The sequence below is a fragment of the Synechococcus sp. PCC 7335 genome, from assembly GCF_000155595.1.
Classification (GTDB): domain Bacteria; phylum Cyanobacteriota; class Cyanobacteriia; order Phormidesmidales; family Phormidesmidaceae; genus Phormidesmis.
Genome location: NZ_DS989904.1, coordinates 899,354 through 957,024, shown reverse-complemented (window position 1 = coordinate 957,024; position 57,671 = coordinate 899,354). Strand labels below are relative to the sequence as shown.

The following is a 57,671-nucleotide window of genomic DNA, read 5'->3' as shown; positions in this document are numbered from 1 at the left end:
TGAGGCCAGGTTTCTACAGACTGCTCGCTCAGTTGCTGACTGAAGTGCTCATATAAATGCCAGATCGCCTGTCGCTGAGTTTTATTGAGGCGAACGCTGCGTCCACTGCGAGAGGTGGCTTGATAGTCCGCCAAGGGTTGCAGATTTCTCGCGGCGATGACGCTGTTTAATTCTTCGAGTAAATAGTCGGGATGGAGCCGTTGAAGAATGAGCTGTTGGGCCTGCTGCTGGAGACGGTTGCCAGGCAGGGAAGCGATCGCATCGACTAGGGCTTGCTTCAGCAGTCGCTTTTGCTGGGCATGGCTAGCGATCGCCGGTTTACCAGTCGCTTTTACCACGAGCCTGTAGGCAATCTTGTCAGCAGTTTTCACCTCGACAAATTTAGCGTCTGCCTCCAAGAGCTGGGTCAGCAATTGCTGAGAGAACTTCACCAAAGCATTGGTATAAGTCGTGAATAAAATTTTGGGCTTGGCAATGCCCTCCGCTTTGAGCCGGGCGAGAACCTCGCGAGTACGATAGAGGGCAACGGTGCTCTTGCCAGTGCCGGGGCCGCCTTTTAGTAGGGTGGGGCCTTTTGAGTCGATCGCCCAGGTCACGTATTTCTCTTGTTCGGGATTAAGCTTGAGTAAAAAGCCGAGGAGGTTGCCTTCTTTGAATTTGAGTAGGTCGTCGGTGCCTGCCACCAGATCGGGCTGGCTGAGAACCTGATCAAAGTTGGGGGTGGTGACTGCATCGAAAATGCGCTCGCGCAAGGATTCAGGAATGGCGGCGCTAGTGAGATCGTCTAGCGTTTTGCAGTTGGTAAGAACCTCAAAAAACTGGTCAGGCACCAGCAGCCGCTTTAGGAAGTCTGACGTGAGCTTGGTTGGGAGATAGTTTAAAGGGTCTGCGGCGGATTCATCTTCAGCGGTGGGCTGACTATCGCTGGCGTATTGAGGTGGCGGCGTTGGCGTGAGCAAATCCTGCATGTCTGGCAGGCTGCTGACGTCTAGCTCGGTTTCTCCAGCGACGAGCTTTTGGCCTTTGTATACATCTTTGCGAGCGTCTACGCCCAGGAGCGCAACCCAGCCGTCGCCATAGGTATAGATAATGCGCTGATCGCCAGAGCGTAGGCGGTAGATGTTGCCTTTGTAGCCGTGGAGTTTTTTCTTGAGCTTACCGTGGGGTTTGGGGTCTTCGCGCAGGAGTTCGATTTTTTCGAGGACTTGGCGCACGCGATCTTGCGGAATGGCCAGGAGCTGGTTAGTAAAGGTAGGCTTGTAGAGCAGCTCAAAGGTCATGTAAGAACGATAGGGCTAAAGTCTCTGGCATTTTAGCGATGTTTTTTTGAAGGAGGTAGCATTTTCGATCATATTGAAGTTGATTGTTGCGTGATCTTAATAATGACGGTGAGTCACGGTGGATGGATTTGTTTCGAGCCTGCGTTTTAAGTTTTTTGGCGGTGCGGTAGCAGAGAGCTGCTGTCGGCTTTAGAGTGACGGGTGTCACATTGCGTGCGGGTCTTTTATGAGGGAGAGGCGATCGCTCGCCTCAGCAGCTCAGGCGAGCGAGATTGTAGGTTATTACCCGGATTATCCGACTGCGCTCAGAGCATTTTTGGTAGAAAGAGGCTATCTGTAGCGTTCCTCATAAGCGCTATTCTTGTGTGAATATGCATTCGCTAAACGCCCTCACAGCAAACGTCCCTGTGTGAACGTGATAGGTAGCTTGCGAACTTCGAGATAGCCTTTAGCGAAGTTCGCAACATCTGAATCCGAACTGTATATGCAGTTGGCTTTCCTAGAGATAGCGGTTGCCACTATCATGAAGTCGATTTTCATCTTTGCTCTAGTTGGCTTGTTTTCTCCCATTGTCGTTGGCTGTTTTTGCTTGTGTTGTTTCCACAGGGTCGCAAAGTGAAAAGCAGCTTGTGCATCGAAAGGCACAATCATAAACTTTCTACTGAGTTCAGCGAAGAGTTCCCCATGGTTTGCCTCGCTGACGGGCATGAGCAGCTCTGCTAAGACCAGTGCCGGGATAATCACCTGACTTCTACTTTTTTCTAGCCTATGTATCAAGTCTTTGGCCCGAGGAATCATATGTTCCTGATCAGGATTAGCCTGTCGTTTTATACCCCAGATCAAGACATTAGTATCTAGGCAGACAACCTCTCTTTTAACTCCTGTGGACAAGGTAGATACTCTTTAGGCACTATTCTCTAAGTTCACGAACAAAGCTGTCTACATCGTCTATGGCGTCGAAGTGTTGGCCATAGTTTTGCGATAGTGATTCAACCGCTTCAGGTAGCGGCGTCATTTCATAGCTAGAAATTTCTGTAACGGTGAAGGCTTTAATCTCATAGGTTTTTACGTCCCATTCAGCCATGCCGATGAGTCCTATCTGTTGGTAGAGGCGCTGTGCCGCTATCTTTGCAGTTTTTCGATTAGCTGTGCAGTAAATTAGTCTACCTTCGATCGTTCTGATCTGAATTGTTGGGCTATCTTCGTTGGCCCCGCCTACGCGAGTAACCACGCCGTAGATAATGGTTTCTCCTTTTATGGGTTCGTAGTCTTGAATATGAGTTTCCGGCGTAATAGCGGCCAGTAGCTTTTTATCACCATTCACTGCGTATATCTCAGCAGTGCAGTTTCGCGCCTGAGAGAATTTTGAGATCACTCTCAAGGACTTGACGCTATCTTCGGGTAGGGCGTAGAAGTCATTGTTTGCTAATGAACGAGCAATTTTCTCTAGCGCTGGTGTAGTCAGTTCGTCAGTGCTGGAGGCAAACGCTAAGGTAACGCTACCTGGGACAACATCAGCCAACCCGATCACTATCTGGTCTTTCTTGATGTCGCTATTACTGGCTACAACTTCCGCTGCGATCATATCTTCTACGGCTTCTATCAGCTGAGCAAGATCGCGCGATCGCACTAGCCCAGGCATCATGCCGTCGCCCTTCAAGCGAATTTCTATAGAGTTGTGCTGGGGCATAGGTGTATACCTCTCAAGCAGGACAAGGGCGATCGCAAAGCAACTGAAGTTGAAATCTAGGTAAAGTCCTCCTACGCTGAAGCCTTTTGATGCGTGTTGCCAGGTGCTACAAGGCTGTTTAAATAGTAGCATCACCGCTCAATCGTACTGCCAAGCGACATTTTCTATAAAGCTATTGCGTACACGCATGAACCGTAGTGGCGACCTCTTCTACCAATGGTTTGTACAGATCTCCTGAGAACGGCTGAAAGGCTTCTGACCATTTTGCTCTTAGGTGACAGAGCAATCTAAACTGTACGGGTGTAGGGTGAGGATTGACGCGCTCCACCACCACCGACAAATTTTGAGGATCCTTGTTCAATAGCTGTAGTACATCATTAGTGAGATACCGAGGACAGTACCCTACATTGCGACAGTCTTCGGTACGCAGCAGCAGGGCATCGGTGTCAAAGTCGTTCTGACTATCTTGCATGATGAATAGTTGGGTGTCTGCTTTGAGTTGTTGAATATGCGTTTGAGTTTCTGAAGGCATATAGCGCAGACCATGAACAAAGAAGTGAATGCGATAAAGTCCGTTTTCGTCAGGCTGCGGGCAGGGAAATACTTCAAACGTATCAGTCATTCGCTGACCGCCACTGCGCGATAGGAGCGCGATAGGATCGTCAGATTTTTTAGGGATATTGAGCCACTTTACGTAGTCAGGAAACTCAGGGCGAGAGCGTCTAAGCAATCGATTTTCAAATAGCGGAAAAAGGCGAGGGGATTCATAAACAATATAGAAGTCTGGAAATGTGCGAATGGGTCTGAAATGACCTTTCTCCTCGGCAACTAGCGCCCCTTGAATGTAGCGAAAGCGATAGAGACCGCCATCGAAATCTAATCGACCGATAGGAAACCATCGGCGAGAGACTGGATTTTGCCAGGACAAAAAGAGCTTTTTCACGACGGACTCTCCACGGATTTACGCTGTAACCTCTCTTTATTCATGATAAGGACTTGCTGTGCAAAAGTGACGGCGGTTGTTGACGCCCTGTTTGATGGAATTTTATCGAAGACGAATGATATCATCTCATCCGTAATTTCTTCCAATCGGGATCGCCATACAGCAGCGGCTTTTGGAGAAAATGCCGCTGCTCTTTGAAAAGCTGATAGCGTAGGGAGCGGTTTTCGATCGCCCACTTGTCCATAGAACGCAGACATAGACTTACTGATGTATTTATCGACGTGGTTGTTTTGAAGATGCTGTTGCCTTTTCGGGTCTAACAGCTCTCTGCCTAAGCAAGAGGCATGGTCATAGGTGGGGGATAGGAAGGTTCCTTGGGTGATCGCTTCAATGAATCCCCAGTTTTCATGATGGCGATCGCCATTCCCAATCTAGGCATCTAAAAGCAGATAGCCAATGAATGTATCTAGCGCTGTTTCGATGCCCTCTGGCGGTTGCCAATCATAAGGCTTTTGCACTTCAGGATGGCTAACTGCCTGAATGACAGCATCCAGCGTATGCTCAGACACGTTGTATCGCTTCTCGCGAGGATAGTTCGATACAATGCCTGCTAGGATATCGTTTCCATGAATTAAATAGTCGTCTGGACGCATCATGAGAGGGGAGATAGTGCCAGGATTCTCGCTCCAAACGGCCAGCTCTTGTCTCGCATGAGGTAAGCCAAGAAGTCGCGCAAGTTCAGCGGCTATTTTTTCTGACCAGTCTTCACCCGTATTTGGCCGTGCCTGTTTGAATAAACACCTTCCCATTTCTGGATGCTCGAACCAGAATTTAGGCTTGGTTCCCATGTCTTCTTGAGTTTGTTCGGACTCATATGAAACCTCAAAGATTGGGAAGGGAGCGCTCATCTCTTTCTTTCTGTAGCAGGTTGAACAACATCTGAAAACAACAATGTTTCATAGAAGCCGTGGTCTAGAATGAAGTCTTGCCAGTCGTAGACGGCGGCGGCGGTATCTATGTCTTCATGGTGTTCACTGGTTGTTTTAAGATATTTCTCTGTGTTCTAAAATATTATGATACTGCCAACAAGCATCTGAACTTCTGCTAGTCGGGGTAGTAGGACGTCTCCAGGGCGGGATGAATGTTGGCTGGAGTGGTTTGCGGTGCCGATTTGTAATAATTCGAACTCGTGGCTTATTTATCTCATGCCCCTGACGATTACTAATGTTTCTTGGGACAACGGCCAGACACAGAGGCTTTCAATCACGGTGTTGTTTTATCCAATTCATAATCGTCAAGCAAACTCCATTAATATCTTGCTTCACAGCGTCATCTGAAAATCGTAAGAATCGAACACCTAACGATTCTAAACGTGCTTGCCTTTCCTGGTCACGCAGCTGTGCCTCTGAGGTGTCATGAACAGAACCATCCACTTCAATTGCTAGCGCTAGTGCCTTACAGTAAAAATCAACAATAAATTGATCCATTGGTTTCTGCCGATCAAAATCGTATCCCATGATTCGTTTCTGCCTCAGCCTCTGCCAAAGCATCTTTTCTCCTGCCGTCATGTTGTTTCGGAGGTCGCGCGCCCTAGCTGTCAGCTTTGGATTGCAAGGAATAAAGTGATTTTTCATGGGCGATCACTACTCACTGAACTAAAGTCGTCAACCCGTAATATGCCCACTACAACTGTCGTCGTCTCCTCTGTACACAATTATGAGATGTTGGTTAGCTGCCTACGTTGTTGACCCACCCCGACCTCCGCTACTCTCCGGCCACCCCTCCGGCGGAGGGGAGATTGGCTAATTGTTTTGGTGGGCTGGCTCGGTACAAAAGTCATCAGTGAGTCTATAGCCCTCCCAAAGTGGCAACCTCAACCACACAGCCAACCACTCACCCCTCCATCGGAGGGGCCGGGGGTGGGTCGGCAACGTTTGCTACCCTCCCAATCTCTAAAAGAACAACTTCATCTGATCCTCCGGCGGCCCTTCCTTCTTAGCCGCCTTTGTCTTCACCTTCGCCTTCTTCTTCCGACTCTTCTTCTTTTTCTTATCATGCAGTCCCAATGCCTTCTCCTCCGCATAGCGCTCATGGTTCAGTGCCAGCAGCCGATCGAGCACTTCGCGCCTCGCCGCTTCGCTGATGGTGTAGCGTAGGCCCTGTTTGGTTTCGTGGAAGCCGTGGTCTAGCGGGAGGTCTTGCCAGCCGTAGGCGGCGGCGACGGCGGTGTCCATTTGGGTGTGGAGGTCGCGGAGTTTGACGATAGCGGGGGTGGTGTCGTCGGGGTTGTGGAAGCGGTTGTAGGTTTTGGTGAGGCCCTCGTTGTGGGTGAGCATGGTGGATTGGCGGTGGGTGTAGTAGGTTTCGCCGATGGTTTCGAGAGTATTTGGTTGGATAGGAAAAGGAAAGGTTTCAAAGCAATCTGATGGTGTATATTGCATATCTTTCCTTAGGCTTGAGCTATATCTTCTGGCCCATGCCTCGTGGATATTTGACTGCATGATAGTAAAAGAACAGTCAACAAAAACAACGACTTTCTCGTTATAAACCCAGCCTTTGGGAACCCAAGTGATTGAATGAATATTTGCGATTCTGGCTCGTACAAGAACGCGATCGCACCCCTCAATCGCACCATAAAGTGCTTTCTGCTTCTCTGCATATTGCCACCAGATTTCTCTATACTGCTTTCGCTTTTTCTTATCTCGTTCTGGCTTAACCTTTTCTCTTAAAATCGATAAGCAATTAGGATAATCTGCTGCATATGGTGACCCCTTCGGTTTATCTGGATCATCATGCTTAGCATCTAATGGCCAATCAAAAAAGTTAATAACCCAACGACTTGGTGACTGGTCAGGTCTTGAGTTTAAATCTTGTCCATTCAAGTACGGAAAAAGCACATCAGCATTGCGTTGATCTTTATTAATTAAGTCCTGTGCCTCATCTGGAGTCAGAATATAGCCCATACCTAAAACATAAGAACCAATGTGGGAACTGCCTTTGTTGGCTATTAGCTTTTCAGGATTTCCACTGGATTGTCCTGGGATTGTCAGGAATGGGGTAATCCCTTGAACTGACTCCTCACTAAGCTCAAAGCCTCCTTCCCACTTTCCCTTCTTCATCCAGATATGGGCTACTTCTAAGCTTGCTGACCCTGGCCATTTTCGACTTGGTATTGCGCGAGGGATTAGCCTTCCTTTGGCTGCTAGTTGATCTAGTCCTACCTCTCTTGTATCTCCCTGCGCAATCGTATTTGTAGCAATCAGACCCATGCCACCATCTAGCCTTAGCGACCCATCTGCCCGTAAGAAGAAATACGCACACAAATCCGCACTGCCTTTTATTCCATTCGCAATCTGTTCTACTAAGAAATCTCGATAAGAGTTTCCTAAAGATCCAGTAATTTTCTTCCCACCCTGAAACGGCGGATTCCCTACGATCGCATCAAACCCACCCCCTGCAAACACCTCCGGGAACTCCAGCTCCCAATGAAAAGGCCGCACATTGTTCTTCTCCAGCACCCCACCGATTTCATCCGGCTCATCCCGCTCCCCCCGATACACCTGCAACATAATCTGCCGCGCGTCATCTTGCCGACTCTTCTTCGCAGAGATAAAATAACTCTTCAACAGCTGATCCGCGCTATCCAACAACCCCGTCGCCTTAGCCTGCGCCAACCCCAGCCGAGTCTTTTTCTCCATCTGATCCGCCGTCGTCTCCACCGAAATCCGCTCCAGATCCCGCCGCATCTCAGCCACCTCATCAATCTGCTTGCGAATCCCATCCGCCAACAGCTCCGGCGTCGTCCCCTCACTCGTATCCATATTCCAATACCACAGCTGCCGCGCACTCACCCCCACCAGCGAATCCCCACAGCGCAACGCATGATCCAAAAACGTAAACGGCTTATGCTTTTGCAGCGTAATCAACCACAGCGACAGCTTCGCCATCTCCACCGCCAGCGGATTCTTATCCACCCCATACACACAGCGATCCGCCACCAGCCGCCGCGCCATAATCAACCGCTCCTCCGCATCCACAGGCAACAATCGCTCTGTTACGTCTCCCACAGAAAGCGACCCATCCGGCAACACCCTTGCCTCCAAACCACTCTCTCTTTCTTTTATCCGCCCCTCCGCGTTTTCCCACGCCTCCACCACTCTCGCCGACAAATACCGACACACCTCCACCAAAAACGCCCCACTCCCCATCGCCATATCACACACCTTTAGGCTCAGCAGCTCACTCGCCTGCTTCAGCGTCCACTTATCCTTCGCCTTCCCCTCCGCAGGCCCCACATACACCAGCGGCTCCAGCGTATACTTCACAATCTCCTCCGTCAGACTACGTGGCGTATAGTGCGTCCCCGTATCACGGCGATCGCTCCCCTGCGTCACATACACACTCCCCGCCCCAATCACCACCGGATAGCCAAACGTATCGCGCCGCACCAGCCCCGCAAACGGCCTCACCCGCTCGTACAGCGCCTGATCATTCCCACAAGCCACCCGTAGCCGCCCCAGCTCATACGCACTCCACTCCTGCCCCACATCCACCGCCAGCGCCTTCTTCAAAGCCGACTTACTCCGCCCCGTCGCCTTCTTCAAAAACTTGACTATGTCCCCATCCCCCATCTCCCCATCTCCCCAAAGCCCTTCCAACACACCCAGCCCCACCTCCGGCTCCTTCTTACTCGTCCCCACCAGCCCCAAAATCGGCTCCGTCGCCCGCACCGCCGTATGGTCTAGCAAGCCCTCATACACATGCCCAATCTGTTCAATATCCAACGCCCGAAAAGAGATCTTGCGAGACACCTTGCCTCCACCCCCCGGCATCGACACCTCCAATAGCTGCAGCGCCTCCAGCAAATGCAGCACCGTTCTGTTGTTGATCTCAATCGGCCTTGCCTCCACCCGCTGCCAGCAAGAGCCCGACTCTCTCCCTTCCAAAAACGCAAACCGATCCGGGTCAAACAGCGTGCCACCATAAGCAGGCAGCCGCAGCGCCTCATGCCCAATTCCGCCATACACCGCCCGAAAAATCGCCAGCAGCCGACACCACGCATCATACCGCCGCTCCAAAATCTCCTCCCCACTCTGATCCGCCTGCTCCCGCAACGTCTCCCGCAGCGTACTCACCGCATAAAACTGGTCATACACCGGATCGCCCAGCAACAGCAGCCCCCGCTCTTCTGCAGAAAACAAAAACACCAGCCGCATCATCACCGTCAGCGCCGCCTCATACAGCCTCGTCTCCGGCAGTCCCGCTAGCAGCTCTCGGTTTCGATCCTGATCCGCCCGGTCAATCGACTGCACCAGCACCTCCACCGCCTCCCTCACCTGAAAGCCCAGCTGATCGGTCACCTCCTGCTGACTATTTACACTCGCTGCCAGCAGCGCCTCAATCGTCTCACTCTCATCCACACCAAAAAAGCGCTCCACCCCCAGCAAAGAGCGAAACGCCCGTAGCGTCAGCTTTTCCTCCTGCCACAGCGTCGCATACCAGGAGATATAGCCCGTCGCCTCCCCTTTCGGCGCATTCACCAGCAGCCAATGCTCCCCATTCGTCACCAGCCCCAGCCGCACTCCTGTACCATGTAGCAACTCCATCACCCGCGCCGCCGCACTCGCCGCCCACCGCGACCCTTTCACCGCCTTCTCCAAATCCTGCCCCGGCGCATACACCTGCACCAGTAGCCTCACGTTTTCTTGCTTGATCACCCAATCAGGTCGCAGCGTCTCCCCTTGCTCCGCCACCGTTACCGACAATCCTGACGGAATCGCCTGCCCACTCAGTAGCACTTGCTCCGGAAAGCCCAGTACCTCGCGTAGTACAAACTCTACCCACGCCGCACGAATGCCTTTATCGTGATGATTGGCCTGCCACTCATCATGCGCCAGCCGCACCAACCGCATCACCTCTGGATCATGCGCATCTAGCCCCTGCGGAAAGGCCTTCAGCAGCACCGGCATACTCACAAACGGCCCCGACGCCTCAACCAGCGACAGCCATTCAGCATGATGACGAGCAGTAGACATAAGAGAATCGTTAAATTTGTGTGATTTATAGTAAACGGCTGACCTGTATTCAGCAATGGTTCCCAGTCTTCAGATCAAGTCCCGACCGCCCACCGCTACAATAAAAACATACACAGCCAAACTCTGACCATGGTTGCCTCGCCGTCTTCTTCTGGTCTATCTCCAGAGCAATATCTGAAGCTAGAAGAAACCAGCCCCATTAAGCATGAGTACATAGATGTCGAAATCTATGCTACGGCTGGGGCAACAGACGCACATGTCACACTCACAGGAAACCTATTTGCCGCGCTACTGACTCATCTTCGAGGCAGCGACTGTCGAGTCTATTTCTCTGATATGAAGGTACAAGTTGACGCCGTAAATCGGTACTACTACCCCGATATCATGGTCACTTGCAACCAGCAAGACAAAGACGAAACTACTTTTAAGCGCCATCCAAAATTCATCGCCGAAGTCTTATCAGATTCGACAGTGGCCTTCGATAGGGGAGATAAGTTTGCAGATTATCAAACGCTTGAGAGCCTACAAGAATATGTGTTGATCAACACTCATCGGCAGCGAGTAGAATGCTTTCGGCGAAATGAGAAAGGATTGTGGATTTTGCAGTCTTACGCATCGTCAGATGAGTGTTTTGTTGTGGAAAGTGTTGGGTTTAGGGGTGCGATCGCAGCCCTCTACGAGAATGTACAAGCAAAATAAATGATCTGTGCTTAAGTTTTGCAATAAAGAGTAGCTCCACGAAAAGCGGAACTGTATTCTTCTGAAGCTTCTTTAAGAGTCTTTGCAAAGCCGTTATGGGAAATAGAAAAGATCGCCATGATTGTAGCGATTCATTCTGCAAAGGCACATGACCCATGAAAATACTCTCAAAAGTTCTGTCTTTCTGTCTCGTCTTACTCTATTTTTATGCCCCTGAGATTGAAAGTATAAGTTCAGGAAAACTCAGAAAAGTAGTCGCTATAACCGCTATCTCTGGAGCCTTTATCGCACGAAACGAAATCTTGTATTTAATACGTAGCAACCCTTATCTATCCGCTGTTGTTGCTGTTCTCAGCACATGCCTTGTCTCGTCTTATCTTATTGCCATCAGGCGAAAACAGAAAACCAAGAGGAACCGAACTAGGTCACATAAAATAAGGCGAATCTATCGGACAGGACTAGTCGCATATCAAAAGGCACTGGGCTGGCTTTATTCGTCAACACCCGAAAACTATGCAGAAGCGCTTGAACAGATAGGCTATAGAGCAGTCAATAGCAAAATGAGGCTCTTCTATCTCTGTGCGATTTTGCCGCATACGCCACTCAATTACTCATCTGCTGAGATCTTCCTAGCTGCTGCTTGCTTTTTTGGAGTTCTATGCGTAGGTAGAGTTATTCAGCGCTACTTCTTCAGAGTCCTTGTAATTGCAGTTCTATTCGCATGTGTACCCATATGTTTTTGCTACGCTCTTTTTGGCTACGAAACTACGGCTGCATCCTTTTTATTAAATCAGCCAATAGCCCAGCAATTTATCTTAAGCCACGGTCTCAGTGAAGCACAGTCAGTAACCTTTCTTTGCTTTTATATCAGCAGCCTTTTTCTCTTTGTCGCCGTCTTTTTTGGAGGAGCATTGGCAACCGTCAGGCAGGTGTTCGTAAAACTTCTATGCTTGGTCAAGCTAATAGCAGTCCGCATAGGGCTTTTCAGAAGGCAGCAGAGAAAATCTCTGCAAATGCTCAGCTCATAAATACTTCCTGGAGCAAACTTCTAGCTGACACTATTGGTGGTGCTATAGTAGTGTCATGCTTGATGAAGTCGTTATTGATACAAACGTTGTGTTTGAGGGTTTGACACAGAAAGGGGGAGCGTCAGGACTTATTGTGGATGCTTGGAATGCTGACCTCATATCAGTAAACGTTTCTACAGCGTTGGTGTATGAGTACGAAGATGTGTTGTCACGTAAGCTTTCACCTGCGCGATGGCAGCGGTTGAGACCTTTGCTATCTATGCTCGTTAAAAGGTCTAATTTCACTACTATCTACTTCTCTTGGCGACCAACCTCACCAGATGCCGGTGATGACTTAGTTATTGACTGTGCTATGAATGCAGGCGCTACTGTCATTACCTCCAATATTCGTGATTTTAAAGGCGCTCAAAAGTCATTAGGGCTAGAAGTGATGACACCAGAACAGCTGATAGCAGCATTATTATCTAAAGGAGAAAAGCGATGAGTCGATTAACCCTAAGACTCCCAGAGACATTGCATAGCCAGCTATCTCAACTGGCAGAGAATGAGGGGGTTTCTCTCAATCAATATATTGTTTATTCGCTAACTAGGCAGATTGGCGCTTCTTATACGGTGCAAGTTCTCCCGGAAGCTGCGGTCAATCAACAACAAGCGGATTTAAACCGTTGGCTCCAATCGTCAGAGCCTTGTTCAGAAGCAGAAGCTACGGAAATACTCTCAGAGAGAGAGACTGCTCCAGAGCAGTCGCAACTCAGTGCTGAAACAGTTAGTCGATTTCAGGCAATGCTACAAAAAGGTCATTCAGAGAGAACAAGCTAACGGCCCACTCCATACCTACTTTATTAACTTTTGCGGCACCAAGTACGCCACGGCTAGCGGAAACAACCTCGGCATCGGCTCCGCAAACCGGGCCCGAATTAGCGCAGCCTCCTGCTCAATCTCCTGCGGAATCTGTTCCACCCTTAACCGCAGACTGCTCAAGTTGCGTTCTAGCTGCTCTTTTTCCGCACTGCTAAACAGTTCCATCTGCTCCACTTCCGGCTCAGCTAGCTCAGCGATAATCTGCTGACGCAGCTCTGTAAGCACCGCCGTCATATTCTTCACTTCCTTTTCACAGCGCTCTGCCAGCTTGTTTTGCAAACCCTGCGTTCGATTTTCCATCCGCACCTCCAGCGATCGCAACAAAGCTTCCCGATGGCCCGGCCAAGCCTCCTGCACCATACTCTCCGGCACCGCATCCGCCCCATCAACGACCTGTGCTGCTGCCAACGCCTCCTTGAGTTGCCCCACAGTCTTAAATCGGCTAAAGCGTCCCTCTTTCAGCACACCACCCGCCGTAATAATCTCCTCATGCAGCCGCTGCTGATCGCCACCCAGCACCACCAACCGCCCATAAGCCACCACCACCGGATGATCCAGCGCCGCACTCGGCACCACCCGAGCCGTAACTCGATACAGCTGCCGCGTATCTTGCCGCGACCACACCTCCGCCCGCAATAGCCGCAAACACATCTGCACCAGCCGATGATTCAGATGCACCAGCACCACATCATCTCGCCCCCGTGCCGTATCCGCATCGAACACAATCGGGCGAATCTCATTCGTATGCGGATGCGCTAGCCCTGCCGAACACTCCGCCCAGCTCCCCTGCAAAGCAGGCAGCTGATAGGCCTTTCCCTTCAGGTTCGGCACCTCAACGGGCTCCAAAGGCGGCTGATTCGCCAAATCCAACCCAATTTTGACCACTGTTGTAATGTTCTCAGGGCTGAGCCGTAGCTCACGGCGAGTATCCCCTAGCTGCGCTTTCAGCTGCTCAATACGCCCCTGCACCGACCGCTCAAACCTCAACAGCTTCCGCAACGGCTGCGCTGCTTTCTCTGCCACTGCCGTATCCAAGGCTCCGCGCCGACCGAGCATCGCTTCTTCCACCTGCGAGGCAATCACCGGCCCCACCTTCCCCAAATCTTCTCGAATGGTATTGACCTTCAGCGCCGCCCGCATTAAAAACTCCAAATCACCTGCCAGTTCTCCTGGTTTGGTGCCCACCGATGTCTTTTCAAAGCCCGCCGCCACAAAGTGATAAATACTCACCTCATCAGCGCGCTGACCATGTCGGTCAACCCGCCCATTTCGCTGCTCCATCCGGTTCGGGTTCCACGGAATCTCGTAGTGAATCAATCGCGAACAATGATTCTGCAAGTCCAACCCTTCACTGGCTGCATCCGTCGCCAGTAAAATCCGCACCGGAGAAATCTCAGGCTTCGCCTGAAACGCCGCTTTCGCTTGCTCACGCTCCTTTGAGTCCATGCCGCCATACAGCGTCATCAGCCTTTCCTCTCCGGCCTTGCCTTTGGCATATCCCTCATTTGCTAACAGGTCAAACAACCACTTTTGCGTTGCCCGATACTCTGTAAAAATAATTACTCGCTCAGTGCCCCAGTCTCCACTAGGCCTTAGTACTTCAGCAATCCAATTCAACAACTCTTGGGCTTTAGTATCCGGATTCAGCGATGCTTGATCTGCCCAGTTTTGCATGTTGTCAAGCTGTTGTTGTTCGTCGGGGGTGACTGCATGAAAAAGTCGGCTAGACGTTGCGATCGCATCTGCCGTCACCTCTTCATACACATCATCATCCGCAAATTCTTCCTCAATCTGTTCTAGCTGCCGACGTAATAATCCGACCGCCGGTTTCGTCAAGCCTTTCTTTTCAGACCGCTCGCCTCGCAGCGTTTTTTGGTGCTGCACCAACGTCGCCCGAAACGCTTCCGGCGATGAAAACAGTCGCTTTTTCAATAACTTCAACACAAATTCTGTGGCATATAGCTCAGTCGGGTTATCCTGAGCACCTTGCCGCCTCAGCTCTGTGTAGGTCTGTAGCCATTGGTGAGCCTGTTGTTCTTCTTCTGTGTAGTTGACTGCGATCGCCTCCAACACGCGCTCAGGAAAACGAGCCTTTCCAAAATCATCCGGCGGCAGCTCCTGCTTTAGCCGTCTCACCATCACCGTTTGCAGCTGCACTGGATCTGGAGAAACACCCCTCGCAAATCGCTGCGCATCTAGCAGCTCCAACAACGCTGTAAAGCTTTCGGGGTAGCCATTATGCGGCGTTGCCGTCAAAAACAGTTTGTGCTCAAAATGCGGCTCCAACAGCCGAATCGCTGCCGTTCGCTGCGAATCAATCGCATATTTCCCACTACCTGATGGCGCAACATTATGCGCCTCATCTACAATCATGAGATCAAACCGACGAGGGTAAAGAGACTCTCCTTCAGCCGGGAGAATTTCTCGAAACAACCGCAGGGGGCGATCGCGCTTAATAAAATCAATCGACGTAATGAGCCTCGGGAAATGCCCCCAAGGATTCACATGAATCCCCCTACGCCTACGCAACCCCTTCATCAGCTCACTATTCACAATGCGAAAGTCTAGCCCAAACTTGTTCCGCATTTGCTCCTGCCACTGCACCTGCAACGACGACGGACAAATAATCAAAATCCGCCGCGCCCGCTGCCGCAAAATCAACTCCTGCGCCACCAGCCCCGCTTCAATCGTCTTCCCCAGACCCACATCATCCGCAATCAGTAAATTCACTCGAGGCATCTGCACCGCTCTTACCACCGGATCCAGCTGATAATCCTCAATATCAATGCCACTGCGAAACGGCGACTGCACATTGCGCACATCCGCTACTGAAGCCGCCCCCCATCGCACCGCATCCAAAAATGCGTCTAATCGCTCGGGGCTATCAAAACCCACTGGCTCTGGCAGCTCAGCTTTTTCATACACATGCGCCCCCGGCTCTAACTCCCAGATCACCTGAAGTTCCTGGCCCAACGCATCATCTTCAACTGAAGACAACGTAATCAAATGCTGAGAGCCCGACGTGCCCGACTCCGCCAAACGTTTAGGCAATTGCGTCTGATGGACATCCGTCACAACAAAGCGACTCTGACGAACATCGACTAGCTGACCCTGCTCAGGAATGGAAATAGCACGCACAAAAATTAAAACCTGAAATAGTTAACCCTGCCCAGAATATATCAATTTTTCTCAATCACACATCAGTGAGCAGACCACTATAGAAGATGTTTCATAGTTTGTCGAGACGAGCAGAAGAAGACATTCCTCAAAAATCAAGTCGTAAGATTGCTATGCATCTTGCACAAACTTCCTTGCGATACCGCTTAACCATCTGCTTCTCCTAAAATCCAATCATCACCGCTGACTTCTGAATCACAGAGGCATAATGCCTGAATAAGATTTGCGGATCATGTCCTGTTTGCTCTGATACGGCTAATGGGTTTGCTCCATTCGCGAGTGCATGGCTAACCGCAGTATGTCTGGTCGCATAAGGCTTTCGATACGGGATCTCTAACTTCTCCAAGACCTTCTTCCAAGCTCGTCGTCGAAAGTCTCGGTCATTGAGTTCCGCACCTTGAGGTGCCGGAAATATCAAGTCATTTTGTCGATAACATTCCTGCTTTCTCGCCTTCAGCATTTCAACAACTTTCCCGGGCAGAATTACTGTTCTATCTTTTCCAGTCTTTGTGGTCTTTCGAACACCTCTTGATACCGACTCACCAATCCACACAGTAGAGAGATCATTTGCACAGTGCCTCCACTTTAGTGCTGCTGCTTCGCCAAAGCGACAGCCTGTACCAAATAGGAAAAACAACAAAGTCAGCATGGTGTTTGTAGTGGTGATCGCACCTAAACCCTTCCAAAATCCGCTGCACCTCATCAGCAGTAAATGGCTTCACTTTCTGCTTAGGCGCAGGCTTCACCTGCTTCAGAACTAACGGCCAAGGATTCTCTGGCAAAGTCGTTTCAGCCCATACCCAGCAAGACTGCACCAAAATCACGTAATCCTCAACCGTTCGCTCAGAGACTTTAGCTCGCAAATATTCCACAAATGCCTGCGCATCCGTATCATTGACCGTCTCAGCAGCCTTCTCTTGAAAGAACTTCTGCAAGTGTTTCAGCGCACAATCATAACGGCGCAAGCTGCCCGGAGCTAACCCTTTCACCTTAGTCTGCTCAATCATGAACCGTTCAAAGAGCTTAGCCCCTTGATTACTGGTAGCAGTCCGGTCACTTTTGAGTGGTTTGTACTTCTTCAGCGTGGCATCAAAATTACCAGAAGCAATGTCCAGCTCAATTTGAGTTGCTTTTTGCTGTGCCACCAGTCGATTAACTCTGAAGTCGGGCAAACCCACCGCCAGTGCATATCGCTTACCCTCGTACCTGAAGCGGAGCCTAAGCCGACCATGATGATTTTCAATGTTGACCCAGCCTGGCTCAACACTATTGTTCGTACCTGAAGCACTCGAAACAGAGGCAAATACTCTACCCATCTTTCTACCTACCTGGCTACCTGTCTGGAATACAGTTCGTACCCAATTCCGTACCCATTCCGTACCCAATAGGTAGCTAAAAACCCCTAAACTCGTCCAACAGTCTTAACCCTTATCGATGATTTCGAAGGGCTGAAAACGTTGATAAAAAAGCTCTAAAGCCTGCGGTGGCTAGGATTTAGCTAAATCGGGATGGCGGGATTCGAACCCACGGCCCCCTCGTCCCGAACGAGGTGCGCTACCAAACTGCGCCACATCCCGATGTTTTGCTCGATTGTGCTGAACCATTGTAAGCCATTAGCTATAGCAGGCATAGGTTTAAAGATGAATTAAGTGAAAGCTATAGGCTAAGGCGCTAGCGTAACTTTATTGTGTCCTCACATCTCTGGTGTTTTGAACGTGTCGTCGGTACACTTCGTGGGGAAGGCTTTGAGCACAAGCTTTGCCTTACTTATCTAATGTTATCTTTGCTACCGGTAGACCTAATCATGGCTTCTGTTTCTCCCTCGACCTTTGTTGGCAAACCAATCAAATTTGGAACGGATGGTTGGCGCGGCGTGATGGCGGCTGATTTTACGTTTGACCGGGTAGGAAAGGTGGCGGCACTAGCAGCTCAGGTGCTGGAAAAGACCCATGGCAGCAATGGCAGTAAGACGGTGATCGTGGGCTACGACCGACGGTTTTTATCATCGGATTTTGCGCGGTATGCGGCAGAATCGGTTGCAGCAGCAGGGTATGAAGTGATGCTATCGGAATGCTTTGCACCGACGCCTGCGTTTAGCTGGGCAGCGTTTGATCAAAAGGCGTTAGGCGCAATTGTGATTACGGCGAGCCATAATCCGGCGGTGTACAACGGGCTGAAGATAAAAAGTGCCTTTGGCGGATCGGTGCCACCGGAGGTGACAAAGCAGGTAGAGGCAATGCTGGATCAAGCAGTGCCCATGGCAGAGACGCCAGGGCAGATTACCAGCTTTGATCCTTGGCCTAGCTATTGCGCTGCGCTGCGTTCGATGGTCGATATTAAAGCGATTCAAAAAGCGGTAGATGATGGGCGGCTGACTGTATTTGCAGAGGTGATGCACGGGGCGGCGGCGACGGGTGTAGGGCGTCTGCTAGAGCGTGAGATCAACGAGATCGATAGTGAGGCCGATCCGCTATTCGCTGGGGGAGCGCCGGAACCGCTGCCTAAGTATATTCCTAATCTGTTTGAGGCTATTAAGAAGAATCAAACGAATGGACTGACGGTAGGACTAATTTTTGATGGGGATAGCGATCGCATTGCCGGAATGGACGGAAATGCCAACTTCCTTAGCTCTCAAGTTCTGATTCCAATATTGATGGAGCACCTCACTCAGCGGCGCGGCATGACGGGTGAAGTCGTTAAGACCATCAGCGGATCGAATCTGTTCCCAGCATTAGCCAAACTGTATGAGCTACCTCTGTATGAAACACCAATTGGCTATAAGTACATCGCTGATCGCATGCTAGAAGCGAATGTGCTGATTGGGGGTGAAGAATCTGGCGGCATTGGCTACGGTCATCATATTCCAGAAAGAGATGCTTTATTGTCAGCCCTTTATCTGTTAGAAGCGGTTGTACAAAGTGGGAAAGATTTTGGTGAGCTAAATGACTCGCTTAGAGAACAAACTGGATTTAGTTCCGCATATGACCGTATTGATCTGCCGCTTGCCAATATGGAAGTCAGGGCAAAGCTGTTGGAAGCGTTGCAGTCAAACACCCCTGAAGAAGTCGCTGGAAAGAAAGTAGACAACTGCCTGACGATTGATGGATACAAGTTTAATCTAGAAGATAATAGCTGGCTGTTGATTCGCTTTAGTGGAACAGAACCTGTGCTACGGCTTTACTCGGAGGCTAGCTCGATTGAAAGCGTTCACGAGATTCTCAACTGGGCAAAAGACTGGGCTAATTCTGTTAGCTAGCTAGCTATTTAGACGAATTAGCTAACTAACAGCTTGACAATTAAAGCAATAGTCACAACCACAAAGATAGGCTTGATCAGTTGGGCACCTTTTCTCGTCGCAAAGGTTGCTCCGAGGAAAGAACCGAGAATGACACCTAACGCGCCTGAGAGTCCCTTTGAATAGTCAATACTGCCAGTAGTTGCGAATGTGACAAGCGCAGTGAAATTAGCCAGAAAATTAAGCAATTTAGTAGTGCCTGTGGCCCGTAGAAAATCTATGGAAGCCAGAGAAAGTAGCGAAAATACAAGAAAGATACCGGTTCCAGGCCCAAAGAATCCATCGTGGAAGCCGATAGCGCCGCCTGCGAAGATCATGGCCAAAGTGCGCCCAAATGCATGCTTAGAAACAGAGCTTGAGCGTTGTAGCTCACTCGAAGCTGATGAAGCTGCTTCTACTTTAGCTATGCCAAAGCCAGGTTTGAAGATAACAAACAGCGTGATGATAGCCATTAGCGTGACGACGATAGGCTCTGCCCAAGTTGAAGGTAATAGTCCAATACTGCGGCTACCAAGATAGGCTCCGATGATGATTGGTAGTGCCATAAGCTTGCAGGCTGACCAGTCAATTTGCTGCGACTGAGCGAATTTTAACGTGCTAGTCAGTGAGCCGAAGGTGCCACAGAGTTTGTTAGTAGCGATCGCACTTCCTACGGGCAGTCCAGTAAACAACAATCCTGGCAGCATAATCAGCCCGCCACCTCCTGCGATCGCATCTACAAAGCCAGCGACCAATCCTATCGCGAACACCGCTAGCAAAATCATCTACGTTTTTCTCAATATTTGCTCTCTATTCTATTTGTAGGCCTGTTTAGGCGGCTACTGTTCCAGCATGATGTGTAAGATTTCACCTAAGATTCTCACACCGCGTTCTGTTTCTTCTGATGGCAGAGAAAAGTTCAGCCGCAGCGCTGGGTAACCTTGTTCTTTCGGAAAGAAAGCTGCTCCTGATCCGACTAACACTTTTCGTTCGGCAGCAGCGCGACACAGCAATTCGAGATCAATGCGATTAGGTAGCTGAATCCATAGAAACGTACCGCCGTCTGGAACAGTCCAGGTGACGCTAAGCGGAAAGTGTCGAATAAGTGCATCGATCATATAGTCACGGCGATCGCGATGCAGCCGCTTAATCTTTGTCAGTCGTCGCCGATAGTGACCTGAGGCCAGATACTCTTTCACAATCGCCTGCGACGCAGCAGATACGTGCAAGTCATGCAGTAGCTTGCGTTCAACAATTGATTGGCAATCATTACTCGTGACGGCCATATAGCCGACTCGTAGTCCCGGCATCAGCGTCTTGGAGAATGTGCCTACGTAAACCACGCTGCCTCTATTATCGAACGCTTTGATCGGTGGTGGCGTAGTTCCAAAGCTCAATGGCTCGTAGGCATTATCTTCTATAACCAGGCAGCTATATGCCTCAGCAAGCGCTAGTAGCTGTCTGCGATGCTGAGCAGATGTGGTGATGCCAGTAGGATTGTGTAGCGTGCTAATGGTGTAGATCAGCTTCGGCCGATGGCTTTCTAGGTACTGAGCTAGCAAATCTAGATTCATTCCTTCAGCAGTCATCGGAATGCCAATGACCTGAGCACGGCGCTGCTGAAAGATTGAAAGTACACCATGATAAGTCGGCGCTTCTACAACTACTCGATCTCCGGGCATCACATAATGATTAGCTAAAAGAGAAAGCGATTGCATAGAGCCGCTGGTAACAATGAGATCTTCAGGAGAGATCTCTAGCCCTTGCTGTAGAAGAATTTGAACAATTTGATTTCTCAGCTCAAGATTGCCCTGCGGATCGCCAGGTTGAAAGAACGTGTGAGCTGATTTCATCGCACGGCGAGAAATGCGCTGAAGATCTTCAACATCGCTAGCTTGGGGAAAGCCAAGTCCAAAATCGATATAGTCAGGTCGATTGTGAGATCTGAGCGAAGCGGAGTAGATATCAGGGAAAGAGTAAACTCCTTTGGTTGGGAGGATGACTTGCTGAGCGGGATTGAACCGGCGCTGGGCGTAGTCTATAGTTTTGCTGAGCTGCTGATCTTGATGCCCATTAGAAGAGAGCGATCGCAGCTTAGCGCGAGAATAAGAAGGGGTAATAAAATAGCCAGCGCCCTGCTTAGCCTGAACCAGACCGTCGGCCTCTAGAACGCTGTAGGCTTCAATGACCGTGAGCTTGTTGACCTGGGTGGTTTGGGCCAGCGCCCGAATGGAGGGAAGCTGACTATTGGGCGGCAGATGTCCGGTATGAATGAGGTGATGAATGCGATCGCGTATCTGCAAGTAGATTGGTTGTTTGGCTTGGCGATCGAGAGGAATCTTCATCAGCATAGGGCCGACATACGGCAAGGCAGTCTAATCCTAGCCTATCGAAGTTTTAGAAGTCACTGCTGGTACAGTTATGAGAACTTTAGCTAGTACAGTGGCAAAAAGTCGTCAGCGTCGCGAACTGTACTAGTCAAATCTGTGCGATCTGTACCTTCCAATAGCCGCTAACGGCTAGCGATAGTAAGGGTGTTGACCACGAATGCTGTGAGATACCAATTATGAACTTTGCCCGTGATCTAAGGTTTGGCCAACAAGCTTATCTAGGAGTTAATGCCGAAGAAGTTAGTATCGAAGAAGCTAATCCTAAAGAAGTTAGTCTGGAAACCGAATTTCAACGCATCGTCAGCCATCAACAGATAGATCAGCCCGCTCCTAGACGAAAAGCCCTATCAAGCCACCCGCTAAAATCGATCTGGCATCAGGTTGGCCGGGCTCTTGTAGATTTCTTGACAGGTCGGCAAAGGCTATCAATTCGACAGCAGTCAACAACAACAGGTGAGACCCAGTGGATAATCTATGATCCTGTGACTCAAGCTCGATCGTCATTTTTCTCGGAACAGGCTGTGCGCGTGTGGTTAGAAGAGCGTTCAGCTCGCTGATCAGAGTATTTAAGTTCAGAGTATTTGAATAAAGAAGAGTATTTGAATGAGTAGTGAAGTGATTGTGGCGCTATGTTTATTTGCGATCGCCACCTCAATTACCCCCGGTCCAAACAACATCATGCTGCTGGCATCTGGTGTGAATTTTGGCTTCCAGCGTACGTTGCCTCACACTTTAGGAATATCGGGCGGCCTTTTTGTTCTACTCATCTCTGTAGGGCTAGGATTAGGATTTTTGTTCACAACTTTTCCAGTTCTACAGCTTGTGTTGAAGATTGTTGGATCAGCGTACATGCTCTATCTTGCTGTTCGGATTGCGACTAGCCGCTCGCTGGTCTCGAAAGAGCCCAAAGTAGAGAAAAGCAAAGATCAAGCGCTAACAGAAGCTCAGCCGCTTAATATGTTTGAGGCGGCTCTGTTCCAGTGGGTGAATCCAAAGGCTTGGGTAATGGCTATCTCTGGAATGTCTTTATACACCAGCTCGCAGCAGCCAGTAAGATCTACAATCATAGTCACCATTCTGTTTTCTGTTCTCAACTGGCCATGCGTTTGCAGCTGGGCGCTCTTTGGGAGTGCGCTACGCGGTTTTCTAGCAGATCCGGTTCGGCTACGATGGTTCAATGTGGCGATGGGCGCTCTGCTCGCCGCTAGCATTGTTCTGTTGTTGAAATAATTAATTGCACAGAACTGAAGTTGTTTGCGTAGGAAGAGATTACACAAAATGCCACTGAAAATCATTCAAGTAGATGCGTTTACCGATCGACCTTTCGCGGGTAACCCGGCGGCCGTATGTGTGATGGATGAGCCGATAGAAGAGTCTTTGATGCAGGCGATCGCCGCCGAGATGAACCTTTCTGAAACGGCTTTTCTCTCACCGATTGAAGACGGCTATAGTCTGCGATGGTTCACGCCAGCAACAGAAGTCGATTTGTGTGGCCATGCCACGCTTGCTAGTGCCCATGTACTGTGGAGTGAAGGCTATCTAGTTTCGGCAGAGGTTGCTCGCTTTAAAACGAAAAGTGGATGGCTTAGTGCCACCAAAAAAGGCAGCTGGATTGAAATGGACTTCCCAGCTCAGCCAGTAACCGTTACGTCGTATGTTGCCCCGGAGCTGATCAAATCGCTTTGTTGTGGTGGAGACATTCGTACAGTTGCTAGGAATGATATTAACTATCTCATTGAACTCCGCTCAGAAGAAGTATTACGCACCTTAGCCCCGGACTTTGAGGCTGTAAGAAAGCTTCCCGTACATGGGGTGATTGTGACTGCGACAGCCGATAGCGACGAATATGATTTTGTCAGTCGCTACTTTGCTCCTGCGGTGGGTATCAACGAAGATCCCGTAACAGGCTCTGCCCACACATCACTAGCACCCTACTGGCAAGAAAAGCTTGGCAAGTCTAATATGACTGCTCAGCAGCTATCTAAGCGAGGCGGCACCGTTCGCGTGCAGTGCAAAGTGCCTGATAGTAATACAGCGCCTGTCTCTAGCGAGAATCGCATCCTTCTTAGTGGACAAGCTGTAACTACTTTGGAAGGGGACTTTCTATCACCATAATTGCTAGGACCTACCATATTTGTGGTCTTAAGTCCGTTGGAAGATATACACACCTGTGTCCCAAGACGCGATAGATGTAGAGGTGTTAATTCGCGCCGCAAATCGCCCTCTATGTCTTTCAAAGCCTACGATCCTGGTGATTTTTACGATGAGCTTTTTACCGCACCTGGTGTTCCTCGTAGTGCGGCAGCGCTGTTGGTTGAACGGATAGAATCTGTGCCTATCGATAGCCTGATTGTGCGTCAGCAAGCTGCGCAGAATACGCTTTTCAAAATGGGTGTGACGTTCAATGTGTATGGTGATGAGCAGGGATCTGAGAAGGTTTTTCCATTTGATGTGGTTCCTCGCATTATCCCTGGAAAGGATTGGAGCTGGCTAGAAAAGGGATTACAGCAGCGGATCACCGCCCTCAATTGTTTTTTAGACGATATTTACAACGATCAAAAGATTATTGAAGATGGCGTGATTCCACGAGAAACCGTCGAATCGGCCTCTGGATTTTTGCCGCCTTGTATGGGGCTAAAGCCGCCAGGTGGGGTTTGGTGTCATATTACAGGCACTGATCTAGTCCGCGATCGCCAGGGGAGTTGGCACGTATTAGAAGATAACTTGCGCTGTCCTTCGGGCGTCTCGTACGTGCTTGAAAATCGGACGGTGATGAAAAGCTCCTTCCCTAGCCTATTTGAAGCGCTAGATATCAAAGCAGTTGACGACTATCCTTCGCAGTTACTCAGCACGCTAAGAGCCCTTGCACCTGACTACATCAGCAATCCGACCGTTGTTTTGCTAACGCCTGGATCGTTTAATTCAGCCTATTTCGAGCATTCTTTCCTCGCTCAGCAAATGGGCATTACCTTAGTAGAAGGTCCTGATCTAGTCGTAGACGATGGCTATGTCAAAATGCGGACGACCAGAGGGCTGTGTAAGGTAGATGTGATCTATCGTCGAATTGATGACGACTTCATCGATCCTCAAGTTTTTCGCGCTGATTCTATGCTGGGCGTGCCGGGACTGATGGACGTGTATCGTAAAGGGAGAGTGGCGATCGCCAACGCGCCTGGAACTGGCATTGCTGATGACAAGCTGGTTTACGCCTATGTTCCTCAAATGATCAAATACTATCTAAATGAAGAACAAATTATTCCAAACGTGCCAACCTACTTTTGTGAAGATGAAAAGCAACAGTCGCACGTTCTGGCTAATTTAGATTCTTTGGTCGTAAAAGCAACAGACGCCTCAGGCGGCTATGGAATGCTGATTGGCTGTCAGTCTTCTAAAGAAGAACAGCAGGAGTTCGCCCACAGGATTAAGGCTAACCCGAGAGGATATATTGCCCAGCCGACGCTGTCCCTCTCTAGAGTTCCTACGCTAATTGATCAGTCATTTCAGGGGCGACACGTTGATTTACGGCCCTTTATTCTATATGGAAAAGGCAGTGCTCCCTACGTAAACCCAGGCGGACTTACCAGAGTAGCGCTAAAAGAAGGCTCGCTCGTCGTGAATTCTTCGCAAGGCGGCGGCAGTAAGGATACTTGGGTTGTCAATGAGGAGTAAACAACAATGTTAAGTCGGGTTGCAGATTCTATCTATTGGCTGAATCGCTACATTGAGCGAGCTGAAAACGTCGCTCGCTTCGTTGAGGTGAATCTCAACCTATTGATGGATAATCCGGTAGGTGTAACGCAGCAGTGGGAACCGCTGATTGCGGTGACAGGCGATCGCGCGCTCTTTCAAGAACGCTATGGCCAGACAACTTCAACAAATGTATTAAACTTTCTGACGTTTGATATCCATTCACCCAACTCAATTATTTCCTGCGTTCGATCGGCTAGAGAAAATGCGAGATCTGTGCGCGAAACTATCTCATCAGAGATGTGGGAACAGATTAATACGTTTTACTTGATGGTTGAAGATGCCGCCAAGAATAAGCCTGAAGACATCCGTGAAATCTATGCCTTTTATGCAGAGGTGAAGCTAGCTAGCCATCGCTTTGTTGGGGTGATGAATGCGACTTCATCTTGGAACGAAAGCTGGCACTTCGGACGGCTAGGACGACTGTTAGAGCGAGCTGATAAAACCAGTCGCATTCTAGATGTGAAATACTTTTTATTGCTGCCCTCTGTGAAAGCGGTAGGTTCACCTCTAGACAATTTACAGTGGATTTCTTTGCTAAAGTCCGCTAGCGCCTACGAGATGTATCGAAAAGTAGAGCAAGAACTGACGCCTGCTAACGTTGCTCGCTTTTTGATCTTTAATCTTCAGTTTCCTCGTTCGATTAAGTTTTGCCTACGGCACGCAGAAAGGTCTCTAGAAAGCATCATTGGGCCGAGTTCAGATATCTCTTTTTCTAGCCAACGGGAATTAGGTAAGCTACGCGCTGAAATCGAGTATGTCACCTTTGAAGAAATTTTCTCGCATGGGCTGCATGAGTTTCTTGATGGATTACAGCTGCGGCTAAATCAGGTGGGCGATCGCGTTCATGAAGATTTTATTGCCATTCCCCCGTCTGTTCAATCGTCTTCTATCACAGATGCTTTTAATACCTCAGAACAATCGCAAAGTCTTGGCCAGATGAGTCAAACATCCAGCCAGGGGGGCCAAACAGCCAGTCAGACAGCTGGTCAGACGGCCAGTCAGACAGCCAGTCAGCTCACCGCTAACGCAGTAGAGTAGTCTTCTATGCGCTACAACATTACTCATACTACTCACTATCAGTACAGCAGCGTAGTTGAGCTTCATCCCCATACGCTTAGACTCTGTCCCCGTAACGATGGCTCTCAGTGGCTACGCCAGTTCGACCTTACTATTGACCCAGTACCTAGTCGCCGAACCTATTTTCTAGATGCGGATGGCAATACTTGTTTGCAAATCGCGTTTGATACGCCCATAGAAACTTGGAAAATTCAGACAACTAGTGCAGTTAGTACGACTAGAGAAAATCCTTTTGACTATCTAGCTGAGCCCTGGGCTGTACAGCTTCCCATAGACTACCCTAGTTCGCTAGCGTCGCAGCTTCAGCCATATCTAAGTAGACCAATAGGCTCGGGCGTTGGAGATGCGATCGCCCCCGAAGTCATTCAGCTAGCACAGTCTATCTACCAAGAAACTAGCGGGAACGTCGGCTATTTTCTGACTCGCCTGACGCAGTTTATTCCAAACGAGTGTGCCTATGAGCAACGCCTAGAAGGCATGCCCTATCCTGCGGCGCTTACCTTACAAAAGAAAGTAGGAACTTGCCGAGACTTCACTGTGCTATTTATGGCGGTCTGTCAGGCGGTAGGGCTCGCGGCTAGGTTTGTGAGCGGCTATCAAGAAGGTGATCTAGAAACAAGCCAAGAAGATTTATCGCATGATCTACATGCGTGGGCAGAAGTATATGTGCCAGGCGGCGGCTGGCGAGGATTTGATCCTACTTTGGGGCTGGCCGTCAGCGATCGGCATATTGCGATCGCCGCTGCCGTTGATCCAAGACAAGCCGCGCCGGTTTCTGGCACGTTGAAACCAGGCCAATCAGTCAAGACAACCCTCGATACCAACATTCGGTTGACATCAAACTAACCGCTCTGTGGAAACGCTCTGTGGATCTCTGGTAGGCGCCAACCCTCAGTCCGGTTGGTGAACAACCATGACAGAACAGGTGGCGTGATGGACCACATAGTTGCTAACGCTGCCCAACAGCATTTCACTTAGGCCCTTGCGTCCATGGCTGCCAACAACAATTAAATCTGCTTTCCACACCTTACCAAGTTTACAAATAACAGGCCCCGCCATCCCTACCTCCTGAGCAAAATCAGCAGATACCTTGACGGCTTTGGCTTTCTCAGCAAAGTCTTCTAGCAGTTTGAGGCTATCTGTCTGTAGCCTGCGGTATTGATCTTCATACTCTCTCCAATCCATATCAGTGTAAGGAGAGAACATCATACTACTGTCTCTTTCTAGCGCTAAAACATTGAGTAGTTTTAACTCTGATTGTGTGGCTTGTGCCAAGTCGAGCGCCTGTTCAAAAACGCTTTGACAGGTGTCATCGTAGTCCAACGCAGTCAAAATCTTTTGAATCATCTTAACTTGTCCTTTTTTAGTCTAATTTCGATAGAATTCACCGAGTGGTGCTTAGCGAGTGGAGGAGAGTACTTGGTGCTGTGGATCTACTCGATTGACGAAGATTGCAAATGGCAGCATTGGTAGCATTGGCAATAAACAAATCAGCCATTGCCCCCAGGTTAAAGGTGCTGTTTCAAAAAGCGTATTCATCAAAGACCATTGGCTAAAGAGCACTTGCAGGGCGATCGCCCCTCCAATACCCAAAAGCAGAAAAGGTGCACTGGTTACCGCAACAGAGCGATCGCGTAACCATGCCAGCAAATTAGCACCTAGCTGGCTAATGCTTAATAGATAAACAATTCGAGCTGCGACTAAGGCTTGAATTGCCATTGTCCGCGCCACAACAACATCGTCGAAGGTGATTTTTGCCCACTCAAACATGCCAAAGATCAAAACCCAGTTAAACAAAGACACGAGCAGAATGCGCTTAAGCAATAACCCTGTAATCAACGGTTCTTTCGGGTTTCGCGGCGGCTGTCGCATGGCATTCTTTGACTTAGGCTCAAATGCCAGCGGCACCGTCATCGTCAAAGAATTAATCATATTTAGCCAGAGAACTTGCAGCGATAGAATCGGTAACTCTCTAGCCAACAGTACGCTGATTAAAATCGTCATCGACTCGCCGCCATTCACAGGTAACAGAAACGCGATCGCCTTGCGTAGATTTTGATAGACCGTCCGTCCTTCTTCTACTGCCGCCTCAATTGAGGCAAAGTTGTCGTCGGTCAAAAGCATATCTGCCGCTTCTCTGGCCACTTCGGTACCGCCTTTGCCCATGGCAATTCCGATATCTGCTTGTTTAAGAGCAGGCGCGTCATTCACCCCGTCCCCGGTCATCGCCACGATCTCTCCTTGCGATTGGAGCGCTTCGACTAGCCTGAGCTTTTGGGCAGGCGCTACCCTCGCAAACACATCTCCCGCTTCGACTGTTCTAGCTAGCTCATCGTCTGGCATTGGCACTAGCGCGCGTCCTTCAAACGCTAGAACCTCCTTGGTTTGTTGAATATTCATCCGCCGGGCGATCGTTCGAGCCGTTGAGATATGATCGCCTGTAACCATCTTGATCCGAATGCCCGCGTTCCGACAAGCATGAACGGCTGCGATCGCCTCCGGACGCGGCGGATCAATCATCCCCTGCAATCCTAAAAACACCAGCCCTGTTTCCACATCTTCATGCTCAATCGCATGGACGTGAGAACCTACTCTCTTATAAGCAAATGCCAGAACTCTTAGCGCCTGCGCTGTCATTGCTTCAACCGCTTGAACAATCGATGAGTGATTTAGCGGGATAATCTCGCCTTGAGTATCTACCATCTGGCTACAGCGACTTAGAATGGCTTCAACTGAGCCTTTGATATAGATCACCCGAGAAGTAGCATCGTGCAGCGTCGCCATATATTGATACTGAGACTCAAAGGGAATAGCATCCAAGCGAGGGTTACGGGCAACCAGTCCAGATTGGGTAAACTCTGCCTTGACCGCCGCTGCAAGTAGCGCGCCCTCAGTCGGATCGCCGACTACAGACCACTGCTCTTCCTCTTGCTTTAGCTGAGCATCGTTGCACAGCACCCCTGCTGTCAGACAGGTTTGCAGTGCTTTAGGGAGCTCTCCTTCAAACGGGTGCTCTAAATCTCCATCCTTTCCCTCTTTCAAAAGAACAATCTCTCCCTTTGGCCCATAGCCACTGCCACTCACTCGGTAGTGCTGCTCGCCAGCATAAACTGCCTGCACAGTCATTTGATTTTCGGTCAGCGTGCCTGTCTTATCAGAGCAAACTACGGTCGCGCTGCCTAGCGCTTCAACTGCAGGTAGCTTGCGCACAATAGCGTTACGCTGCGCCATGCGATTCACGCCAATTGCTAGAGTGATGGTGACCACCGCCGGTAAGCCTTCTGGAATGGCACTGACTGCTAGCGCCACCACCGCCTCAAACATATACACCCAGGATTCGCCCTGACCCAGCCCAATTACAAAAGTCAGCGTCGCCAGGGTCAAAATGGCATAGAGCAACAGGCGACTAAATTTAGAAAATTTGCGAGTCAGCGGCGTACTCAGATTGACACTGTTTCCCATTGACTGCGAGATCTGACCGACTTCAGTCGCTTCTGCCGTCGCGACCACCACGCCTCTCCCTTGCCCAAATGTTACAAAACTACCGGCATAGGCCATATTTATCCGCTCCGCCAGCGGCGTTTCAACCGGTAAGGGACGCACAAACTTTTCAACCGGGAGCGATTCTCCTGTCAGCGCCGATTCATCTACTTGCAAACTGCGCGTTTTGAACAATCTCACATCGGCGGGCACTTTGTCCCCTGAGCTCAGTAGCACCACATCGCCAACCACTAAGTCTCGTGAGGGCAATTGCAGCGTTTGCCCATCGCGAAGCACAGTAGCCTCTGTTGTTACTGCCTTTGATAGGGAGGCGATCGCATCTTCTGCTTTGGCCTCTTGAACATAGCCAATGATGGCATTAAGGACCATCACGCCCCAAATGACACCTGCATTCGTCCAAGATCCTAAAAAAGCTTTGACTGCGCCTGCCAACAACAAAATATAGAGTAGCGGCTGATGAAACTGTAGTAAGAACCTTAGCCAGGCAGGCTTTCCTGGTATGACAGGCAGCTCGTTCCAACCGTCAGTTTCATAGCGCTTTGCGACTTTCTCTGCGCTCAAGCCGTTTTCTAAATCACTGTCTAGGCGCTTGACAACTTCAGAAACATCATCTTGAAATGGAGAGAATTGTAACTTGCGTTTTCCTTTGACTTCTGGCATGGCAGAAAGCCTCTCGATTACCTTCGTAATTCGATGTTAGCAAACGTAAAAGAGGAGCGAGTCTTACTTTTGTGTATCCAAAGTTGTTATCCTTGATACTACTCTATGTCTCTCATAGAGTTTGTTACTTTAAAAAGCTTTCCCCAGAAGAAAGACAACAGTAGTGTACTGATGAGCACTGTCAATACTAGATACCGTGTCTCTAATGAAATTGACTAGACGTTCTGGTTTCTAGGGCGCTGAAGCGTATGAACGACGCCTGTTGTAGTTATCTCTCACTAGGCGAATGGGATAATTCTGGCCGTCAAGTTGGAGATAGCGTTTCCCTCCGCGGTTGAGCCGATGCGTGATTATTTTCTATAGCTAGCATTGGTATAAAAACCCAAACTGAGATGTTAATCTTCCTGAATTTCTACTCGATTCCAAGCAATCTCTGGCAAATGGCTAGATGCCTCTGCCAGCGCCCGCTCCCAATATTCGCGAATTTTGTCTAGATACGGGTCGTCTTCTTGTAATCTGACCCGGTTGCGAATTTCTAAAGCGTCTGTTTCATACAGCACCATATCAATTGGCGGACCGACTGAAATATTAGAGCGCATCGTTGAATCTAAAGAGAGCAAAGCCGTTTTTGCTGCTTTCTCTAATGATGATTCATAGCTAATTGTTCTATCTAGAATCGGCTTGCCATACTTTGTTTCCCCAATCTGTAGGAAAGGCGTCTCCGGGGTTGCCTCAATGAAGTTTCCCTGACTGTAGACAAGATAGATACCAGGTTCTTCGCCTGCTACTTGTCCACCGACGATAAACGTACTTTGGTAGTCAATACCGTCTTTCTCTAGCCAGGTGCGTTCTCGATCTTGAATCGTGCGTAGCTTTTGGCCGATGTAGCTAGCGACATCATGTAGAGAAGATAGCGTGTACAGATTGACTACATCTTCAGCCACCGATTCAATATCTTGACGAATGCTGTGCAATACCGCTTGAGAAGTAGAAAGGCTGCCAGCAGTGCAAAGGACAATGACGCGATCGCCCGGCACTGAGAAGTCAAACAGCTTTTGATAAGAGGAGATATAGTCTACTCCCGCGTTGGTCCTGGAGTCGGCTGCGAATACCAGACCCTTCTCCACCCTGACACCTAGACAATAGGTCATAACTTTTCATAACAGACAAATGCCTATAGACATTACCAGAACGCGGATTGACTTTCGCTATTACCATAGGTAGAGGTGAATCTAGAAACCATCACTACACAGCATAGATAGTCACCAACTGATGACAAGCTAACTGCTTAGGTTTGCTCTGTAGATTCCCAAGGCTAGATCTCAAACGTTAGGTAATTGGCAGTTAGCCTTGAATCATGCTCAAATATGTTCCGACTTTATATGATGCAGTTTGGTGAGGGCAGCATTCCTCAAACATCGACGGCGGCGTATGTGGTAAATAAAGATTAAAACAACGCGTGCTAACAGCATTTCTATGACCAACCTCAGCGTCAATCTTAATAAAGTTGCTATGCTACGCAATGCCCGTCCTCTCACCATTCCTAGCGTCGTCAAGATGGGAGAGATCAGCATTGCTGCCGGAGCCCATGGTCTTACTGTTCACCCCCGACCAGACGAACGCCATATCCGCCGCACCGACGTATATGACCTCGCTAGCCTATTGGAAGAGCACCCTACTATTGAGTACAACATCGAGGGAAACCCGCTCGAATTTCCCTTCATGGATATCATTCGAGAAGTCAAGCCGGATCAATGCACATTAGTGCCTGACGACCCAACTCAAAATACCTCTGACCACGGGTGGAACGTGACTAGAGATGGAGAAACGCTAAAACCCATTATTGGTGAGCTGAACGCGTTAGGATGCCGGGTCAGTCTATTTATGGACCCAGATATAGAACAAATCAAGCTTGTCCCACGATTAGGTTGTGAAAGAATTGAGCTGTATACAGAACCCTACGCGACTGCCTACCGAGAGGGAAAAGGACGAGAAAGCTTTGAGATCTACAAAGCCGCCGCCGCCTGTGCTCAATCTGTTGGTCTTGGGATTAACGGCGGCCATGACTTGAATCTGGATAATCTGCCTATGTTCAAAGAGATTCCAAATCTGTTAGAAGTCTCTATCGGACATGCGCTTACAGCCGATGCCTTGGAGATGGGATATGCCAACGCTGTCAAGGCCTATCTAGAGGCTTTGAAGTAACGCTTTCTAGCATTGATGACATAATGAAAGTAGACGTATCATGCTGATACCCATGACTTTCACTTGGCCTAATACCAAAAACGAGACAGCTCGTCGGTTAGCTCGTCATGAACTGCCCACCATGTACGACTTGCCGAGTGAGTTTCCTGAGGAGCCTGGTTTGCCAGACGTTTTTCACCATTCGCAGCCTGAGCTTTTAAGTCTCTCTCTAGCTCTGTCAGACTACACTGACGAAGACTATTTTATCGGCACCGATCTAAATGTTTACTACGACCTAGACCATCCACTTTGGCACAAGCGCCCAGACTGGTTTATAGCCGTCGGTGTACCGCCTTTATACGAAGGCCGCGATATGCGGCTGAGCTATGTCACTTGGCAAGAACCTGTCAATCCATACCTTATCATCGAGCTGATTTCTCCTGGAACAGAAGACGAAGACTTGGGAAAGACTATCTCACCTCCAGAATCGCCACCCAACAAATGGACTGTCTACGAACAAATTTTGCAAGTTCCTTACTATGTCGTCTTCAATCGCTACACAGATGAATTGAAGGTGTTCAAGCTCGAAGCTGGGCAGTATAGACAACAAACACTATCGGACAATCGATTTTGGATCCCGGAGTTGGAGATTGGTATAGGACTCTGGCATGGGACTTATAGACAGGGAAATCTGAGACTCTGGCTACGATGGTATGGCGAGAGTGGAGAGTGGCTGCTGACAAGGGCAGAAGCTGAAAGGCAAAGAGCAGAAGCTGAAAAGCAAAGAGCAGAAGTCGAAAAGCAAAGGGCTAATGCTCTCGAAGCGAAACTCGCAGCTCTCCAAGCACAGATGAAGCGTCAGGGAATCGATCTAGACACGCTACTCTAGTCAAACGCTGAGCTTCAGCTAACTTTGACGGTTAGCCCCTCATACATTTGACTATCGCTAGTCTTTCTCGATGTAAATGCTTGGTGTCAACATGGTTCAGCGTCATTTTACAGATACAGAATGGGAGCCTAGAGTTGGCTATTGCCGTGCGCTCCGTGCAGGTAAAACCATCTATCTTTCTGGCACAGCGCCAATTGCAACAGACGGCAGTACCTTCGCGCCTGGTCATGCCTATGCCCAAGCTTGTCGCTGCTTTGAAATTATCAGGGATACGCTTGCTGCAATGGATGCGGGGCTGCATCAAGTCGTTCGCACCCGCATGTATGTCACTGATATTAGTCAATGGGAAGCCTTTGGCAAAGCGCATCAAGAATTCTTTGGAGAACATCCTCCTGTGACGGCAATGGTAGAAGTGAAGGGTCTGATCAATCCAGATATGCTGATTGAAGTCGAAGCGGAGGCTTTCACCGAAGGGTAGCTAGCCACAGATGCTTCTAAACCTGTTGCTATTCTATAGCAAGCGAGAAATTGCCTGTACCATATGTGCATTTTGCGCTGGCGTGCCGACTGTAATCCGTAGTTTGTCATCTAGTTCTGGCTGATTGAAGTACCGGATCATGATGCCTTTTGCTTTTAGTGCGGCTTGCAGAGACCGAGCGATATCTTTCGGCGGCTTCACGAGCAAGAAATTAGTTGAAGAGGGCCATACCAAAAAACCTAAGGACCGTAACTCTGTTGCGAGTTGTTTGCGGGCGGCGATGACTTTTTGAACGGTTTCGGTTTTGTAGGCTTGGTCAGCGATCGCAACTTCTCCTAATTTCAACGCGATCGCATCCACGTTATAGCTATCTTTCACCTTTAGCAGCCCCGCTAACAGCCCAGGCTGAGCAATGCCAAAGCCCAATCGCAAACCAGCGAGCCCATATCCTTTTGAGAGCGTCCGCAGCAGCATCACATTCGCAAACTCTCTCACTAAGTCTAAGTTCGCTCGGTCGGCAGCTTTACCAACAAAATCTACATACGCTTCATCGATCAGCAGCACGCCAGTGAGCCCTGCGGCAAGCCTCCGAAGATCGCTCCGCCTTACCACATGGCCAGACGGACTGTTTGGCGTGGCAATCAATGTGACCGCTGCGTTGGCTTCTAAAAGCTGATCGATCGGCAAGAGCCAATCTGTTCCTTTTTGCTGATAGGGCACTTCAACAACAGTGGCAGGTTGAATCTCAGCTAGCGTGCGATAGAGCACATAGGTTGGCATTGGATAGGCCAAAGACCTAACGTCGCCTTCCGAGCAAGCTCGAACTAACAGCGTCAGTAGATCATCACTACCGTTTCCGGCAATCACCCAATCAGTCGGAATACCAAACGTTTCGCTGACTTTTTGACAGAAATCTCTAGCTAGCGGATCCGGATATCGACGTAGCAGCTCAGCGCCGATGTGATCTAACGCCGCAATCACTTTTGGGGAAGGTGGATAGGGATTTTCGTTTGAGTTTAGCTTAAGAACGCCAGCCTCTAGAGCGGGCCATTCTCCGGGCGCGTAACCCTCCATTGAAGTAACGCTTGGACGAAACCAGTTACGCATCTATTCGATTTCTGTTGTAAAGGGCAGGCGCATATACATACCGGTTGGATCGTTCAAGCGTTCTAGCAGCTTGAAGTCTTCTCGTAGTTTTAAGAGCTGGTCAGTGAGTGGATCTTTGTTCCAAGGTAGACGCGTGATCATTTCTGCGCCAAACAAACTATCGAGCAGCTGTTCTTCAAATGACGGAATACGAGGATATTCTTCTACCTTAAATTCTTCTATCTTTGCAGTTTGGGCCGCTAAGGCGATCGCATCATTCAATCCGCCTAGTTCATCAACTAGGTCCGCGTTGATCGCTTCTTCTCCAGTCCACACTCTGCCCTGTGCCACTTGTCCAACTCGCGCCATAGAGATATCTCTGCCCTCTGCTACCAGACTAGTGAACCGAGTGTAGAGCGTATCTACATAGTCTTGCTGCACCTTCAGCTCTGAGGCTGTCTTAGGCCGACTGACGGTGCCCATACCTGCTAGCTGCGCTGTCTTGACATCGTCCCAGGTGATACCGTTTTCATTCGCAATTTCTTGAAAGTTCAGCAGCAGTCCATACACTCCAATTGAGCCAGTAATGGTGGTCGGAGAGGCCAGAATCTTTGCCCCAGGCGCAGCAATCATATATCCGCCCGATGCGGCATAGTCGCCCATCGAGACCACTAGCGGCTTTTCATCAGCGAGTAGCCTCACTTCATTCGCAATAATTTCCGAGGCCGTCGCACTGCCGCCCGGGCTATTCACCCGCAGCACCACCGCTTTTATATCGTCGTCTTCACGCATATCTCGTAGCGTCGCAGACAGTCCTTCTGAGGTAATCGCTCCAGGTACCGAGCCTTCCCCGACAATGATGTTGCCTTGAGCGTAGACAACAGCGATCGCATCTTTATCCTCACTAGAATTGCGGTCTCTAGCCACAGTTCGCGCGTAGTCGCTCAAAGTCACATTGGCAAACTCTGGTTCATCTGCCTCTGCCCAGCTCTCTGCCGATGCATCCTCGCTAGAATCGGCCTCACCCGCCAGCTTTTTTAGCTCGCTCAGCATCTCAGTGTAAAACCCCAGCCGATCAACTAGCCCAGATGCCAGTGCCTGCTCCGGTTCAATCAAGCCCACTTCATCAGCATAGGTCTGCATCTGCGTAGGCGTGACCTCCCGCTCATCGGTGACGGTATTAAGAAAGTCTTGCCATAGACTAGTGACTAACACTTCAGTTTGTTGCTTTTCTTCGGGGCTGCTCTGCGACCTAGTAAATGGCTCTACCGCCGATTTGTACCGGCCCGCCCGCACTACCTGCACGCCCACGCCATACTTCTTTAATGCATTTCCTAGAAACTGAGTCTCAGCTCGAAAGCCATTAATCTCTAGCAGGCCCACTGGAGCTAACAGCAGATCATCTGCCACCGATGCCATGTAGTAGTCTCGCTCTTTGAGCCCAGTGCTATAGGCCAAGATTGGCTTACCCGACGTCTTAAAGTCCTTTAGGGCCGCACGGATTTCCTTCAGCGTTGCTAGCCCTTCCGCCGGCATCCCAGTTAGATAAATGCCTGAAATTCTGTCATCTTCGGCAGCAGCGGCGATCGCCTGCAATGCGTCATATAAGGAAATCGAAGGCGTCACCCCATAAAAAGACTCATCAAAAAGCCTACCAGTACCTGAGACGTCCCCATCAACGATGTCAGTGCTCAGATCAAACATCAGCACAGACTGATCTTCGATCTCCACTTCCGTCTCAGACGAGCTAGACACTAGCAGCACGCTCACTAGTCCAAATGCGCCTATCCCTAGCAGCAGTACCAGGCTAAAGAGGCCTACCAATGTCCCTACAGCGCTAGCAGCTGCAATCTTTAAAAAATCTCGCATGGATTGTCCGGTTTGCCAAAGACAGCAAATATATCAGCCAGGTCTCGATCAGACCAGTCCCTGGTTTAATAGTCTAAACCTATCAACTTAATCTTAACGAAACTCATCGAGTTGATTTAGGTAAGGCTGGCTGGAGCGATCCCGCGCGAGGCTTATGATCTCATTCCCGCAGGTATGCAGCGAAGGCTTTTTCGCCAGCAATCGGACCTGCCTTGACAACGTCCCAGCGCCTGAGTATCACCCATTATCCATAGCCATACTTACTTCACCACTCGCCTAATCACTCCCGGCTGACGCAGCCCTAGAAGTGATTCACTACCAGTACAAAATAGAACTGTTGTTAGCTCGGCGATTAGTGCTTCGCTAAGTTCTGCTAGCGCCTCTTCTGACTGACTCGCCGCCTGTAAGAACGGCATTGCTATTCCAACTAAGTCAGCGCCTAAGGCGATCGCCTTTGCTGCATCAAGCCCATTACGCAGCCCTCCAGAAGCGATCAAAGACACTGAAGCAGACGATGTGCTAGGAGACGATATCCTTGCGCCCGAATCTGAAGCTGGCTCTGTTTGAAATTCTGATCGAATACTGGTCAAGCACTCTGCCGTCGGTATCCCCCAGTCGGCAAACGTATTGCCCAATCGTCGCTGCTTGGCATCCTTAGCTCGCTCACTTTCGACTCTTGCCCATGACGTTCCGCCCGCACCCGCAACATCAATGGCTGCGACCCCAGCATCAACCAGCCGCCTGGCCATCACTGCCGAAATCCCGTTGCCTACCTCCTTTGCCACAACAGGTACTGGCAGGACCTTCGCAAGCTGCTCAATTTTTGTGAATAGTCCCTTAAAGTTGACATCACCCTCTGTCTGCACCGCTTCTTGCAGTGGATTCAAATGCAGGATCAGCGCGTCTGCCTGTAGCGCATCTACCGCTTTTTGACATTGCTTTATGCCATAGTCATAGTTCAACTGCACCGCACCCAGGTTGGCAAATAGCAGCGCATCTGGTGCATATTGCCGGACTGAAAAGGTTTCTATCAGCGCTGGATTTTCGACAGCAACTCGCTGCGAGCCTACACCCATCGCTAGGCCAAACCGCTGCGCCGTTTTTGCTAACCGCTGATTGATCAGCTGGGCTTGCTCTGTACCCCCTGTCATTGAGGAAATTAGCAGCGGCGTGGTGATCGCCTTTCCCAAAAAGGTTGATCGCAGGTCAATATCGTCACGGTTCAGCTCTGGCAGACAGCAGTGTGTAAACCGATATTGCTCGAATCCGTTCGTAATTCGATGGCTTTGGACATCTTCGTCTAGGCAGATTCGTAAGTGATCTGCTTTTCTTCCCTGGGTTTGTTCACTGGCCTGCTGACCGACCTGCTGACTGGCCGATTGACTAGCTGACCCTTCAGCTAGCTTACCGCTGGAGAGAGCATCAGCATTGATAGAAGAAGAGGAGCTCACAGGCAAAGAGTTAACAGGGAGATCTGAAGTATTTTAGGCTGTTGCTTACTAGCTGCAGGGCGATCGCACATAACTTAATCCCACCTTTACAACCCTCTGCTTTTTACACCCGAGTTAATTCCACCGCGTCTCGACCATCAACCGAGCCTAGAAGCACCCGTACCGATTCGTTATTGGATGTCGGTAGTTGCTTACCTACAAAGTCGGGATGAATGGGTACCTGACGATGACCTCTATCAATCAGCACCGCTAAGCGTACCGCTTCTGGCCTACCGTAGTCGTGCACCGCGTTCAAAGCTGCTCGCACTGTTCGCCCGCTGTAGATCACATCATCGACTAGCACCACCGTTTTTCCTGTTAGATCAAATGGAATCACCGTCTTCGCTGGGGCTCTGACGCCAATTTGATCTAAGTCGTCCCGATAGAAAGTGATGTCTAGCGCGCCGACGGGCACTGTGATGCCCTCTAATCGCACGATCTGCTCCATAAAAGAGTCGGCCAACGGTACCCCACGGGTGTGGATCCCTAGCAAAACCAGATTACTCAAGTTGCCCGATTTCTCTACAATCTCTGATGCCAAACGGTTTATCGTCCGACGCAACTCTTCAGCAGATAGAATATCGACTACTTTCTGAGTCATCAGCTTCGCCTCAATAATTGAAAAAACGCAAAAAGCAATTACGTAAGTACGCCATCCCACTTCTCTGTTAAAGACAGTTCCTTGAAACGCTTTTGCATGGGACTTTCTACCGTAAGTCAATAATCCTATCAGCTTCTGATATGGCAAGTGTTCTTATGCATGGCCTGGTCATTAGGATACTTGCTAGTCGAATCGCTTCCTGTCATACAACTGTCATACAGTGGTTTTCACCAACAAACCTGTTCTAATCAGCTCAACAGATGCTGTATAGCAAGGTGCGGATGCATTCGCGCCTTGCGAGTCACTTAGCCTGTTGAAACACAAGGGTTATAGCCAATGCTATGCCGTAAGCTAAGTGACCAAAGCTATAGTAGATAGACATTATCTTCAAGATTTCCACCGCAGACATCAAACACCTTAGCTAGGCGCGATCATCAGCACAGAAACGCCTATAACTATTCCTAATAGAAAGGCACGGCGGGTCAAGGTGAACGCTTGCCTGATGACCTCTAGGGTAATTGCTCTATCCGGATTGCCTAGCAGTGGCTTATGTTTGAGCTTTCCTCTGTATGTGTTATTACCCCCCATTTGAACGCCTAGTGCTGCGGCGTACACACATTCACTCCAGCCTGCATTAGGGCTAGGGTCCGCAGGCGCATCTCGCCGACAGACTTGTAATACCTGTTTCGGTCGCCTTGATAGCAGCGCTACTATGAGCACACTGATTCGACAGGGTAGCCAGGTTAACCCGTCTTCAACTCGGGCGCTAAACCAGCCTAGGTCGGCATACGGCTCCTCTTTATAGCCCACCATAGAATCAAGTGTGCTTGCTGCTTTGTAGGCGATCGCAACAGGCCCGCTAGCGCCAATCAAAGCACCTATGATGGCAAAAAACAAAGGGGCTAATACGCCATCTACGGCGTTCTCGCTGACTGTTTCTAAGACGGCCCGATAGATCTCAGTTGCCGATAGCTGCGCGGTATCTCGTCCCACATACAGCGCTAGGTTTTGCCTAGCACGTTTGATATCGCCACTCTCTAATGGTTTTAGGACATCTTCCGCTGCCTGTCTTAGACTGCGCCCAGCAAAACAGCTCGCTAATAGAATCACTTCGGCCGCACAGGCGATTACAGGCAAGCTTCTGGCCAAAAGCCATAGCCCCAGCCAGCTCAAAACTCCCGTTCCACCTATCACTAAAACAGCTAGTCCTATGCCAGCTAGCCGCCTCTTGAAAGGCGACCAATCACGCTTCAAAACGAACTGAGTATAGCTATCAATTACTTTGCCTATGGTCTGAACAGGATGAGGCCAGCCCCAGGGATCGCCTACCACAAAGTCCAATCCGGCTGCTGTAATTAATAAGGGAACCTGTTCAAGCTGACTAGCTGATAGCTCAAACAAAGGCAAATCAAATAACAGAAATCCCAAGTAAAGCGACCCTAACTAGAGAGTCGTCAAACAACAAAACTAGCGCCCTCTCCTTGAGCAGCCTGCCAGCTCCTAGCATCGTAGTAGAGATCTTCTAAAGTGATGCTATGAAATGCTTCTTGTATCTTCTGATTGAGCCGATTCCACAGCATAGAAGTTACCCAATCTTCGGCTTGAACCTGCGTAGAGTTATCCGGGCTGCTCACGGCCATAGCAGTCATAGAACTAGCCGATTCACCAACGGCTTCGAGGATCTGTCCTAGCGATATTTGTGAGGAGGGTTTGGCTAACTGATAGCCGCCTTGGGCGCCGCGTACAGAATTGATTAGACGCGATCGCCTTAGCTCGATCAGTAGCTTTTCTAGATAGGGGGCAGGCAACTGCTGACGCTCAGCAATCTGCCGCACTGAAGAGAGTGACCCCGCTGGCTGCAAGCTCAAATCTAGCATTGCCTTGACACTGTAATGACCTCGGGTAGTCAGCTTCATAGGTATAAATTACATCAGAAAGACTGACTTGCAAATAAAAGATCTAAGAAAATGTTTTGCTACTCAAATTTGGTTTTCCAGAGAAGAAATGAATTATTTTCGCTACAGCTAAAAAATGTAGTTATAGAAAATTCTAGCGCGCTAGTATCCTCTATTATAGGCTCACCCTGATTCTTTTCTACTGCTACATAGAGTGGGAGTTTATAACATTTACACTAGCTTAGAAGTATGGTTTTATAAGTAAGGTTAAGGCTAGGAATTGATCAAGTGCAACGCTTCTACGACTCACTCTATGAGACTTGTTTTCTCAGATGACTTTGAGCAGTAGATTATGAAAATGAGTCGCATACTTTTCGTAGATTCAGCAGCGTTTGTTGTTTGCAATCTTCATTTGTTCGCTTAGAGAATCAGACATAAAGGATATGGTCAGCAATCCAGATACAGACGCGCTTACAGGGAAAGCACTGCTTAGAAAGGTAAAAGAACTAGATCATCTATCGAGAGAAGAAAAGGCTAAGACCTGTGGGTACTACACGATTACCAAAAGTGGTGTGACCCGCGTCAATATGATGAAGTTTCTAAATGCGCTGATTGAAGCTGAAGGCATTCAAATTGACAGCACACAAACGGGCACAGGTAGGGGTGGACGCAGCGCCAGTTACCGTATCACTGTTCAATCTAATGGGAACTTATTAATCGGCTCTGCCTACACCAAGCAAATGGGATTACAACCCGGCGACGAGTTTGAAATCTCCCTCGGTCGCAAGCATATCAAGCTCAAGCAGATTGGCCAAGCAAACGATCAAGGGAGTCATGAATATGATGAAAGTGATGAGTGATAGCCGTTGATATCTTTTGTCTTGATCTTGATTGAACTACGTAGAGGCCGTGCTTATCTAACCGTATAAAAGCGCCAGTCTAGAAGCGGGTGATCACGACTGACAGGGTACCCTTTCATTAGTATATTGAGCATATGGACACTAAGTAGGTGAGGGTACGAGCAGTGACTACTTCAGCCATATCTGAACAGCCGCAAAAAGCTAGCGAAAGAAAAGAGCGATCGCAACCTACCCTATGGGCGATCGCAGGTATTTTCTTTATCCTTGGCGCAGCCGCTAGCACCTTCACCATTTGGCAGCTCCACAAACTGTATAGGGCTTCCATTGCCCCTCCTATCTCTGTAGAAGGTACACTCCAAGCTCAATACAACCTTGATGAAACAGTTGTTCACCCTGCTCCTGCTGGCTACTACATAGAAGGCACTGGTGTTGGTCGTATCTATCTTCAAGGTCTGCCTCTACAAAGCTATGTTGGAGAGAGTATCGTAGCTACTGGTAGCGTTGAAGGCATTTGTGGACCCAAATCTATTCCCTGCTATCCGATGCTTTCGCTAAGGGAGATCGGCTATCCACCAGCAGAAGAATAAATTGCCTTACATCTTTCACCAATCGGCTAGAAAAACGAATAAGTGAATATCTTTCGACATGAATAAGGTACTCTGTGGTATTGTTCCAAGCTGAATAGCGCATCTGCTAAGTCAAAGTATTTGTATAGCTTTTCTAATAAATCTTCTAGCCTTGAAAGTACCTGCTTTATCCCAACAACCCATAGGGTACATCGGAGACGACTATTTTGATGTGTGATTGAGCCCTACTGCTTTAAGGGTTCTTTTTCGCTCTATATGCATCTCTCTCATCGCTTTTGCCGTTCTTGACGGCATTAGTAGATCCCGAGCAGCATAGCATCTGGGGCTTGAGCTAAAGAGCTGAGTAGTAGAGTACTTTATGTTTTTCGCTCAGCGTGATCGCGCTAGCTTCAGTCTCGAATAGTCTAGCTTTGTCCTGTACAGTACTTTCACCTCAGTCTCTATCACCGCCTGACTCAATTCAAACAGCTGCAGAGCAGGCTGGTGATCGTTAAGATAGTCTCGTTATTCCGATGAGACTATGATGCTAAAGTTCCAGCCGCCTGGATTTGGGAAGAGATCGGTTTTTACTGAATTAGGGCAGGTAGTTTACTACACGCAGGCAAGTTCGCTATGGCGACCCGCTTCTGACCAGGTAATGTTCTTCCACAACTTTGGTGGAGGGGCTTCTGCCTATGAATGGTCAAAAGTTTATGCAACTCTAGCTGCGCAATATACAGTGATTGCTCCTGATCTAATCGGTTGGGGGGCGTCGGCTCATCCGGTTCATCGCTATACCGTTGCTGACTATCTAGTCAACCTAGAATCGTTTATATCGCAAACGGCGACCGGACCGATTGTGGCAGTCGCTAGTTCTTTTACAGCAGGTCTAATGGTTAGACTTGCTGCGCAAAAACCACACTTATTTAGTCTCCTATTTCTTACTTGCCCTTCTGGCTTTAGAGATTTTGGCAAAGGCGCAGGCCGGCGCTTACCGGAACCGATTATCAATACACCTTTTCTAGATACGCTGATCTACACTCTAGGTGCGACTAACGATCTAGCTGTTCGCAACTTTCTAGAAAACTTCTTATTCTACAAACCAGAACGCCTTTCCGAAGAAATCATTTCGGCATACCTAGAATCTGCTCAGCAGCCGAATGCAGAATACTCGGCGCTCTCTTTTCTTAGAGGCGATCTCTACTTCGACCTAACGCCCTACATCAAGGCTTTGAAAGTCCCAACAGCGATGGTTTGGGGAGAAGATGCTAAGTTCACAACGGTATCGTTAGGTCGGCGCTTGGCTCAGCTAAATCCTGAAGCGATTCAACGATTTCAGGTAGTATCAGAGACTGGTGTACTGCCGCAGTTGGAGCAGCCAGGTCCGGTAGCAGCGCTATTACTAGATTGGTTGCAAGCCAAGAAGTAGTTTGCTAATTGCGTCTTCAAACGATCATGTTAGAGGGTAAGAAAATCGATGAGCCAGTACTTTGCAACCGTCGCTAGAGGACTAGAGCCACTCGTTGTAGAAGAACTGGAACAGCTGGGTGCAAAGGATGTGCAGCCTGGCTTTTGCGGTGCGGCGTTCAAAGGCGATCGCGCCCTTCTCTACAAAGTCAACCTGTGGGCTAGACTCCCATTTAGAATTCTGCTGCGTTTAAGTGAATTCGACTGCGCTACGGCTGAAGATCTCTTTGCCGGTGTTCAGCGGATTGACTGGAGCCAGTATCTCACGCCTGACCTCACGCTAGCCGTCAATGCTACTGGCAAAACGAATGCGCTTAACCATACCCATTTCACTTCACTTCAGGTAAAGAACGCGATCGTAGAACAGCAGCTCGAAGCCTTCGATCAACGCTCCGATGTGGACACTTACGAACCCGATCTTCGAATCAACGTCCACCTACACAAAAACCGGGCGACTCTTAGCCTTGATAGCTCCGGTGACAGTTTGCACAGACGTGGCTATCGGCCTGCCGTCGGCGCGGCTCCACTCAAGGAATCTTTGGCCGCTGCGCTGATTCAGCTATCCGGGTGGCAACCTAATCAAGCATTCTTTGATCCGCTCTGTGGTTCGGGGACGCTGCCTTTAGAAGCGGGACTGCAGGCTTTGCAGGTAGCGCCTGGCTTGTTTCGAGAGCGGTTTGGCTTTGAAACCTGGCTAGATTATGATGATGAACTGTGGGAGAGTATGCTCACCGAGGCAGAAGAACAACAGAAAGAAGATCTGAGTGCTTTTGTGGGGGGAAGTGATCGCGATCCAAATGTCTTGATCCAGGCACACAGCAATGCCCAAAAATGCGGCATCGAACATCTCGTAGACTTCCGACAGAATGAGCTAGCAGACATAGAAGCCCCAGCCGACAGCGGTATTCTGCTCTGCAATCCACCTTACGGGGAAAGACTTGGCAAAGATACAGACCTCGGCGCATTCTACAAACTGCTAGGCAATGTACTAAAACAACGTTTCAAGGGTTGGACCGCCTACATTCTTAGTGGAAACAAGGCACTTTCTAGCAATATTGGCCTCAGATCTGCCTCTCGCACTCCGGTATACAACGGCGCACTGCTCTGCCAGCTAATGAAATACGAACTTTACTAGATGCCCTAAATTCTTTTATTTCAGTCATTTCAGCGTCTTCAGAATGTACATTGCACTAAAGTTGCATTTATGTATATGCTCGTTTATGTGACTATAAATGCAACTTTTAGTGCAGGTTTAGTGCAGAAATGCCCTCAAGAAAACTGACTCTAGAAGCCATCAATGCTCGGTTAAAAGCAGCCTTAACAGGGGTCTCGTTACAGCAACGAGGTAAAAGACTATATTTACGAGCGACACTGCCTCCCAAACCAGGAGCTCAGCAATCTGCCCCTTATCAGCAGCAAATTGCACTGGGTATTTATGCTAATCCTGATGACCTCGCTGAAGCAAAAACACAAGCTAAGGCATTAGGGCTACTTTTAGCCACAGGCACTTTTGATTGGATTAGCTATGGACAGGGCGTAGGGGCAACTTGTGGAGCCTGGATCGAACGCTACCGGCAGCGCCTCTACGAAAATAAACTTACTGGAGACAAAGACTACCGCTGGCGAGTCGATCACTGGAATGCGGGCTTAAAGTGGCTACCGATGTCGCAGCCATTGAATAAAGATGCCGTTTTATTGGCAGTGCAAAAACATAAGCCCAATAGCTCTACCCGCGCTAAAGCTTGCCAAACAACAGGATGGTTTATCAAATGGTGTGGTTTAGATATCGATCTCAAGCCGTATCAAGGTAAGTACTCGTAGAGAAAGCCCATCAAGGAGCGAGTCATCCCGAGTGATGAGTTAATAGAGCAGGAGTTCGATAAATTGGTGAAGCCCCATTGGCAATGGGTGTACGGTATGATGGCGTCTTATGGTTTGCGCAACCATGAATGCTGGCACATTAGAGAGCGTTATCGAGGGGATGGTGTTTTGGTGATAGTGATTGATAGTGACACCAAAACAGGTGGTAGAGAGATCAGGCCCCTACATCCTCACTGGCCTGACCAGTGGCAATTAGACGATGGCAATCCCCCTGAAATCAACGCCCAGTCGAATCGGGTCTATGGTGAAAGAACCGCGATTCGATTTAAGCGACGAGGTATCAGCTTCATGCCTTATTCCTTGCGTTGTCGCATTAGGGTACGCAAAGGCTGTTGTTTGTAATGAGCCAACAGCTTCGATAGGGGCAAGTCTTCATTTGCAATACGAACGGATAGAACCGTTGAAGTGTTTGAGTTGTAGTTCGGCATTGTTGTATTACATACTCGCTAACTCAACTGTATAGAGGCCATTTGAGATTTCTAAGGATTAGCGGCAAGCCGTTTGAGCATTAGCCTGCCAAAGCAAAAGTCCATTTGAGCTTTGGCATTCAATAGTGTTCTCTCAAAGTTCTTCGTTAAGCTTTTGCAGCGTTCCATCCAAGCGTTAGAGCGTTCAATTACCCACCGGGTGGCAACCGGCACAAAACCGCTTTTGCCTTGCGCCGATTTCTCTGCCTTGGAAGGCTTCGGAGACAGCTCAAACCTGATTTTTTGCATGATGCCTGGATAAACAGCCTCAAGTATCTTCTTCAGTTTGTCCAGATGATATCCGTTATCCAACAAAAGAGTGATTTTGGGAATATTGACCGGCTTAGATTTGAAATATTGGATGTTGAGTATCAACATCATCAGCAAACCCACATCATCTGAGACATTCGCTGGTGTACAAAGTGTAAAGAAAGGAAACCCCAACGTATCTACCACGAGATGCCGTTTTATTCCGTTAGTGGCTTTGTAAAAACAAAACCCTTTTGATGTCACACTTGCATTGCACGTGTTCTTGACCGCTTGCGAATCTGCCATCATCAATGTGGTCCACTGGGCTTTTTTTGAGCTTGCTCGCGGACTTGGCCATGCAATAGTGTCATCAGCTTCTCGAAAGAACCGGCTTTGCGCCATTCGTTGTAGTGCCAGAAAACGGTTGAGTATGGCGGTAAGTCTTTGGGTAAGTCCTCCCAGTTGCAACCATTTTTCAGTCGATAGAGCATGCCATCAATTAGCGCTCGGTAACTCCAGCTAACAGGTTTCGTCTTTTTCTTCTGGGGTAAGACCTCAGGTAACAGCGATGCGACCCCGCGTCGCTTTGCGGCGCTAGGGAATGCGCATCAAGACAGCGGTTCTAGAAGTTCCCATTCGGCATCTGTCAGACTGCTTGAGTAGGTCATAACTATTGAAGGAGAAGAACTTCATCATTCTCATGGATTTTGAGAATGATCTCAAATGGGTTCTATAACGAGACCACGTTTTTGGAAGCGAACAACAATCCGTGCAACGGTTGGACTTTTTGGGGCTTTTTCAGACTTTTTCGGGTCAGGGGATCGCTGAAACTATTGAACTGCCGTAATTCTAAAAATTTTCTATACTTCGTCCAAAGGAATACTCACAATGGCTGAGAAGCCTGTTATTCCATGCTTTTTAAAAAACAAACCAAAACAAACCATGATTAACCTATGAAGAAGATTAAGGGTTAATTATGGTGATTTTAGGTTAATAGGTGATTTTAAGGGGTGAGATGCCTTTTCTGGGCTTTTTTCGGTGGAAATATGGCTCCTGATATTGAGATAGCCAGTGCATTGATGACTGGAAGTGATAGCATTTTAGCAGTGGGTTGCGCCCCGAAAAGGGGCTTCACCGGAAAGTTCACACACTACGCCCACTAGGACTGATTAAAAGCCTCTAAACACCTCTCAGAAAGGCTTTAAAGGATTTCTCGTTATTCTCCTATCTGGCTCGCTTCAAAAGCCAAAAACAATGCTGTCTATGAGCAACGTCTCTGCCGCGCAGGCAGAGAACTACTACGACAAGGACGATTACTACACGCAAGACTTAGAGACTGAAAAAGAACAGCTGCAGACTCGCTGGGCAGGAAGAGGTGCAGCCGCATTGCGCCTCTCTGGCGAAGTCGATAAGTCAGTTTTCAAGCAACTGCTACAAAGTGAAGAGCCGAATGGGCAATCACTCCATGCGCGAAAGATTGATCTGACTAAACATAGAGCGGGCACAGACTACACGTTTTCTGCACCCAAGAGTGTTTCTATTGCTGGTTTAATTCAACAGGATTGGCGGGTGATTGCCGCTCACGATAGGGCAGTGGAAACCGCACTCGCTGTTTTGGAAGAATGCTATGCTCAGACGCGGGTACGGACAAGAACAAGTAGAGAAAGAGTCTGCACCGGCAATGTCGCGGCAGCGGTCTTCCGACATGAAACGAGTCGAGCCCAAGAACCACAGTTGCATAGTCACTGTGTGGTGATCAATACCACTCAGATGGCGGATGGATCTTGGCGCAGTCTCAGCAATGAGGAGATTGTGGCGAATCAAAAGCTGCTAGGAGAGATTTATCAGAATGAGCTGGCTTACCAACTCAGGCAATATGGCTATGAGATTGAAGTCAGAGAAAATGGACAGTTTGACTTGCGAGGCTATGAGCCGAAACTGTTGGAGGTTTTCTCCACTCGTAGACAACAGATTTTAGAGCTGATTGAAACTTGGTCAGTGGAGCGAGAAACGGCATTTAAAGGGAGTGATGTGAGTGCTGCAAGGAGGGAGGCGGCTAATTTGAGATCACGCACCAGCAAGCGCATAGTTCCGCGCGATGTGTTGTTGCAGGCTTGGCAGCAAGAAGTGCAGTGCCAACAATTAGAACTGCCCCAGATTCCTTAATCGGGAAGTCTCAAGTCTAAACACCATCCGCCGCTTGCTCCAATCGTAAAAGCAGGCATCGATCATGCGGCTGAGCGAGAAGCTGTGTTCCGACGCAGCAAGGTAGAGCGGTTTGTGTTGGAAAATCATTTGGGCCAGCAGAGCTTTGCTGAGTTACAACAGGAAATCCAAGACAGCCATGAGCTGATCCGGGCTGACCTAGTTAAGAACAAGTTTACGACGCAGACAGCGATTCAGCGGGAGTTGGAGACAATTCGGTTGATGCAAAATTGTAAGGGAGCAGTGGAGGCGATCGCATTCCCGACAGAACTCCAACACCACTTAGCAGAAGCCAATACTCTAACGAAGGGACAGCAGCAGGCAATTGAGCTATCTGCATTGAGCCGTGACCGCATCCTCGCTTGGCAGGGCGTCGCCGGTTCTGGCAAAACCTACAGCCTGAAACTCTTCAGCGAACTTGCGACCCAAAAAGGCTACACCGTTCGCGGATTTGCCCCCAGCGCAGAAGCAGCCCATGAGGTGGCAACAGCTACTCACGTTCCAAGTGATACGGTTGCGAGTTTGCTGGTTCAGGATGCGAGCGATTCACCCAAACCTCAGACTATTTGGATCGTGGATAAGGCCGGGTTGCTTAGTGCGAAGGATGCGCATCAGCAGCCACAGAAAAGGCAAGGGTAATTTTGGTGGGGGATACTCGGCAGCTTTCGGCAGTGGAAGCAGGTAACCCGTTTAAGAGTTTGCAGGCGGGTGGCATTCAGACGGTGTATTTGCAGGAGTCCCGGCGGCAGAAAACTGAGGACTCTATGAAGGCGATCGCACTCATAGAATCCGGTCAGCTAGAAAACGCGATTCAGCATCTTGACCACACGGGCTCCATTCACGCCATCCTTTCGCAGACGCATCGATTTCAACAAATTGCCGATGAGTATCTGAGTCTAACCCCAAAACAACGTGACCGGACGTTGCTACTGGCTGGGACAAATGCTGAGAGATTAGAGCTAACTGCCAAGCTACGTCAGTCAATGCAAGCGCGGGGTGAATTGGGCGCAGATGTCTTTCATTTCAGTTCCTTGAGAAACAGGAATTTGACAACAGCGCAGGCGGGCTATGCCAGCTACTACAAGCAGGGTGATGTGCTGATGCCGAGTCAGGACTACAGACGTCAGGGGTTGGTGAAGTATCAGCAGTACCGGGTGTTGAGTGTGACACAGAGGCGAACCGCTTGACGGTGGAAACGCCGGATGGTCAGCTGATGAAAATTAATCCGGCTCGGTGTCAGAGGAAGACGGTGTACGCGGTACAGAAGATTGCGGTTGCGAAGGGCGATCACCTGCGATGGACGTGCAATAACCGAGCTGCCAAAGTCCGAAACGGTCAGCGATTCACTGTGGTTGATGTCGATAGCAATAGCAACGCCCAGATTGTGAATGACCGTGGCAACTGCTCACAAATCAACCTACGAGGACAGCAATACATTGACTACGCCTTGGTGAGCACCACCTACAGCAGCCAAGGCAAAACGGCTGACCGAGTGTTGGCCCTGATGGACGGCACGACCAGTCGCGAGTCTTTCTATGTGGCGGCTTCTCGTGCCAAGCATCATCTCAGCATCTACACAACAGACATCGCTGACTTGGTTCAGCTAGCACAGCGATCTCAATCCAAAGAAAATGCCAGCGACTATATTCCTTTATTCCAGATGGTAAACAGCCATGCCCAGACCCAGAAAGAAAACAACGCAAACAACAACACCTCCCGTGACTGTGGAAATATCGAGGAACGTATTGGAGACCGCATTGCTGAAAAGCTTGGGGCCACTCTATGGCGAGATCTCCAGACTGAAACAAGAGAACATCAAACTACAAGAGCAGTTGACCGGCTTAATCACAGCACAAGCGGAAACTCAAACCTTATTGGCAAACTTGAGCAAGCAGGTATTGGGCTTGCTCGATCACCAAAGACAGCTAATCTTAGATCAGAGAACCGTATCGTTCAGCTACGACAATCTGGAAAGTCTAGAGATGGCGTTGGCATCCTTGAACCAGAGTTTAACCAGTTTGAGCACCGACTTGACCGACGACAACAACTTATAGCAGCAACTACTAAACTCCTTGAACGATTTGAGTCAAGCGACTGCCTGAAGAAGCTGCTAAAGAAAAGGCATTACCAAAGGCTATGGGTTCACTACAGCCAGAGTATGCAGGCTAAGAACTCACAGCAGTTGGATTACTTAGTAGCTCATCAAGCGTTGATAGATGGATTAGAGGGAAAGGATATTGGATTGATGTTGTCAGCAGGTAGTGGCCATGTCCAACATATTCATGAGCATAGTGGACAGCTATCGGCCGTGCAGTATGTAAACCAGACCATTAGAAGGATTAGTTATCAGGCGTCCATAAGGATTAGTTATCAGGCGTCCATTAGGAAAATGCTTAAGCAGCAAAGTCAATTAGGGCTATAGCTCCGTTAGGTTTGTCCTTACGGATTAAGTGCTTAAGAGCATCACCGTAACTTTAGATACCTAGTATGTCGAGGAATTGGAGTAGCTGCACAAGCTTTTAAGAAGCACGCATTAGCCAATCAGAAGACTTTTTATACCAAGCAAGCCTTTCTTTGAAGGAGTCTGACAGCTATCGATAGAAGTTTATAGCCTAAAATTGGGGGGGATTTGAAAATTTGGCAGATTGGGTTATGTATACTGCGAATGATGAATATGGCGCTTTTAGGTAACCAGGCTAGAAATAGGTTGCATATCTAATCGATTGATTAAGGCTTCCCAGAGTACAGGATGATATGGCATTCAATGAAGATTCAAGGGTCAAAATTCCAAGCCTCCTCCATCTGACTCGGTTAGGTTATACCTACCTGTCGTTAAAAAATGCCTTATGGGATGAAGACACTAATATATTCGTCGATATTTTTAAGCAAAGCATTGCAAATATTAATGAAGGGCTGAATCCAGACGACATTGATCGCTTACTCGAAGACGTAAAGCTATCGCTGGATAATGAAGATCTGGGTCAAGCCTTTTATGAGATGCTGACCGAGCGATCCGGTACTAGACTCATTGACTTTCAAAACTTTTCCAACAACCAATTCCATGTGGTCACGGAATTGACCTACAAAAATGGCGATGAGGAATTTAGGCCAGATATCATCTTGTTGATCAATGGGATGCCCTTGGTATTTATCGAGGTCAAGAAGCCTAATAATCGCCAGGGTGTCTTAGCAGAGCGTGACCGTATTAATAAACGGTTTCAAAATTCAAAGTTCAGGCGTTTCGTTAACATCACTCAGCTGATGGTGTTTTCCAACAATATGGAATACGATAACGAGTCGCCACAGCCTATCGAAGGCGCATTCTATGCTTCGCCATCGTATCAGGAGCCTATTTTCAATTACTTTCGAGAAGAAGAAAGCCTAGACTTGGCTACTTTGCTGACACCAGAGGATGAGGCGATTGAAAATACAATATTGAAAGACAACAATCTCAATATCATTAAACATAGTCCAGAGTTTTTAACGAATAAGAACCCTGATTCTCCGACTAACCGCGTTTCGACGTCACTATTTTCAAGGGAACGTCTGGCATTTTTGCTGCAATATGCCATTGCCTATGTGCATGAGGACGATGGTGTGCAAAAGCATGTGATGCGTTATCCACAAATTTTTGCCACTAAAGCCATTAAGCAAGCGCTGAACGAGGGAGAACACAAAGGCATTATTTGGCACACCCAGGGCAGTGGTAAAACGGCTCTGGCTTATTACAATGTGCATTACCTGACGGCCTACTTTCAAAACCAATCGATAATACCGAAGTTTTACTTTATTGTTGATCGGCTAGATCTTCTAACCCAGGCAAGTTGGGAATTTAGAAAGCGTGGGTTAGTCGTTCACAATATTAGCTCCCGTGATGAATTTGCCAGGGATATTAAATCCACAGGGGTGATTCATAATTATTCAGGGAAACCAGAAATTACCGTAGTCAATATTCAGAAGTTCAAAGATGACGCCAATGTCGTCAAAACTGATGATTACGATGTCAGCATTCAACGTGTGTACTTTCTAGATGAAGTGCACCGCAGCTACAACCCCAAGGGCAGCTTTTTGGCGAACTTGAGCCAATCAGATAATAATGCCATCAAAATTGGGTTAACCGGCACGCCTTTGCTGGGTAATGACTACAATTCCAAATTATTATTCGGCGATTATATCCACAAGTACTATTACAACGCATCGATTGCTGATGGCTATACCCTACGTCTGATTCGCGAAGAAATTGCCAGTAACTACAAAATGGTTTTGCAGCAGGCATTAGAAGAAGTCGAAGTCCAACAGGGGGATGTAGACAAAAAGTATGTCTATGCCCATGAGCGTTTTGTGGAGCCTATGCTCGACTATATTGTCGAGGACTTTGAAAAAAGTCGTGTTGCCCTGGGGGATAACAGCATTGGCGGCATGATCATTTGTGATAGCTCTGATCAAGCCAAAAAGATGTTTGAGATCTTTGAGGATAAATATACTCCTAACCTGAAAGTTGTTGAACAGCCGCCTGTCTCTGAAATCCCTATAGCGGCAGAGCAACCAGGTCCATACAGAGTAAAGCAAAAGAAAAGTAATAAAGTCAGAAGTGCTGCCCTAATACTGCATGATATTGGTACTAAAGATGAACGGAAAGAAAAAGTCGAAGAATTCAAAGTTGGAAAAATTGACTTCCTGTTCGTTTACAACATGCTGCTTACGGGTTTTGATGCCAAACGTCTGAAAAAGCTTTACCTTGGGCGCATTATCAGACGGCACAATCTCTTGCAAGCCTTAACCCGAGTAAATCGTACCTACAAAGACTTTCGCTATGGCTATGTCGTAGACTTTGCCGATATCCGCAAGGAGTTTGATGCAACTAACAAGGCCTATTTTGATGAGCTACAGGCAGAGCTAGGGGATGAAATAGAGCATTATTCCAATCTGTTTAAATCTCAAGAAGAGATTGAAGAAGAAATTGAACAGATTAAGGATGTCTTATTCCGATTTGATATTAGCAATGCTGAGGTCTTCTCCCAGCAAATTAGCGAAGTTCAAAACCGTGGACAGGTGCAAGCTATCAAAAAGGCCCTCAGCGATGCGAAAAGCCTGTATAACCTAGTCCGGCTATTGGGACACAATGAACTACTGGAAAAAATTGATTTCAAAAAGCTTAACTTACTCTATCGAGAAACCAGCAATCATCTAGATTTGCTAAATCTCAAGGAAAATATTGAAAACAGCAATGACACGACCAATTTGCTCAATGTGGCATTGGAAGATGTGCTGTTTATGTTTACCAAAATCAGCGAGGAAGAGCTAATTCTGGCGGATCAGCTAAAGAGTACATTACGTAAAACGCGCGAGGCCTTGGCAGGTAATTTTGACCAAAAAGATCCCAAGTTTGTGACCCTGCGTGAAGAGCTAGAACGCTTATTTAAGCAGAAAAATCTAAGCGAAGTGAGTCAGGATGAGATGAACCGAAATATCGGTAGTCTTAATAAGATTCATGAGCGGATTAAAGAACTTAACCGTGAAAACAATCAGCTCAAGGCAAAGTATCAGGGAGATGTGAAATATACCCGTATTCATAAACGCATTTTGGAACAGGGTAATATTTCTCAGCAAGAACGTCGTATTTTGAAGCCTTAAACGGCGTTAAAGAGCAAGCAGATGATCAAGTTTTGAAAAACACCCAAATACTGAATAACGAAGGCTACTTTGACAACCTAATGAAGCCAATTGTAGTCAAGCAATTTAAAGGGAAACAAAAAATTAATTTAAATGCTGACTCTGCGCGCTATATTAACACCCTGGTTGTAAAGGAATACATGAACGAATTCAATAATGAAGAAATTGGAGCCTAGGGTGATAACCCTTGATTTTGAGCGTAAAACCAAAGAATTGATCGATGGTCTCAAGGGTATCTGCGCTTCCTATGGGTTAGGTAATGACGGTAACGAATTCAAAATTATCACCCAGGTATTCCTATACAAATTTCTCAATGATAAGTTCGCTTATGAAGTTAAGCAGATTGACGCTGATATCGACTCTACTGAAAGTTGGGAGCAGGCCATTAATCAGCTTAGTGAAGATGACTTTGAGCTGCTACAAATGCAGTTGAGTGCTGATACGGCTAAGTTGAAACCTGAACACTTTATTTCGCATTTGTTCGCCCAACAAAATGCACCAGAATTCGCCAAACTTTTTGACGATACTCTACGGGATATCGCTATTACCAATAATGATATTTTCTCAGTTAAAACTGATCGCGGAGGGAAAGTTACTCTCTTTGACCGCGTCAGTGAATTTATTACTGATCTTTCCAGACGGGATGAGTTTTGTAGGGCAATCATCAATAAGCTTGTGGCATTTAGCTTTGAACGTATTTTTACTGAAAAATATGATTTCTATGCCACGATTTTTGAGTACTTAATTAAAGACTACAACAAAGACAGCGGTGGTAAATACGCTGAATACTATACCCCCCATGCAGTTGCCAAAATTATGGCAGCTATTCTGGTGCCAGAGCATCAACGGGGCAAAATCCAGAACGTTAGCTGTTATGACCCATCAGCTGGTTCTGGTACGTTGCTGATGAATATCGCCCATGCCATTGGTGAGGAACGCTGTAGCATTTTTCCCCAGGATATTTCGCAGAAGTCATCAAGCTTGCTGCGTCTTAACTTGATTTTGAATAATCTGGTGCATTCTATTCAAAATGTGATTCAAGGAAACACTTTGCTGCAACCGTATCACAAGGACGGTAAAAAGCTGAAACTGTTTGACTACATCGTCTCTAATCCACCCTTCAAAATGGATTTTAGCGATTTTCGTGATGATCTAGACAGCGATAAAAACAAGAAGCGTTTTTTTGCAGGTATTCCCAATGTGCCGAAAAAAGCTGTAAATAAGATGGCAATTTATCAGCTATTTTTACAGCACATTATTTTCTCGCTAAAACCTGAGGGTAAAGCAGCGGTGGTGGTTCCGACTGGTTTTCTGACAGCACAGGCAGGTATTGACAAAAAGATTCGCATGAAGTTAATTGATGAGAAAATGCTAGCTGGTGTAGTTTCCATGCCCAGCAACATTTTTGCCACCACAGGCACAAATGTGTCTATTGTCTTTATTGACAAAGCGAATAAAGAAGATGTGGTCTTAATCGATGCTTCTGGACTTGGTGAAACTGCTAAAGAAGGGAAAAACCAAAAGACAGTACTTACAGAAACCGAAGAAGAGAAAATTATTGCTACTTTTAATGAGAAAGAGGTCGTTGATGACTTTGCTGTTGTGACAACTTATGACCAAATTAGGAGCAAAAACTACAGCTTCAGTGCTGGTCAGTACTTTGAGATAAAGATTGAGTATACCGATATTACTCCTGAAGAATTTAACGCGAAAATCAAAGACTTTTCTGAAAATTTAGAAACTATTTGCTGACTCAAAAGATTTGGAAATAGAAATTATTCAACAATTGGCGGGATTAAAGTATGTCAACTAGTCTCGATCCAATCATTGTCAAAAAGCGTTATGAAGGAATAACTAAACCCTTATCTAAATTATGTCATTCCATAACTGACTGCCATCATTCAACCCCCAAGTATACTTCTGCTGGAAAAATAGTTATTAGAAACTTCAATATAAAGAATGGCAGATTAATACTAGACAATGTTTCTTTTACTGATGAAGAGACTTATCAAGCACGTATTGCTAGAAGTAAACCAGAGCCAGGCGACCTCATCATCACACGGGAAGCGCCAATGGGTGAGATTTGTATAATCCCAGAAGGGATAGAATGCTGCTTAGGACAACGGATGGTTCTAATCAAACCTGACGAAAATATTATCGACAATAACTATTTGCTATATGCGATCCTTTCAGAATATGTGCAGAAGCAGATTCTGAAGAGTAATAATACCGGTTCAATTGTTAGTAACTTAAGGATTCCTGATCTTGAAGATTTACAAATACCAATTAAAGAGCCTCAATCGCAAATTGCGGGTATTCTCTCTGCTCTTGATGCCAAAATCGATCTAAATAATCGTATCAATGCCGAGTTAGAGGCAATGGCGAAAACGATCTACGACTACTGGTTTGTACAGTTTGACTTCCCCGATGAAAATGGTAAACCCTACAAATCTTCCGGTGGGAAAATGGTCTATAACAAGACTCTTAGACGCGAAATACCGGAAAAGTGGAAGGCTGGAACTCTTGAAGATCTTGGCAAAATTGTTGGAGGTAGTACACCATCCACTAAAGTTGAAGCAAACTTTTCTGAAAATGGTATTCCATGGATAGCACCTAATGATTTATCTAACAATGTGGGCAATAAATATATTACGAAAGGTAGCTTAGATGTAACTTTAGAAGGAATTAAAGATGCTTCACTTAAGTTATACCCAAAAGGAACTGTGCTACTAAGTTCAAGAGCACCTATTGGTTACATGGCAATTGCCCGAAATAAGCTCACGACAAACCAAGGTTTTAAATCATTTATACCAAATAATAAGTTCTCTACTGAGTTTGTTTTTTATGCAGTCAAAAATTCAATGAAAGCTATTATTCAATATGCTTCTGGTTCAACGTTCAAGGAAGTCTCAGGGACAATCTTAAAAACTATCAACGTTTGTCTGCCACCACCAGATATAGCCGATGGATATACAAATCATATGAGATCAACTTTTTCTAGACAAGATTTCTTGGAACAAGAAAATCAACAGCTCACACAACTTCGCGACTGGCTCTTACCCATGCTAATGAATGGCCAGGTAACAATGAAATAATTTCAAAGATTGGATTTAAGCCGTCTAGCCAACCGACCCCAACCACACACCATCAGATTATTCAGACCTTCTCTAACCTATGCAAGGCGAAATCGACCAATACGGCTTCGAACGAATCCAACTCACCAGCCTGACCACCCTCGACCAGCTAATCGCCGATCGCTTCCACAGCCCCCCAGCCCTACACCACCGACACCCGCGCCGCCCTTCGCCATCTGGGCCTTAGATAACGACAGCCATCCCTACTTCGCCATCTTCAAATCCGCCGACGAAGCCTTCCCCGGTAAACCCTTTGGCGTCGGCTTTGCCCCCAAAACCTGGCACTACAACAAAACCGCCGCCCTAACCATT

General features: G+C 48.1%; 49 protein-coding genes, 1 tRNA gene and 1 pseudogene (1 of these 51 cut by a window edge). 26 read left to right on the top strand and 25 right to left on the bottom strand.

Features of this window, described 5'->3' with window-relative positions; all coding sequences use genetic code 11:
• The 8 genes from S7335_RS04345 to S7335_RS04315 form a co-directional block, all read right to left on the bottom strand.
• On the bottom strand, nt 1-1,280 hold the 5' portion of the coding sequence (locus S7335_RS04345) for a UvrD-helicase domain-containing protein (RefSeq protein ID WP_006454894.1). 865 nt of this gene lie to the left of the window's left edge; 1,280 of the gene's 2,145 nt are visible here — the first part of the coding sequence; its start codon is at nt 1,278-1,280; its stop codon lies off the left edge, out of view.
• Between the two features lie 390 nt (nt 1,281-1,670).
• Complete coding sequence (locus S7335_RS04340; protein WP_038015597.1) at nt 1,671-2,171, bottom strand: type II toxin-antitoxin system VapC family toxin; 501 nt, start codon at nt 2,169-2,171, stop codon at nt 1,671-1,673.
• Nucleotides 2,172-2,190: 19 nt separating this feature from the next.
• Complete coding sequence (locus tag S7335_RS04335; protein WP_157620090.1) at nt 2,191-2,970, bottom strand: hypothetical protein; 780 nt, start codon at nt 2,968-2,970, stop codon at nt 2,191-2,193.
• 172 nt (nt 2,971-3,142) lie between these two features.
• A complete protein-coding gene (locus S7335_RS04330) occupies nt 3,143-3,913 on the bottom strand; it encodes an HIRAN domain-containing protein (protein ID WP_006456937.1) in 771 nt (256 codons plus the stop codon).
• A 121-nt stretch (nt 3,914-4,034) separates the two neighbouring features.
• Nucleotides 4,035-4,157, bottom strand: a complete 123-nt coding sequence (locus S7335_RS29155) for a hypothetical protein (protein WP_255346449.1) — start codon at nt 4,155-4,157, stop codon at nt 4,035-4,037.
• A gap of 187 nt (nt 4,158-4,344) precedes the next feature.
• On the bottom strand, nt 4,345-4,821 hold the full coding sequence (locus S7335_RS28740) for a hypothetical protein (RefSeq protein WP_006455487.1): 477 nt from the start codon (nt 4,819-4,821) through the stop codon (nt 4,345-4,347).
• 351 nt (nt 4,822-5,172) lie between these two features.
• A complete protein-coding gene (locus S7335_RS04320) occupies nt 5,173-5,547 on the bottom strand; it encodes an endonuclease domain-containing protein (RefSeq protein WP_038015594.1) in 375 nt (124 codons plus the stop codon).
• A 318-nt stretch (nt 5,548-5,865) separates the two neighbouring features.
• Nucleotides 5,866-9,948 carry a type IIL restriction-modification enzyme MmeI gene (locus S7335_RS04315; protein WP_006456935.1) on the bottom strand — a complete coding sequence of 1,361 codons (4,083 nt, stop codon included), beginning with the start codon at nt 9,946-9,948 and terminating at the stop codon, nt 5,866-5,868.
• A 129-nt stretch (nt 9,949-10,077) separates the two neighbouring features.
• Here S7335_RS04315 and S7335_RS04310 point away from each other — a divergent pair, with 129 nt between their 5' ends.
• The 3 genes from S7335_RS04310 (at nt 10,078) to S7335_RS04295 (ending at nt 12,494) form a co-directional block, all read left to right on the top strand.
• Nucleotides 10,078-10,647, top strand: a complete 570-nt coding sequence (locus tag S7335_RS04310; RefSeq protein WP_006455784.1) for a Uma2 family endonuclease — start codon at nt 10,078-10,080, stop codon at nt 10,645-10,647.
• Nucleotides 10,648-11,730: 1,083 nt separating this feature from the next.
• Entirely contained in the window at nt 11,731-12,159 is a 429-nt protein-coding gene (locus S7335_RS04300) for a putative toxin-antitoxin system toxin component, PIN family (protein ID WP_038015591.1), read from the top strand.
• Complete coding sequence (locus tag S7335_RS04295) at nt 12,156-12,494, top strand: toxin-antitoxin system HicB family antitoxin (RefSeq protein WP_006453734.1); 339 nt, start codon at nt 12,156-12,158, stop codon at nt 12,492-12,494. The genes S7335_RS04300 and S7335_RS04295 overlap by 4 nt, the downstream gene beginning before the upstream one ends.
• A gap of 15 nt (nt 12,495-12,509) precedes the next feature.
• Here S7335_RS04295 and drmD read toward each other — a convergent pair whose 3' ends face one another.
• The 4 genes from drmD to S7335_RS04280 all read right to left on the bottom strand — a co-directional run bounded on the left by drmD (nt 12,510) and on the right by S7335_RS04280 (nt 17,290).
• Entirely contained in the window at nt 12,510-15,674 is a 3,165-nt protein-coding gene (gene drmD / locus S7335_RS04290; RefSeq protein WP_006455802.1) for a DISARM system SNF2-like helicase DrmD, read from the bottom strand.
• Between the two features lie 202 nt (nt 15,675-15,876).
• The gene (locus tag S7335_RS27230) at nt 15,877-16,362 is read right to left on the bottom strand and encodes a site-specific integrase (RefSeq protein WP_083785040.1); all 486 of its coding nucleotides are present in this window, start codon (nt 16,360-16,362) and stop codon (nt 15,877-15,879) included.
• Nucleotides 16,277-17,029: an Arm DNA-binding domain-containing protein gene (locus tag S7335_RS25680; protein WP_050765772.1), complete on the bottom strand. Its 753-nt coding sequence runs from the start codon at nt 17,027-17,029 to the stop codon at nt 16,277-16,279. The genes S7335_RS27230 and S7335_RS25680 overlap by 86 nt, the downstream gene beginning before the upstream one ends.
• Before the next feature lie 187 nt (nt 17,030-17,216).
• Nucleotides 17,217-17,290: transfer RNA gene (locus S7335_RS04280), tRNA-Pro, on the bottom strand.
• A gap of 227 nt (nt 17,291-17,517) precedes the next feature.
• Between S7335_RS04280 and S7335_RS04275 the strand changes: the two genes are divergently transcribed.
• On the top strand, nt 17,518-18,969 hold the full coding sequence (locus tag S7335_RS04275; RefSeq protein ID WP_006457628.1) for a phosphoglucomutase/phosphomannomutase family protein: 1,452 nt from the start codon (nt 17,518-17,520) through the stop codon (nt 18,967-18,969).
• 17 nt (nt 18,970-18,986) lie between these two features.
• On the opposite strand, the gene S7335_RS04270 is transcribed toward S7335_RS04275, so the two are convergent.
• Together S7335_RS04270 and S7335_RS04265 are read right to left on the bottom strand one after the other, a co-directional pair.
• On the bottom strand, nt 18,987-19,772 hold the full coding sequence (locus tag S7335_RS04270) for a TSUP family transporter (RefSeq protein WP_006457694.1): 786 nt from the start codon (nt 19,770-19,772) through the stop codon (nt 18,987-18,989).
• A gap of 54 nt (nt 19,773-19,826) precedes the next feature.
• Nucleotides 19,827-21,338 (bottom strand): PLP-dependent aminotransferase family protein, encoded by a 1,512-nt coding sequence (locus S7335_RS04265; RefSeq protein WP_006457447.1) that lies wholly within the window; start codon nt 21,336-21,338, stop codon nt 19,827-19,829.
• Nucleotides 21,339-21,553: 215 nt separating this feature from the next.
• On the opposite strand from S7335_RS04265, the gene S7335_RS04260 reads away from it, so the two are divergent.
• The 6 genes from S7335_RS04260 (at nt 21,554) to S7335_RS04235 (ending at nt 27,050) form a co-directional block, all read left to right on the top strand.
• Nucleotides 21,554-21,934 carry a hypothetical protein gene (locus tag S7335_RS04260; protein ID WP_006454918.1) on the top strand — a complete coding sequence of 127 codons (381 nt, stop codon included), beginning with the start codon at nt 21,554-21,556 and terminating at the stop codon, nt 21,932-21,934.
• A gap of 46 nt (nt 21,935-21,980) precedes the next feature.
• Nucleotides 21,981-22,607, top strand: a complete 627-nt coding sequence (locus tag S7335_RS04255; RefSeq protein WP_006456441.1) for a LysE family translocator — start codon at nt 21,981-21,983, stop codon at nt 22,605-22,607.
• Between the two features lie 48 nt (nt 22,608-22,655).
• The gene (locus tag S7335_RS04250) at nt 22,656-23,492 is read left to right on the top strand and encodes a PhzF family phenazine biosynthesis protein (RefSeq protein WP_006456701.1); all 837 of its coding nucleotides are present in this window, start codon (nt 22,656-22,658) and stop codon (nt 23,490-23,492) included.
• Nucleotides 23,493-23,603: 111 nt separating this feature from the next.
• Nucleotides 23,604-25,046 carry a circularly permuted type 2 ATP-grasp protein gene (locus S7335_RS04245; RefSeq protein WP_006454879.1) on the top strand — a complete coding sequence of 481 codons (1,443 nt, stop codon included), beginning with the start codon at nt 23,604-23,606 and terminating at the stop codon, nt 25,044-25,046.
• Between the two features lie 6 nt (nt 25,047-25,052).
• Nucleotides 25,053-26,165: an alpha-E domain-containing protein gene (locus tag S7335_RS04240; protein WP_006454257.1), complete on the top strand. Its 1,113-nt coding sequence runs from the start codon at nt 25,053-25,055 to the stop codon at nt 26,163-26,165.
• A gap of 6 nt (nt 26,166-26,171) precedes the next feature.
• A complete protein-coding gene (locus S7335_RS04235; RefSeq protein ID WP_006455731.1) occupies nt 26,172-27,050 on the top strand; it encodes a transglutaminase family protein in 879 nt (292 codons plus the stop codon).
• Nucleotides 27,051-27,095: 45 nt separating this feature from the next.
• Here the strand turns inward: S7335_RS04235 and S7335_RS04230 are convergent, their stop codons facing one another.
• The 3 genes from S7335_RS04230 to S7335_RS04220 form a co-directional block, all read right to left on the bottom strand.
• Nucleotides 27,096-27,551, bottom strand: coding sequence for a universal stress protein (locus S7335_RS04230; RefSeq protein ID WP_006456182.1), 456 nt, complete (start codon nt 27,549-27,551; stop codon nt 27,096-27,098).
• A gap of 51 nt (nt 27,552-27,602) precedes the next feature.
• On the bottom strand, nt 27,603-30,365 hold the full coding sequence (locus S7335_RS04225) for a cation-transporting P-type ATPase (RefSeq protein ID WP_006456866.1): 2,763 nt from the start codon (nt 30,363-30,365) through the stop codon (nt 27,603-27,605).
• A 395-nt stretch (nt 30,366-30,760) separates the two neighbouring features.
• The gene (locus S7335_RS04220) at nt 30,761-31,516 is read right to left on the bottom strand and encodes a proteasome-type protease (protein WP_006456792.1); all 756 of its coding nucleotides are present in this window, start codon (nt 31,514-31,516) and stop codon (nt 30,761-30,763) included.
• Between the two features lie 325 nt (nt 31,517-31,841).
• Here S7335_RS04220 and S7335_RS04215 point away from each other — a divergent pair, with 325 nt between their 5' ends.
• The 3 genes from S7335_RS04215 (at nt 31,842) to S7335_RS04205 (ending at nt 33,916) form a co-directional block, all read left to right on the top strand.
• Nucleotides 31,842-32,570 (top strand): pyridoxine 5'-phosphate synthase, encoded by a 729-nt coding sequence (locus S7335_RS04215; protein ID WP_006456452.1) that lies wholly within the window; start codon nt 31,842-31,844, stop codon nt 32,568-32,570.
• A gap of 52 nt (nt 32,571-32,622) precedes the next feature.
• Nucleotides 32,623-33,438, top strand: coding sequence for a Uma2 family endonuclease (locus tag S7335_RS04210; protein WP_050765771.1), 816 nt, complete (start codon nt 32,623-32,625; stop codon nt 33,436-33,438).
• 91 nt (nt 33,439-33,529) lie between these two features.
• Entirely contained in the window at nt 33,530-33,916 is a 387-nt protein-coding gene (locus tag S7335_RS04205) for a RidA family protein (RefSeq protein WP_006453474.1), read from the top strand.
• Nucleotides 33,917-33,949: 33 nt separating this feature from the next.
• On the opposite strand, the gene hisC is transcribed toward S7335_RS04205, so the two are convergent.
• The 6 genes from hisC to S7335_RS04175 all read right to left on the bottom strand — a co-directional run bounded on the left by hisC (nt 33,950) and on the right by S7335_RS04175 (nt 40,878).
• Complete coding sequence (gene hisC / locus S7335_RS04200) at nt 33,950-35,023, bottom strand: histidinol-phosphate transaminase (RefSeq protein WP_038015585.1); 1,074 nt, start codon at nt 35,021-35,023, stop codon at nt 33,950-33,952.
• Complete coding sequence (gene sppA / locus S7335_RS04195; RefSeq protein WP_006455220.1) at nt 35,024-36,871, bottom strand: signal peptide peptidase SppA; 1,848 nt, start codon at nt 36,869-36,871, stop codon at nt 35,024-35,026.
• A 260-nt stretch (nt 36,872-37,131) separates the two neighbouring features.
• Nucleotides 37,132-38,322, bottom strand: a complete 1,191-nt coding sequence (fni, locus tag S7335_RS04190; protein ID WP_006456664.1) for a type 2 isopentenyl-diphosphate Delta-isomerase — start codon at nt 38,320-38,322, stop codon at nt 37,132-37,134.
• A gap of 103 nt (nt 38,323-38,425) precedes the next feature.
• Nucleotides 38,426-38,962, bottom strand: coding sequence for a bifunctional pyr operon transcriptional regulator/uracil phosphoribosyltransferase PyrR (pyrR, locus tag S7335_RS04185; RefSeq protein WP_006457139.1), 537 nt, complete (start codon nt 38,960-38,962; stop codon nt 38,426-38,428).
• Nucleotides 38,963-39,379: 417 nt separating this feature from the next.
• Entirely contained in the window at nt 39,380-40,390 is a 1,011-nt protein-coding gene (gene cbiB, locus S7335_RS04180) for an adenosylcobinamide-phosphate synthase CbiB (protein ID WP_006455018.1), read from the bottom strand.
• A 26-nt stretch (nt 40,391-40,416) separates the two neighbouring features.
• Nucleotides 40,417-40,878 carry an RrF2 family transcriptional regulator gene (locus S7335_RS04175; protein WP_038015583.1) on the bottom strand — a complete coding sequence of 154 codons (462 nt, stop codon included), beginning with the start codon at nt 40,876-40,878 and terminating at the stop codon, nt 40,417-40,419.
• Nucleotides 40,879-41,300: 422 nt separating this feature from the next.
• Between S7335_RS04175 and S7335_RS04170 the strand changes: the two genes are divergently transcribed.
• The 6 genes from S7335_RS04170 to S7335_RS04145 all read left to right on the top strand — a co-directional run bounded on the left by S7335_RS04170 (nt 41,301) and on the right by S7335_RS04145 (nt 45,973).
• Nucleotides 41,301-41,717, top strand: coding sequence for an AbrB family transcriptional regulator (locus S7335_RS04170; protein ID WP_006457268.1), 417 nt, complete (start codon nt 41,301-41,303; stop codon nt 41,715-41,717).
• A 164-nt stretch (nt 41,718-41,881) separates the two neighbouring features.
• On the top strand, nt 41,882-42,304 hold the full coding sequence (locus S7335_RS04165) for a hypothetical protein (RefSeq protein ID WP_006453562.1): 423 nt from the start codon (nt 41,882-41,884) through the stop codon (nt 42,302-42,304).
• Nucleotides 42,305-42,824: 520 nt separating this feature from the next.
• Nucleotides 42,825-43,712, top strand: a complete 888-nt coding sequence (locus tag S7335_RS04160) for an alpha/beta fold hydrolase (protein ID WP_227499946.1) — start codon at nt 42,825-42,827, stop codon at nt 43,710-43,712.
• A 48-nt stretch (nt 43,713-43,760) separates the two neighbouring features.
• The gene (locus S7335_RS04155) at nt 43,761-44,885 is read left to right on the top strand and encodes a class I SAM-dependent RNA methyltransferase (RefSeq protein ID WP_006455619.1); all 1,125 of its coding nucleotides are present in this window, start codon (nt 43,761-43,763) and stop codon (nt 44,883-44,885) included.
• A gap of 128 nt (nt 44,886-45,013) precedes the next feature.
• Complete coding sequence (locus tag S7335_RS04150; protein ID WP_006453994.1) at nt 45,014-45,571, top strand: hypothetical protein; 558 nt, start codon at nt 45,014-45,016, stop codon at nt 45,569-45,571.
• Between the two features lie 63 nt (nt 45,572-45,634).
• Entirely contained in the window at nt 45,635-45,973 is a 339-nt protein-coding gene (locus tag S7335_RS04145) for a hypothetical protein (protein ID WP_198011345.1), read from the top strand.
• A gap of 137 nt (nt 45,974-46,110) precedes the next feature.
• Here S7335_RS04145 and S7335_RS04140 read toward each other — a convergent pair whose 3' ends face one another.
• The gene (locus tag S7335_RS04140) at nt 46,111-46,653 is read right to left on the bottom strand and encodes a transposase (RefSeq protein WP_038017015.1); all 543 of its coding nucleotides are present in this window, start codon (nt 46,651-46,653) and stop codon (nt 46,111-46,113) included.
• Nucleotides 46,654-46,655: 2 nt separating this feature from the next.
• The gene (locus tag S7335_RS04135) at nt 46,656-46,913 is read right to left on the bottom strand and encodes a transposase (protein ID WP_050765770.1); all 258 of its coding nucleotides are present in this window, start codon (nt 46,911-46,913) and stop codon (nt 46,656-46,658) included.
• A gap of 697 nt (nt 46,914-47,610) precedes the next feature.
• Here S7335_RS04135 and mobF point away from each other — a divergent pair.
• The 7 genes and pseudogenes from mobF to S7335_RS28730 all read left to right on the top strand — a co-directional run.
• A complete protein-coding gene (mobF, locus tag S7335_RS04130; protein ID WP_227499945.1) occupies nt 47,611-48,513 on the top strand; it encodes a MobF family relaxase in 903 nt (300 codons plus the stop codon).
• Nucleotides 48,514-48,774: 261 nt separating this feature from the next.
• Nucleotides 48,775-49,739, top strand: a pseudogene (locus S7335_RS28735) (AAA family ATPase).
• 26 nt (nt 49,740-49,765) lie between these two features.
• Nucleotides 49,766-50,974: a hypothetical protein gene (locus S7335_RS04115; RefSeq protein WP_227499944.1), complete on the top strand. Its 1,209-nt coding sequence runs from the start codon at nt 49,766-49,768 to the stop codon at nt 50,972-50,974.
• A gap of 332 nt (nt 50,975-51,306) precedes the next feature.
• Nucleotides 51,307-54,186 carry a type I restriction endonuclease subunit R gene (locus S7335_RS04110; protein ID WP_006455981.1) on the top strand — a complete coding sequence of 960 codons (2,880 nt, stop codon included), beginning with the start codon at nt 51,307-51,309 and terminating at the stop codon, nt 54,184-54,186.
• A 216-nt stretch (nt 54,187-54,402) separates the two neighbouring features.
• Nucleotides 54,403-55,977 carry a class I SAM-dependent DNA methyltransferase gene (locus tag S7335_RS04105; protein ID WP_006457714.1) on the top strand — a complete coding sequence of 525 codons (1,575 nt, stop codon included), beginning with the start codon at nt 54,403-54,405 and terminating at the stop codon, nt 55,975-55,977.
• A 50-nt stretch (nt 55,978-56,027) separates the two neighbouring features.
• Nucleotides 56,028-57,320, top strand: coding sequence for a restriction endonuclease subunit S (locus S7335_RS04100; RefSeq protein ID WP_006454653.1), 1,293 nt, complete (start codon nt 56,028-56,030; stop codon nt 57,318-57,320).
• 9 nt (nt 57,321-57,329) lie between these two features.
• The coding region (locus tag S7335_RS28730) for a hypothetical protein (RefSeq protein ID WP_227499943.1) at nt 57,330-57,671 on the top strand (342 nt) is incomplete at its 3' end.

Coding starts and splice junctions, on each gene's coding strand:
- S7335_RS04335 (WP_157620090.1), bottom strand. CDS start 2,970: ATGCCCCAGCACAACTCTATAGAAATTCGCTTGAAGGGCGACGGCATG.
- S7335_RS29155 (WP_255346449.1), bottom strand. CDS start 4,157: ATGGACAAGTGGGCGATCGAAAACCGCTCCCTACGCTATCAGCTTTTC.
- S7335_RS28740 (WP_006455487.1), bottom strand. CDS start 4,821: ATGAGCGCTCCCTTCCCAATCTTTGAGGTTTCATATGAGTCCGAACAA.
- S7335_RS04320 (WP_038015594.1), bottom strand. CDS start 5,547: ATGAAAAATCACTTTATTCCTTGCAATCCAAAGCTGACAGCTAGGGCG.
- S7335_RS04315 (WP_006456935.1), bottom strand. CDS start 9,948: ATGTCTACTGCTCGTCATCATGCTGAATGGCTGTCGCTGGTTGAGGCG.
- S7335_RS04310 (WP_006455784.1), top strand. CDS start 10,078: ATGGTTGCCTCGCCGTCTTCTTCTGGTCTATCTCCAGAGCAATATCTG.
- S7335_RS04300 (WP_038015591.1), top strand. CDS start 11,731: ATGCTTGATGAAGTCGTTATTGATACAAACGTTGTGTTTGAGGGTTTG.
- S7335_RS04295 (WP_006453734.1), top strand. CDS start 12,156: ATGAGTCGATTAACCCTAAGACTCCCAGAGACATTGCATAGCCAGCTA.
- S7335_RS27230 (WP_083785040.1), bottom strand. CDS start 16,362: ATGCTGACTTTGTTGTTTTTCCTATTTGGTACAGGCTGTCGCTTTGGC.
- S7335_RS25680 (WP_050765772.1), bottom strand. CDS start 17,029: ATGGGTAGAGTATTTGCCTCTGTTTCGAGTGCTTCAGGTACGAACAAT.
- S7335_RS04275 (WP_006457628.1), top strand. CDS start 17,518: ATGGCTTCTGTTTCTCCCTCGACCTTTGTTGGCAAACCAATCAAATTT.
- S7335_RS04270 (WP_006457694.1), bottom strand. CDS start 19,772: ATGATTTTGCTAGCGGTGTTCGCGATAGGATTGGTCGCTGGCTTTGTA.
- S7335_RS04265 (WP_006457447.1), bottom strand. CDS start 21,338: ATGCTGATGAAGATTCCTCTCGATCGCCAAGCCAAACAACCAATCTAC.
- S7335_RS04260 (WP_006454918.1), top strand. CDS start 21,554: ATGAACTTTGCCCGTGATCTAAGGTTTGGCCAACAAGCTTATCTAGGA.
- S7335_RS04255 (WP_006456441.1), top strand. CDS start 21,981: ATGAGTAGTGAAGTGATTGTGGCGCTATGTTTATTTGCGATCGCCACC.
- S7335_RS04250 (WP_006456701.1), top strand. CDS start 22,656: ATGCCACTGAAAATCATTCAAGTAGATGCGTTTACCGATCGACCTTTC.
- S7335_RS04245 (WP_006454879.1), top strand. CDS start 23,604: ATGTCTTTCAAAGCCTACGATCCTGGTGATTTTTACGATGAGCTTTTT.
- S7335_RS04240 (WP_006454257.1), top strand. CDS start 25,053: ATGTTAAGTCGGGTTGCAGATTCTATCTATTGGCTGAATCGCTACATT.
- S7335_RS04235 (WP_006455731.1), top strand. CDS start 26,172: ATGCGCTACAACATTACTCATACTACTCACTATCAGTACAGCAGCGTA.
- S7335_RS04230 (WP_006456182.1), bottom strand. CDS start 27,551: ATGATTCAAAAGATTTTGACTGCGTTGGACTACGATGACACCTGTCAA.
- S7335_RS04225 (WP_006456866.1), bottom strand. CDS start 30,365: ATGCCAGAAGTCAAAGGAAAACGCAAGTTACAATTCTCTCCATTTCAA.
- S7335_RS04220 (WP_006456792.1), bottom strand. CDS start 31,516: ATGACCTATTGTCTAGGTGTCAGGGTGGAGAAGGGTCTGGTATTCGCA.
- S7335_RS04215 (WP_006456452.1), top strand. CDS start 31,842: ATGACCAACCTCAGCGTCAATCTTAATAAAGTTGCTATGCTACGCAAT.
- S7335_RS04210 (WP_050765771.1), top strand. CDS start 32,623: ATGACTTTCACTTGGCCTAATACCAAAAACGAGACAGCTCGTCGGTTA.
- S7335_RS04205 (WP_006453474.1), top strand. CDS start 33,530: ATGGTTCAGCGTCATTTTACAGATACAGAATGGGAGCCTAGAGTTGGC.
- hisC (WP_038015585.1), bottom strand. CDS start 35,023: ATGCGTAACTGGTTTCGTCCAAGCGTTACTTCAATGGAGGGTTACGCG.
- sppA (WP_006455220.1), bottom strand. CDS start 36,871: ATGCGAGATTTTTTAAAGATTGCAGCTGCTAGCGCTGTAGGGACATTG.
- pyrR (WP_006457139.1), bottom strand. CDS start 38,962: ATGACTCAGAAAGTAGTCGATATTCTATCTGCTGAAGAGTTGCGTCGG.
- S7335_RS04175 (WP_038015583.1), bottom strand. CDS start 40,878: ATGAAGCTGACTACCCGAGGTCATTACAGTGTCAAGGCAATGCTAGAT.
- S7335_RS04170 (WP_006457268.1), top strand. CDS start 41,301: ATGGTCAGCAATCCAGATACAGACGCGCTTACAGGGAAAGCACTGCTT.
- S7335_RS04160 (WP_227499946.1), top strand. CDS start 42,825: ATGATGCTAAAGTTCCAGCCGCCTGGATTTGGGAAGAGATCGGTTTTT.
- S7335_RS04155 (WP_006455619.1), top strand. CDS start 43,761: ATGAGCCAGTACTTTGCAACCGTCGCTAGAGGACTAGAGCCACTCGTT.
- S7335_RS04150 (WP_006453994.1), top strand. CDS start 45,014: ATGCCCTCAAGAAAACTGACTCTAGAAGCCATCAATGCTCGGTTAAAA.
- S7335_RS04140 (WP_038017015.1), bottom strand. CDS start 46,653: ATGGCAGATTCGCAAGCGGTCAAGAACACGTGCAATGCAAGTGTGACA.
- mobF (WP_227499945.1), top strand. CDS start 47,611: ATGAGCAACGTCTCTGCCGCGCAGGCAGAGAACTACTACGACAAGGAC.
- S7335_RS04115 (WP_227499944.1), top strand. CDS start 49,766: ATGAAAATTAATCCGGCTCGGTGTCAGAGGAAGACGGTGTACGCGGTA.
- S7335_RS04110 (WP_006455981.1), top strand. CDS start 51,307: ATGGCATTCAATGAAGATTCAAGGGTCAAAATTCCAAGCCTCCTCCAT.
- S7335_RS04100 (WP_006454653.1), top strand. CDS start 56,028: ATGTCAACTAGTCTCGATCCAATCATTGTCAAAAAGCGTTATGAAGGA.